The organism is Cruoricaptor ignavus (assembly GCF_014961145.1).
GTDB lineage: Bacteria > Bacteroidota > Bacteroidia > Flavobacteriales > Weeksellaceae > Cruoricaptor > Cruoricaptor ignavus.
The window spans coordinates 1,954,062-2,011,732 of sequence record NZ_CP063145.1; the positions used below are offsets into that span (position 1 = coordinate 1,954,062).

General features: G+C 38.4%; 53 protein-coding genes and 6 pseudogenes (2 of these 59 cut by a window edge). 40 read left to right on the forward strand and 19 right to left on the reverse strand.

Going from position 1 to position 57,671, the window contains the following annotated elements; genetic code table 11:
- The 8 genes and pseudogenes from IMZ16_RS09460 to IMZ16_RS09500 form a co-directional block, all read right to left on the reverse strand.
- A protein-coding gene (locus IMZ16_RS09460) for a hypothetical protein (RefSeq protein WP_193439833.1) crosses the window boundary here: on the reverse strand, nt 1-810 show its 5' portion. It extends 237 nt beyond the left edge of the window; the window shows 810 of its 1,047 coding nt (coding positions 1-810); the start codon lies at nt 808-810; the stop codon falls past the left edge of the window.
- A 35-nt stretch (nt 811-845) separates the two neighbouring features.
- Nucleotides 846-1,691 carry an IS3 family transposase gene (locus IMZ16_RS09465; RefSeq protein ID WP_262891542.1) on the reverse strand — a complete coding sequence of 282 codons (846 nt, stop codon included), beginning with the start codon at nt 1,689-1,691 and terminating at the stop codon, nt 846-848.
- A gap of 13 nt (nt 1,692-1,704) precedes the next feature.
- Nucleotides 1,705-1,974, reverse strand: a complete 270-nt coding sequence (locus tag IMZ16_RS09470; RefSeq protein ID WP_193439832.1) for a transposase — start codon at nt 1,972-1,974, stop codon at nt 1,705-1,707.
- 54 nt (nt 1,975-2,028) lie between these two features.
- A complete protein-coding gene (locus tag IMZ16_RS09475) occupies nt 2,029-2,541 on the reverse strand; it encodes a hypothetical protein (protein WP_193439834.1) in 513 nt (170 codons plus the stop codon).
- A 301-nt stretch (nt 2,542-2,842) separates the two neighbouring features.
- A pseudogene (locus IMZ16_RS09480) lies at nt 2,843-3,903 on the reverse strand (IS3 family transposase); the annotation flags it as partial.
- A 38-nt stretch (nt 3,904-3,941) separates the two neighbouring features.
- The gene (locus tag IMZ16_RS09490; RefSeq protein ID WP_193439837.1) at nt 3,942-4,181 is read right to left on the reverse strand and encodes a hypothetical protein; all 240 of its coding nucleotides are present in this window, start codon (nt 4,179-4,181) and stop codon (nt 3,942-3,944) included.
- A gap of 4 nt (nt 4,182-4,185) precedes the next feature.
- Nucleotides 4,186-5,442 (reverse strand): type II toxin-antitoxin system HipA family toxin, encoded by a 1,257-nt coding sequence (locus IMZ16_RS09495; protein WP_193439838.1) that lies wholly within the window; start codon nt 5,440-5,442, stop codon nt 4,186-4,188.
- Between the two features lie 9 nt (nt 5,443-5,451).
- Entirely contained in the window at nt 5,452-5,841 is a 390-nt protein-coding gene (locus tag IMZ16_RS09500) for a helix-turn-helix domain-containing protein (protein ID WP_227411511.1), read from the reverse strand.
- 536 nt (nt 5,842-6,377) lie between these two features.
- Between IMZ16_RS09500 and IMZ16_RS09505 the strand changes: the two genes are divergently transcribed.
- The 8 genes from IMZ16_RS09505 (at nt 6,378) to IMZ16_RS09540 (ending at nt 11,359) form a co-directional block, all read left to right on the forward strand.
- The gene (locus IMZ16_RS09505; protein WP_193439839.1) at nt 6,378-6,800 is read left to right on the forward strand and encodes a single-stranded DNA-binding protein; all 423 of its coding nucleotides are present in this window, start codon (nt 6,378-6,380) and stop codon (nt 6,798-6,800) included.
- Between the two features lie 35 nt (nt 6,801-6,835).
- Nucleotides 6,836-7,045, forward strand: a complete 210-nt coding sequence (locus IMZ16_RS09510) for an addiction module toxin RelE (protein ID WP_193439840.1) — start codon at nt 6,836-6,838, stop codon at nt 7,043-7,045.
- 34 nt (nt 7,046-7,079) lie between these two features.
- Entirely contained in the window at nt 7,080-7,418 is a 339-nt protein-coding gene (locus IMZ16_RS09515) for a molybdenum ABC transporter ATP-binding protein (protein ID WP_193439841.1), read from the forward strand.
- A gap of 268 nt (nt 7,419-7,686) precedes the next feature.
- On the forward strand, nt 7,687-8,214 hold the full coding sequence (locus tag IMZ16_RS09520) for a PRTRC system protein E (RefSeq protein WP_193439842.1): 528 nt from the start codon (nt 7,687-7,689) through the stop codon (nt 8,212-8,214).
- Nucleotides 8,215-8,258: 44 nt separating this feature from the next.
- Nucleotides 8,259-8,477 carry a PRTRC system protein C gene (locus IMZ16_RS09525; protein WP_193439843.1) on the forward strand — a complete coding sequence of 73 codons (219 nt, stop codon included), beginning with the start codon at nt 8,259-8,261 and terminating at the stop codon, nt 8,475-8,477.
- A gap of 231 nt (nt 8,478-8,708) precedes the next feature.
- Nucleotides 8,709-9,785, forward strand: coding sequence for a hypothetical protein (locus tag IMZ16_RS09530; protein WP_227411512.1), 1,077 nt, complete (start codon nt 8,709-8,711; stop codon nt 9,783-9,785).
- A 30-nt stretch (nt 9,786-9,815) separates the two neighbouring features.
- Nucleotides 9,816-10,535, forward strand: a complete 720-nt coding sequence (locus tag IMZ16_RS09535; RefSeq protein ID WP_193439845.1) for a PRTRC system protein B — start codon at nt 9,816-9,818, stop codon at nt 10,533-10,535.
- Complete coding sequence (locus tag IMZ16_RS09540; RefSeq protein WP_193439846.1) at nt 10,535-11,359, forward strand: PRTRC system ThiF family protein; 825 nt, start codon at nt 10,535-10,537, stop codon at nt 11,357-11,359. Before IMZ16_RS09535 ends, IMZ16_RS09540 begins: the two co-directional genes overlap by 1 nt.
- Nucleotides 11,360-11,533: 174 nt before the next feature.
- Here the strand turns inward: IMZ16_RS09540 and IMZ16_RS09545 are convergent, their stop codons facing one another.
- The 11 genes and pseudogenes from IMZ16_RS09545 to IMZ16_RS09595 all read right to left on the reverse strand — a co-directional run bounded on the left by IMZ16_RS09545 (nt 11,534) and on the right by IMZ16_RS09595 (nt 25,061).
- Nucleotides 11,534-12,880 carry an IS5 family transposase gene (locus tag IMZ16_RS09545; protein WP_193439847.1) on the reverse strand — a complete coding sequence of 449 codons (1,347 nt, stop codon included), beginning with the start codon at nt 12,878-12,880 and terminating at the stop codon, nt 11,534-11,536.
- A 210-nt stretch (nt 12,881-13,090) separates the two neighbouring features.
- The gene (locus tag IMZ16_RS09550; protein WP_193439848.1) at nt 13,091-15,295 is read right to left on the reverse strand and encodes a peptidase domain-containing ABC transporter; all 2,205 of its coding nucleotides are present in this window, start codon (nt 15,293-15,295) and stop codon (nt 13,091-13,093) included.
- A gap of 5 nt (nt 15,296-15,300) precedes the next feature.
- Nucleotides 15,301-16,326 (reverse strand): hypothetical protein, encoded by a 1,026-nt coding sequence (locus IMZ16_RS09555; RefSeq protein ID WP_193439849.1) that lies wholly within the window; start codon nt 16,324-16,326, stop codon nt 15,301-15,303.
- A gap of 4 nt (nt 16,327-16,330) precedes the next feature.
- Nucleotides 16,331-17,524: a lanthionine synthetase LanC family protein gene (locus IMZ16_RS09560; protein ID WP_193439850.1), complete on the reverse strand. Its 1,194-nt coding sequence runs from the start codon at nt 17,522-17,524 to the stop codon at nt 16,331-16,333.
- Nucleotides 17,521-20,697: a lantibiotic dehydratase gene (locus IMZ16_RS09565; RefSeq protein ID WP_193439851.1), complete on the reverse strand. Its 3,177-nt coding sequence runs from the start codon at nt 20,695-20,697 to the stop codon at nt 17,521-17,523. The genes IMZ16_RS09560 and IMZ16_RS09565 overlap by 4 nt, the downstream gene beginning before the upstream one ends.
- A gap of 66 nt (nt 20,698-20,763) precedes the next feature.
- A complete protein-coding gene (locus tag IMZ16_RS09570) occupies nt 20,764-20,997 on the reverse strand; it encodes a class I lanthipeptide (RefSeq protein WP_193439852.1) in 234 nt (77 codons plus the stop codon).
- A 66-nt stretch (nt 20,998-21,063) separates the two neighbouring features.
- Nucleotides 21,064-21,282 carry a class I lanthipeptide gene (locus IMZ16_RS09575; RefSeq protein WP_193439853.1) on the reverse strand — a complete coding sequence of 73 codons (219 nt, stop codon included), beginning with the start codon at nt 21,280-21,282 and terminating at the stop codon, nt 21,064-21,066.
- A 69-nt stretch (nt 21,283-21,351) separates the two neighbouring features.
- A complete protein-coding gene (locus tag IMZ16_RS09580; RefSeq protein WP_193439854.1) occupies nt 21,352-21,570 on the reverse strand; it encodes a class I lanthipeptide in 219 nt (72 codons plus the stop codon).
- 386 nt (nt 21,571-21,956) lie between these two features.
- Complete coding sequence (locus IMZ16_RS09585) at nt 21,957-24,311, reverse strand: outer membrane beta-barrel family protein (RefSeq protein ID WP_193439855.1); 2,355 nt, start codon at nt 24,309-24,311, stop codon at nt 21,957-21,959.
- A gap of 174 nt (nt 24,312-24,485) precedes the next feature.
- A pseudogene (locus IMZ16_RS10400) lies at nt 24,486-24,758 on the reverse strand (TonB-dependent receptor); the annotation flags it as partial.
- 51 nt (nt 24,759-24,809) lie between these two features.
- On the reverse strand, nt 24,810-25,061 hold the full coding sequence (locus IMZ16_RS09595) for a hypothetical protein (protein WP_193439857.1): 252 nt from the start codon (nt 25,059-25,061) through the stop codon (nt 24,810-24,812).
- 267 nt (nt 25,062-25,328) lie between these two features.
- Here IMZ16_RS09595 and IMZ16_RS09600 point away from each other — a divergent pair, with 267 nt between their 5' ends.
- The 32 genes and pseudogenes from IMZ16_RS09600 to IMZ16_RS09750 all read left to right on the forward strand — a co-directional run.
- A complete protein-coding gene (locus IMZ16_RS09600; RefSeq protein ID WP_193439858.1) occupies nt 25,329-26,594 on the forward strand; it encodes an aminotransferase class I/II-fold pyridoxal phosphate-dependent enzyme in 1,266 nt (421 codons plus the stop codon).
- Entirely contained in the window at nt 26,591-27,226 is a 636-nt protein-coding gene (locus IMZ16_RS09605) for a TetR/AcrR family transcriptional regulator (protein ID WP_193439584.1), read from the forward strand. The genes IMZ16_RS09600 and IMZ16_RS09605 overlap by 4 nt, the downstream gene beginning before the upstream one ends.
- Nucleotides 27,227-27,611: 385 nt before the next feature.
- Complete coding sequence (locus IMZ16_RS09610) at nt 27,612-27,863, forward strand: T9SS type A sorting domain-containing protein (RefSeq protein WP_193439859.1); 252 nt, start codon at nt 27,612-27,614, stop codon at nt 27,861-27,863.
- A gap of 40 nt (nt 27,864-27,903) precedes the next feature.
- Nucleotides 27,904-34,548, forward strand: coding sequence for an RHS repeat-associated core domain-containing protein (locus tag IMZ16_RS09615; RefSeq protein ID WP_227411513.1), 6,645 nt, complete (start codon nt 27,904-27,906; stop codon nt 34,546-34,548).
- Nucleotides 34,549-34,551: 3 nt separating this feature from the next.
- Nucleotides 34,552-35,064 carry a hypothetical protein gene (locus IMZ16_RS09620; protein ID WP_073181036.1) on the forward strand — a complete coding sequence of 171 codons (513 nt, stop codon included), beginning with the start codon at nt 34,552-34,554 and terminating at the stop codon, nt 35,062-35,064.
- Between the two features lie 120 nt (nt 35,065-35,184).
- A pseudogene (locus IMZ16_RS10545) lies at nt 35,185-35,380 on the forward strand (RHS repeat domain-containing protein); the annotation flags it as partial.
- 469 nt (nt 35,381-35,849) lie between these two features.
- Entirely contained in the window at nt 35,850-36,422 is a 573-nt protein-coding gene (locus IMZ16_RS10410) for a hypothetical protein (protein ID WP_227411514.1), read from the forward strand.
- Nucleotides 36,423-36,504: 82 nt separating this feature from the next.
- Nucleotides 36,505-36,879 carry a hypothetical protein gene (locus IMZ16_RS09630; RefSeq protein ID WP_193439861.1) on the forward strand — a complete coding sequence of 125 codons (375 nt, stop codon included), beginning with the start codon at nt 36,505-36,507 and terminating at the stop codon, nt 36,877-36,879.
- A gap of 46 nt (nt 36,880-36,925) precedes the next feature.
- A complete protein-coding gene (locus IMZ16_RS09635) occupies nt 36,926-38,194 on the forward strand; it encodes an RHS repeat-associated core domain-containing protein (RefSeq protein ID WP_227411515.1) in 1,269 nt (422 codons plus the stop codon).
- A gap of 97 nt (nt 38,195-38,291) precedes the next feature.
- Nucleotides 38,292-38,534, forward strand: a complete 243-nt coding sequence (locus IMZ16_RS09640) for a hypothetical protein (protein WP_193439862.1) — start codon at nt 38,292-38,294, stop codon at nt 38,532-38,534.
- Nucleotides 38,535-38,599: 65 nt separating this feature from the next.
- Nucleotides 38,600-38,788, forward strand: a pseudogene (locus IMZ16_RS09645) (transposase); the annotation flags it as partial.
- Nucleotides 38,740-39,729 (forward strand): IS3 family transposase, encoded by a 990-nt coding sequence (locus IMZ16_RS09650; protein WP_227411592.1) that lies wholly within the window; start codon nt 38,740-38,742, stop codon nt 39,727-39,729. The pseudogene IMZ16_RS09645 and the gene IMZ16_RS09650, both read left to right, overlap by 49 nt.
- A gap of 6 nt (nt 39,730-39,735) precedes the next feature.
- Entirely contained in the window at nt 39,736-40,074 is a 339-nt protein-coding gene (locus IMZ16_RS09655; protein ID WP_193439189.1) for a hypothetical protein, read from the forward strand.
- Nucleotides 40,075-40,337: 263 nt separating this feature from the next.
- Nucleotides 40,338-41,144, forward strand: coding sequence for a threonine/serine exporter family protein (locus IMZ16_RS09660; RefSeq protein ID WP_193439864.1), 807 nt, complete (start codon nt 40,338-40,340; stop codon nt 41,142-41,144).
- A 10-nt stretch (nt 41,145-41,154) separates the two neighbouring features.
- Nucleotides 41,155-41,508, forward strand: a complete 354-nt coding sequence (locus IMZ16_RS09665) for a hypothetical protein (protein ID WP_193439865.1) — start codon at nt 41,155-41,157, stop codon at nt 41,506-41,508.
- 73 nt (nt 41,509-41,581) lie between these two features.
- Complete coding sequence (locus IMZ16_RS09670; RefSeq protein WP_193439866.1) at nt 41,582-42,301, forward strand: hypothetical protein; 720 nt, start codon at nt 41,582-41,584, stop codon at nt 42,299-42,301.
- Nucleotides 42,302-43,209: 908 nt separating this feature from the next.
- Nucleotides 43,210-43,904 (forward strand): annotated as a pseudogene (locus IMZ16_RS09675) (IS1 family transposase).
- 4 nt (nt 43,905-43,908) lie between these two features.
- Nucleotides 43,909-44,097 (forward strand): annotated as a pseudogene (locus IMZ16_RS09680) (transposase); the annotation flags it as partial.
- On the forward strand, nt 44,049-45,038 hold the full coding sequence (locus IMZ16_RS09685; protein ID WP_227411574.1) for an IS3 family transposase: 990 nt from the start codon (nt 44,049-44,051) through the stop codon (nt 45,036-45,038). The pseudogene IMZ16_RS09680 and the gene IMZ16_RS09685, both read left to right, overlap by 49 nt.
- 824 nt (nt 45,039-45,862) lie before the next feature.
- Nucleotides 45,863-46,312, forward strand: a complete 450-nt coding sequence (locus IMZ16_RS09690) for a hypothetical protein (RefSeq protein ID WP_193439867.1) — start codon at nt 45,863-45,865, stop codon at nt 46,310-46,312.
- Nucleotides 46,313-46,688: 376 nt separating this feature from the next.
- Nucleotides 46,689-47,045: a plasmid mobilization relaxosome protein MobC gene (mobC, locus tag IMZ16_RS09695; RefSeq protein ID WP_193439868.1), complete on the forward strand. Its 357-nt coding sequence runs from the start codon at nt 46,689-46,691 to the stop codon at nt 47,043-47,045.
- Complete coding sequence (locus tag IMZ16_RS09700; protein ID WP_193439869.1) at nt 47,035-48,501, forward strand: relaxase/mobilization nuclease domain-containing protein; 1,467 nt, start codon at nt 47,035-47,037, stop codon at nt 48,499-48,501. Before mobC ends, IMZ16_RS09700 begins: the two co-directional genes overlap by 11 nt.
- A gap of 127 nt (nt 48,502-48,628) precedes the next feature.
- Nucleotides 48,629-49,309: a ParA family protein gene (locus IMZ16_RS09705; RefSeq protein ID WP_193439870.1), complete on the forward strand. Its 681-nt coding sequence runs from the start codon at nt 48,629-48,631 to the stop codon at nt 49,307-49,309.
- Nucleotides 49,303-49,944, forward strand: a complete 642-nt coding sequence (locus IMZ16_RS09710; RefSeq protein ID WP_193439871.1) for a hypothetical protein — start codon at nt 49,303-49,305, stop codon at nt 49,942-49,944. The genes IMZ16_RS09705 and IMZ16_RS09710 overlap by 7 nt, the downstream gene beginning before the upstream one ends.
- Before the next feature lie 119 nt (nt 49,945-50,063).
- Complete coding sequence (locus tag IMZ16_RS09715; protein ID WP_193440845.1) at nt 50,064-50,384, forward strand: DUF4134 domain-containing protein; 321 nt, start codon at nt 50,064-50,066, stop codon at nt 50,382-50,384.
- Nucleotides 50,384-50,671 carry a DUF4133 domain-containing protein gene (locus IMZ16_RS09720; RefSeq protein ID WP_193439872.1) on the forward strand — a complete coding sequence of 96 codons (288 nt, stop codon included), beginning with the start codon at nt 50,384-50,386 and terminating at the stop codon, nt 50,669-50,671. The genes IMZ16_RS09715 and IMZ16_RS09720 overlap by 1 nt, the downstream gene beginning before the upstream one ends.
- Nucleotides 50,672-50,751: 80 nt before the next feature.
- Entirely contained in the window at nt 50,752-53,820 is a 3,069-nt protein-coding gene (locus IMZ16_RS09725) for a TraG family conjugative transposon ATPase (RefSeq protein WP_193439873.1), read from the forward strand.
- On the forward strand, nt 53,807-54,475 hold the full coding sequence (locus IMZ16_RS09730) for a hypothetical protein (protein ID WP_193439874.1): 669 nt from the start codon (nt 53,807-53,809) through the stop codon (nt 54,473-54,475). The genes IMZ16_RS09725 and IMZ16_RS09730 overlap by 14 nt, the downstream gene beginning before the upstream one ends.
- 11 nt (nt 54,476-54,486) lie before the next feature.
- Entirely contained in the window at nt 54,487-55,209 is a 723-nt protein-coding gene (locus tag IMZ16_RS09735) for a hypothetical protein (RefSeq protein WP_227411518.1), read from the forward strand.
- Between the two features lie 2 nt (nt 55,210-55,211).
- Nucleotides 55,212-55,886 (forward strand): hypothetical protein, encoded by a 675-nt coding sequence (locus IMZ16_RS09740; protein ID WP_193439875.1) that lies wholly within the window; start codon nt 55,212-55,214, stop codon nt 55,884-55,886.
- A gap of 3 nt (nt 55,887-55,889) precedes the next feature.
- Nucleotides 55,890-56,720: a hypothetical protein gene (locus IMZ16_RS09745; RefSeq protein ID WP_193439876.1), complete on the forward strand. Its 831-nt coding sequence runs from the start codon at nt 55,890-55,892 to the stop codon at nt 56,718-56,720.
- Between the two features lies 1 nt (nt 56,721).
- Nucleotides 56,722-57,671 carry the 5' portion of a hypothetical protein gene (locus IMZ16_RS09750; RefSeq protein ID WP_193439877.1) on the forward strand. Its footprint extends 304 nt past the window's final position, so only the first 950 of its 1,254 coding nucleotides appear in the window; the start codon lies at nt 56,722-56,724; its stop codon lies beyond the right edge, outside the window.

Here is a 57,671-nt window from a genome sequence, read left to right on the forward strand (position 1 = left end):
TTCATATTCCAAGTTAAAAGCAATTATTTTAATATTATTTTTGTTGCTCAATATTTTATCAAGTGCATCTAAAAGACTGTTATTACTGATTAGATATTGTTCTGTTCTTGCCATTAAAAATGAGTTAGGAATATATTTGTTCAAATGGTAAGAAACCAATGAGCTAGCCAAAATACTATCATAATTCATATGTGATATATCTCCATCTGTAAAGGCAGATTTTCTAAGTAGTGTAGTCGATCCTCTTAAATATGATTTAATATCTTTTTCAGTTTCTGGGAAATCATCTTTGTTGCTGATTTTTTCAAATTGTTCAAACCCTTGTTCTAAAATTTCTTTTGAGGAATTTTTAAATTCTTTAATTTTAACTTGTGATAAGTCTGCAGTAGTTTTTTTGCTTTTAATATTACTGTTAATATTTGCTTCTAACCCACTAATAAACTTATCAATTTCCTCAAATTTATTGGTGTATGTATCATAAAGATCAAGCTGTATTAAGGTATTCTTTTCTTTTAAAACTTCATTTAAACAAAATTTAAAATATCCTATGCATTTCTCCCAATCATATAATTTTAAAAGGTCATTTGGTAATTGAGGTTGATCTGTAGCGTTATTATAATAAAGCGTTTTTGCAATACTAAATTGTCTTATAAATAAAATACATATATACTTACATATAGAAAAAGTGACTCCATCTCGAACTCCTAAATTATTTAAATTTTGAAAAGGATATTTATTAAATCCAATAAAATTTCCTAAATGATTATTCTCATTATAAAACCACTCAAACCAATAAAAAATATCATTCATAGTATATTATCCTGTCCCCCAAATTTCGACCACGGTTAAGCAGATTTAAGTTTGTTGGTTGGTTCAAAAATAAACAAATCTTTTGGTTTTTGATGATTAATTCCTTGGTGTCTTCTTTGGTTATATTCATCAATAAAATCTCTAATACCATCTCTCAATTCCCATGCTGATTCTATTGCATACAAGTAAATGTAATCATATTTTATCGTTCTAAAAAAGCGTTCAATATAAATATTGTCCGTAGCTCTACCTTTTCCGTCCATGCTGATTTTTATGCCATGTCCTTCCATGCAATCTAGCCAGTTTGATGAAGTATACTGGCTCCCTTGGTCGGAGTTAACGATTTCAGGCTTGCCATATTTCTTTATCGCCTCATTCATCGCCGAAGTCTGGGTTTCCATCTCCAAAGTGTTGGAAAGTTGCCAGCCCACAATATAGCGGCTATACACATCGATAATCGCCGTAAGGTACATAAAGCCCCTTTTCATCGGGATGTAGCTGATGTCTATCTGCCAAACCTGGTTGGGTCTTTCTATTTTTAAACCCCTCAAAAGATACGGTCGAATATAGCTTGTCTTGCCCAATTTACTCAAATTTCTTTTAGGGTAAATGGTGGCGATGCCCATCACCTGCATCAGGCGGCGAACCCTCTTCCGGTTCACGCTAAAGCCCATTTCCTTGAGTTCCCGGGTGATCCTTCGGATGCCAAAACTGGGATATTTCAGGTGGATTTTATCGATTTCCGTCATCAATATTAAATTTGCATCGCGTTCTCTTTGCGGACTATAATACAAATTACTCCTGTTGATGCATAGTAAATCGCACTGTTTGCGGATGCTCAGCCGGTGCTTCCTGTCTATCATTTCCTGTCTTTCCTTTATTCCTCGAGCATCCCTAAGTTTTTTTTAGAAAATCGATTTCTATCTGCAGCTGCCCGATTTTCTGATAGAGCTTTTCCTCTTTCCCGGCGGAGTGTTCTTTTTTCTTTTCTAAAGCAAAAACCTGCTCGGACTTGCTTAAAAATTCCTTCTTCCAGTTTTGGATTTGCTGGGGATGGACTTCGAACCGGGAGGCTAATTCTGCCAACGTTTGCCTTTCTTTCAGTGCTTCGAGGGCAACCTGTGCCTTGAAGCTTGGAGTAAATTTTCGTCTTTGTTTTTTCATCTTTTTACGAGTTAAAATTAATTCTTTTTTTTAAACTTAACTCGTGGTCTGAGTTTAGGGGTACATTATATATGGTAATAATTCATATTTTGGTGGTTGCTGATTTGTATGGTTGAAAATATATCTTAAAGCTTCATAATTTTCACTATATAATAATAGCCCCCCTAAAGCATAATGAAATTCTAAAAATCTTTTTCTTTCGTTTTTTCTGTTTTCGACAATTTCATTGTTTTCTATAAAAAAATTATGATGCTCATCAATCTTATGAATAGGAAAAATATCTTCTAATTCTGTCCAAAAATATTGATGCGAATGTGCCCAAAATAATTCGATAAATTTGGGATTATTCCTTATTAAAGTTACATTGTACCAAAGTCTCTCATATGTTTTTTCAGAAATTTTTATTTTTTGAAAATCATTGGGAATGAGAAGACTTCCATTTACCGCACTGTTCTGTAGATTCGATAATTTGTTTTTAGTATTATCAGTACATTCTCTAACTATCCTGCTAATTATATCGTAATAATCAAAAGGATATTCTAAACCTTTTTTAATTTTGTCTTTCATTATACTCTTTTCTAAATAGTATGCAATATTCCATATAAAATTTTAACAAGTCCTCTTCAATCCTAATATCTTGTTTGTCAATTGCAGATATTGCAATATCATTAATCGATTTTAATATGATTTGTTTGGCCTCTGTAGACTTTGAATTCTTAAATTTTTTAATTAAGTGCTTGTAAGCTCCCCATTTTCAGTACACTTCAAAAGTAGAATTTTTTCTTGATATTTTACTGCTGTTGTTGTCGGATGTGGAAAAGCGGTCAGGAAAAGCGCTGACCTTAGCCTGGGATTGCTGTCCATTTTTCCACATCACAGGTGATAAACCACCCAATGAATCATGCGGCCTTTCGTAGTTGTAATCCTTTACCCATTCCTCGGTAACGCTTCTTACTTCATCCAGGGTTTCAAATATATAGGCATTGAGTATCTGATCGCGGTAGGTTTTATTAAAACGTTCGATATAGGCATTCTGTGTGGGTTTACCTGGTTGAATGTATGCAAAACCAATCTCATTTACCCGGCTCCACACTTCAGCAATATTCGCTATAAACTCAGGACCATTATCCATGCGGATTTTCTCAGGCTTTCCATAGCGGTTCACCAGATGGTTCAGTATCCAGATCACCCGCGAACTTTTCAAGCTGTAATCTGCCTCAATGTGGAGGATTTCCCGGTTGTAATCATCAATCACATTAAAACTGCGGAACTTTCTTCCGTTGGAGAGAACATCGCTCATGAAATCGATGCTCCAGGTATGAGTGAATGTTTCCGGCACCTCCAACGGCGTTTTTACTCTGGCAGGAAGACGCTTCTTTACCTTTCGACGCAAGGGAAGCTTCATTTCCTTATAAATTCGGTGCAGCCGCTTATGATTGATTTTTTCACCCCGGTTGCGCAGGCGGTAATAGTACTTCCAGAAACCTTCCCTGGGATGGCTCTGTGTAAGCTGTTCAAGCTTCATCATCACCGTAGAATCATCTCTCAGCGAGCGGTAATGAAAACTGCTTCTGCTTAATTTTAGCACGCGTAAAGCCTTGCCGGAATCCTTCGGACGGAGCTTATGGATCTCCATGACAATCTCCCGTTTCCGACAAGGCTTTAGAGCTTTTTTTCGATAATGTATTTAGCTACGTCAAGTTCCATTGCCAGATTGGCGTACATGCGCTTGAGGCGGGCATTCTCTTCTTCAAGCTCTTTCACCCGCTTAAGCTCACTGGCCTCCATCCCGTTGTATTTCTGGCGCCACTTGTACAAAGTGGCTGTGCTGATGCCGTTTTCCCTTGCCAACTCCTCGGCACTGCGGCCTCCGGAAAACTCCTTTAAAATACCTGCAATCTTTGCAGGACTGAATGTGCTCTTTTTCATTGTCTTGATTACGATTTAAAGTTAATAATTTTATACTTTTAAACCGTACTGTTTTCGGGGGAGCTTACAACATAAAGACCACATTGAAATAATGTTATTTTTTTATTAAGGCACTTTATTGGTTTATTAAAAAATTCTTTTTCAAACACTTGAGTTATGTATTCGGATTTATACCTGTCCCCAATATCAGATGTCTCTTTTAAAATAATAGGATAGGCAATAGTCATAATCCCGACTATAATTGGTGTTAAAATTCCTATAATACTACTTATTTCCATTTTTTTAATATTTTTTTTCAAATGCTTTTGCCATCAATTCCTGTTCGCCTCTTGAAATACCTATTTCTGTAGCGACATTTCTCCAGTTTTTTACGGAACCGAAAACTTCATCAATGGTTTGATTCATGTCTGTAATATTTAATCCGAAGTATTCTCCAACGCTTTTGGCTAATTCTATATCTAGGTCATTTTCATCATAGTTGATGTTGAGTGATAAGCCATTTTTATCAACAGAAGGGTTAAGGTCGTAAGCCGGAGACAATATCCAGCCGTTTTCAGTTAGGATAAATCCGTGGTTTCTCAAATGATCATCGGTGTTGGAAATGGCAATATTAAAGACAATTCTTCGCCAGAGTTGTTTGAGGTTGTTGTCTATATCTGTACCGTTGTTCATGAGAAACTCTGCAATATCAAGATAACTCGCTGTGTGTTCTTTCAATTTTTCTTCATTATTTCCTGTCATCGTCATTGCAGAAGAAAAGTGGATTCTTTGCCTTCCTTTTCTGTCAAATCTTTTGGTAAAAAAAGTATGATGAGGGTGGTTTATTTTCTCTATTTTGCTTTCAGACATTTCAATACCGCAATCCAGGGCCAACCGATAAGCCAAAAATTCCCAAGCACCTTTGTTGATGGTGTCATTTTTTGAAGGAAATTTTGCAATCCAAAGTTCGTTCTTTTCATCCAAGATATTAGCTTTTGGTCTTGCACCGCCGAGGGAAGAACCCGGAGCAATGAGAATTTCCAACCATTGTTTAATGTGCTTTTCGTCTTCGTTTTCCAATTGAGATACGGCATATTGCAATTCTCTAACAGATGTCCAGGGCGGAGTTGGATAATCTTGATTATTATCCAAAAAATCTCCGTTTAAATCAGTTTTGAAACGAAGCGCTCCAATTCTGGTTTCATCATAAACACCTAATAGATAATCAATATCGTATAAAATTTTAGGAGTTTCATCGAGTTCTTTAGCAATTTGTAAAGCTCTCCGCTTCATCAAAGTTCTGCCCCAGGTATCTGGCATACTGTCTAAAAAAACACCAAAATTTTCTTTTCCATTAGGAAACTGTTTCCCTGAAAATAACTGAATATCCGGATCTAATAAAAATTTATGAGGAGATAATAACCATTGTTTATCATACCCGAAACTAAAGGATTTTCTCCCTTTTGCAAATTGTGCTGTAAGGACTCCGATAAGCGTAGGTTCTTTAATACCCATCCAATCGGCAAACACGAAAATATCTGTTTTTGTGGTTGTTGCCATTCTTTGTGATTATAAAAGTTCTAAATCCTGCAATCTGCGTCCGAGTTCATCATCTGATGCTAATTTCAGAAAATCATCCTGCAATCCTAATACTCTTAACACATTGAAATATGCCCCCATAGAAACCTTTGCATCTCCCTTTTCAATAAGGTAAAGTGTTGACCTGGAAATTCCGGCCCGCTCGGCGACTTGTATCGTTGAAAGATTTCTCCTTTTCCGGGCAAGTTTAAAATTCTCACCCATCTGCTGTAAGGTGGATTCATATTTGGGCAGTATAATTTGTTTCTTGACTTTCATTTGTCTTATATTATACACAAAATTACTAAAAATGTTTATAATAACAATCAAATTATTTTTTTTGATAAGGATTTTAAATGATACTGTATTTAAAAAACTCATTTATTTCAATTGATTTTTATTTGTTTTCCCGTTGACAAAGAACATCTACCTACCATTGAATGTAGTTTCGGACTGAGGTTTTAGCTTTTGTCATTTGCAAATGTAGGACGGCATCATCCACACCAAAAAATCTTTTTGGGTTTCTACAAAAATTCTTTCCACGAGTTCCAATAATTTTTCCAGACACTCCTAAATCCTCTGGACAAAAAGATTTCAAGCCCGATTCGGGATTTTTGCTTTACAGAGAAGCAGAACCGAATCGGGTTTGATGTGTTTTATCCTGTCCTATCGTCATTGGCAAAGAAAAAGCCGGAACCTCAGTTATACGAATCAAATCAATAGAAGGAGTTCTTTGAAATCAACGGAAAAACAGAAAAACACAGAGAATAATAATGTTTTTCCATCCAATTAAAAAAAAGAAAGCCGAGTGTCCTCGATACCAAATCATATCACTTGGTTTTTTAATCATCATCACAAAACGATAAAACGAAAAACGAGCAACGAAAAACAAAATCAACACTTAAATATTTAAAATTATGAACACAATCGTAGGTAGAATTACCAAAAATGCACAAATCAACACGCTGAAAGACCAGAGACAGGTTGTAAACTTTTCAGTAGCCATTAACGACTACTACAAAACCAAAGCTGGCGAAAGAAAGGAGCAAACCACTTTTTACAACTGCTCTTACTGGATAAGTCCCAATGTTGCCAAAATTCTTACCAAAGGCACATTGGTAGAATTGACAGGTAGAATAAGTCCATCGGCTTGGATAGGCAGAGATGGAGAAATAAAATCAGGACTGAACTTTCATACTTCAAGAATAAAACTTCACGGGGGAGGAAAACAAAACGACAGAAATGCTGAAGCACAATTCGAGCAAATACAGCACGCTTCAGCACAAACAGAGAATACCAATCCGTTTTCAGACGACTCGGAAGACGACCTGCTATTTTAAGTGCCAATTATCATTCATCATTAATTATTAAATCTATGAAAAAGCAGTTTAATTTCCAAATAAGATACAGGCACGACAAAAGAGAATGGGAAAACATCGAGGTTTATTATAAAATCCATTGCGACAGGGAAACAGCAGTCCGCTATGCACGGCAAATATCTAAAACTTTCAAATCAGAAGTCCGAATGACAGAGGGAGCAGAACCTCTCAAAGCCAACGGAACTTATATCAACGCATACTCATAATCTGCCAACCATTGGCACCACAAAATTTAAAACGATGAAAGCTAAAGCAATAGCAACAAAATTTGTTTCTCACGAAGTTCCCAACTTAAGCCATTATACAAACTCAAAAGTCTATCGGCTTAGAGAGAAACTCAATAATGGCGAAAATCTAAACCGAGAAGAAAAGAATTGGATAGCAGAAAAAGTAAATCATAATGCTTATTTCAAAAAAGCTATTCCGTTAATGGGCTACCGATTTAATTTTGAAGATGTTTTGAAAACCTTTTTGGTAAAGCAATACGGAGATTGGCACGAATACAACGCACCCGATAAAACCAGTCTTAGAGCAATGCTTTACGGAAAAATCGACAGAATTGTGGAAGTTTCAGATTAATTGCTAAATATCATTTCAAACTTAATCACCTCTAATACACAGAATATGCACATTACAGATTTGAACGGTTGCAAAATTGAAGTTGCCGACCTTGATAAAGCCATTGAAGTAACAACAAGATACCGACAATACGAACATTTGAACAATGGTTTTTCTAAACAGGATAGGGAACTCAATCGATACTGGACAGATATGAACGAAAAACTAAAAAAGCTACAGAAAAAAACTAAACCAAAATTCACGAAACACTAATTTAAAATATCTAAAAATGCAGACCAAATTTTTCAGACAACTTGCAAAAATGAACCTTGTAGGCGATTTGAACCTCACACTCAGACCCACAGAGGAAAATAGTTTTGTTCTATCCGTATTGCTCCGAAACGAGCAATGTGGAGATGAAGCAGGAAAACTTATTCCACCACTCAATCTTCGGGGAACAGCTGAAGAATTGGATAACGGATTTTTTGAGAGTATTAAAGCACCGCTACAAACCGTATCGGGATTAATGGTCAATATGGAAAACTTTATGAAGCAAGTAGAGGAAGCCAAAAAACAATCGGCAATGGAAAAAGAAAAAGCCGACAGGGAGAAGAAAGAAAAGGAAGCCAAAGAGAAAAAATATAAAGACGCCTTTGCCAAAGCTGAAGCACTCGAAAAAGAGGGAAAATATAAAGAAGCGTGGTCAGCATTACCAAAGGCATCGGAATATCCCGACTTTGCTGAAACTATCCGCAAAAAGCAGAATGAATATGAGAGACACTTTGCTCCAAGTCTTTTTACCGAAAATCAATCATAAACTTAATTTTTAATATCTAATTTCTAACTTCTAAAATCCAAAATATGTTATTAGCCACACAATTAGAAAGACTATTTGTATTGAAAGACAAAGGACAAGAGATTAAACTTCCAGACCCCGAACCTAAATGGAGCGTGGAAGCCGTAATGAACTTTTACGCAAATACCTATCCGTTATTAACGACTGCTAAAGTTTCAGCACCGAAAATCCAAGAAGATAAAGTGGTGTATTATTTTGAAAGCGTAATGGGAACGAAAGGATAATTTGGTTATTGGTTTTGGTTGTCAGTTATCAGTTGGATAGCATATCAAAGATATTTTAATCAATATTTAAACCGACAACCAATTTCCATAAATAAAACAAAAAAACTAATCCCTATAAACTAAATCCCTAAAAAATAAATGAATGCAACAAAGAATTATATCGGGAAGCGTAAATATACCCGAAAAAGCAAAACAGCGACAACTACACCGACAATTAGGAGAATTTGCCGAATGGGTGAAACGCCCCAAAGATGCTTCGGAGATTCGGAAAGACAGACAGAAATCTGTGCGGATAAGCCGACTTCCGATGCTTTTCTAAAATGGACTTTTCTGCCTAAGCATGAAAAGAACAAGGAGCAGGAACAGGAGCAAGAACCTAAAAAGACGATGGAAATGGAAAAAGAATGTTTTCAGTCCCTTTTTCAATTAACTGAACATTATGGAATTAAACCAAAACTCACCCAATATTTAGAGTATCCCTACAATATAGCATTGGTTTTGGATGATATTCAAAAGCAACTGAAATTTAAAACAGAGCATTGGGAAGAAATCCGACTGGTAAAAGATAAAACAAAAAACCAATCCTATTTTATAAGCGAAGAACGCTTTCATACGGGTTCAATTCTGTATTATATCCCCATTTTGCCGTTGTATCGGTTGTCCAAAAACCCAAAGCGCAAACAGGCTTCCGAACTTTTGAAATCGGTTTGTTCCTACCTCTACCATATTGCCGAAGTGCCGTATTACCGGCAACAAAGCAGTTATTTATTTTGGATGTATGAAATGATAACCGACTGGATAGCTTCAGACGAGCAAAATGAAGAACAACCTGCTTATTTGTCAGAAATCAAACAGGCGGAACAAATAGGGGAGATAATGGAAAAGAAAATTTATAATTCCTACCACTTAACGCATTTTAAAAACCGATTAAAACATTTCAAAGCAAAAGATGTCTTTGATAATGATTGTTGGAGGTTGGCAAGTAAAGTATTTTCCCTCTATGAGCAATATCCAAATACCACAATTTTCAGAAATGCTACTGTAGACCAGGCGTTAATTGAAGATGATGAGCAGGAAAATATTTTAGCGATGAATCAATATATTTCATTCTGTGCAGATGCTAAAGGTGTATTATTTGAAACCCTTTTTGAAACCGTTAATTCTGAATTTCAAGAATGTAATATACAGGAAGAACCTATTGTCAGTAAACACTTTAATGGAAAAGAAATGATTGATGCTCATCTCGATTTTGAAAGACGACTTTTCCCCTTGATAGAAGAACTCATTTACATTTTGAATAGTTTTTAATCTCAGTCTTTAACCTTAGCCTCGACGAAAATGGAAGATATTACATCACAATTAGGGAAACTTTACTATCCGACATCGGCACTCGTATTTTATCAAACCAAAGATAAATTTGGCAATACCTATGTAGAGCATTTTGATATGGATAGCAACGGAAATCCTATCAATGCCCATCCGCTTAGCGAAAGGGAAGCAGAAGCATTGGCAAAAGCCCTCACAGTAAAGAACAAAAAAGAAAAACAGCAAGATTTTTTGAAACCTGTAGGTATTTTACCCAGTCATATTTTGCACATCAATCCAAGTGAAAAGGCTTCCGTAATTTGGTTTACCAAAGCAATACAACGACCATTATTTTTTACGGAAAATTTAGAAATTCCTAATGGTTTAGCACAAGTCCCAGCAATGCTTTGGTATGCCGATAAAAGGAATTTGAGAGTATTTGCCCTTGCAACAAACCGAAGACCCAACGAAGAAACACCTCTATATTATGCGCCATTTTTCAATGTTTATGAAAATGGAAGTGTCTGTATGGGAACAGTGGATGTTCAAATTAAAAACTCATCTTCATTGGAAGAGTTTATTTCTACTTGGGAAAACTACTTTTTTAACTCTTATTTCAGTCATTTGATGAACGAATTTAATCCGGTAAAAGGAAACTGTGTTAGCCTCTGGAAAAATCTTATCAATACGGATAAGGTATTTCCAAAAAAAGTATTGAAAAAATCAACCAAAACATTAAAAGACCTACTCTAATGGAAACACAAATTATAAATACTATCACAAAAACAAAAGTTCACTTCACAGATAATTATTTGCTCAATCCAACGAATCCCATTACGATAAATCTTATAGGAGCTGGCGGAACAGGTTCTCAAACACTTACTGCATTAGCAAGAATGAACCATGCCCTTATAGAATTAGGACACGCAGGGCTTTCGGTGAGATTATGGGATGATGATAAAGTGAGTGAAGCTAATTTAGGCAGACAACTTTTTGCGGAATGTGAATTGGGAATGTATAAATCGGTGGCATTAATTAACCGTGTGAACCGATTTTTCGGAACTAATTGGAAAGCAGAAACCATGAAATTTGATAAGGAAAACTTGAAAGAAATGTCCGAAAATAATATGTATGCAAATATTTACATTTCTTGCGTAGATAGTGTAAAGGCGAGATTTGAAATTGCCGAAATTTTGAACCAAATTGATAATGGTAGGTATCACGCCAATCGTTCTTGTTATTGGATAGATTTTGGAAACAGCCAACATACGGGACAGGTTATTTTATCGACTATTGGAAGTATCAGACAGCCAAATTCAGAAAAATATGAAGCAATAGATAAGTTAGCATTTGTAACCGAAGAATTTGGAGATTTATTGAAACAATCCGAGCAGGAGGATGAAACTCCAAGTTGCAGTTTGGCAGAAGCCTTGGAAAAGCAGGATTTGTTTATAAATTCAACATTGGCACAAATGGGAAGTTCTCTATTATGGAATTTATTCCGAAACGGAATGGCTGAAAAAAGAGGCTTTTTCCTTAACCTCAAAAACTTTCAGTCCCAGCCATTAAGATTATAAAAAAGCCCGAACTCAAAATTTGGGCGGCAAAAATGCAGTTCCACCTTTAGTAGGTCGGAACCGCATTTTTGCATTTTGGAGCAACCACATTTCTAAAACATTGTCTTTTCGGGGACTATCCATGTTTTTGAAAAGAGGTTGCGAGTTTTTTATAGATGTTTAATTAGTCACTCCTTAACAAGCCGCCATTTTCAGTTTTTCGTTAAGAATATTCCGATAAAAGAGCAGGCGGATAAGGTTTAAAAAATAGAAAAAGATTTTCTCTTTGAGAATCTCCATCATTTTCTTCATGTTCCACGCCGTTGCAGATAGTAATGCGTTGATTTGCGGTCCTGTTTCTCCTAAGAAATAGTTCTGAGCCAGTCTGAAATCGGTTTTTAAATGTCCGATGATGGGCTCTATTGCCGCCCTGGTTCTGAATTTCTTGCGTTTTGTGTGTTTCTGGTAGGCGGTGTCTGTTTTTCTGGGCACGCCCGGAATAGAGATTTTTACGCCCTTTATCTCTGATTTTCCTTTTCCGCCGCGGTCGTAGACGAGTTCTTTTGGAAGCTGCTGTCCACCCGTTTCCATCTGTTCCAAAAGCGGCTCGATGGTGTGTCCGTCATAGGGAGTCTGCAAAAATGACTTAATGCCGAGGATGATTTTTTTCCCTTTATTGGAAGTGGTTACCAGACCGACCTTGTTCCCAAACTCGTACTGCTTGTGGGCCTTTCCTTTGGCGATGCACCGGGTGAATGGCTTGTGGAGGCTGTAAACCTTGTCGGTGTCGTTTCTTTTTTGTGTGACCGCCTTGGTGTAGAGCTCCATTGATTCTCTATAAAACTCTTGCTGCTCTGCCGTGAAGTTGCGTTCAAGCTCGCGTATCAGCCTGATGGCGATGGTTTTGAGCTGCCTTTGGGATTTCCTTGCCAGTTTTGCACGTTTGGGATGTTTGCCGTTGTAGGTGTTGCGCACCAGTTGCTTGCTGACTTTCGTGTATCTCTGCCTCTGCTTTATGCCTTCGCTTTCGGCTATTTTGTTGCAGTAGTCGATTACTTTTTTGCAGAGCTTCGCATCGGTGGGAAAAGTGGTGTTGTTCTCCTGAACGGTGGTGTCGGACAGCACGAAGTTTGAGGTACTGGTCTTCGCATCGTGCATCCTTACGCTGTAGGAGAAGATTTTCTCAATCCCCTTTTCTCCAATTCTTTTCCTGAAGTGGACAAAATTACTCGGATCGCAGGGAAACTGGTGCTCAAAGAAAACCCTCCCACAAAAATGCTGCATGTAGGGGTTCATGATCCAGGCGGAAGCAAGGGTCTCATCTCCCAAATTATAAAGGTGTTTCAGAAGCAGGCAGCCCACCATAAAGCGGATCGGATGGCTCGGATTGCCCGTCTTGGAATATAGCGGGGAAAATTCATCTTCAAAATAATTCCAGTCTATCTTCTCGGAAAGTAAGACAAGCTCGTGTTGGTTATCAATAAAGTCCACCAACATCGGGCGGAATAATTCTGGCTGCTTTTTTGGATTTTTCCCCAACATATTTGCAAGGTTTTAATGCTCCAAGATACGAAATCCTGCAAAGAAAAACAAGAAAAATTACAATTAATTTACTGATTGTCAGTCTGTTGATGCTATTTTAAGGAGCGACTAATTAGTCTCCCCTTAATAGATGTCAGATAACCGACTTGTCAGATTAAGGTGGCTATTACTATTCTATTCTGTGTATGGCTTTGCTGTAATTTATTATTCTTAATTACCTAGTTCGAGTTGATTTTTTACAAGATTAAAATAATCTGCTTTTTTGTTAACAAGTTCATGATGATTACCCTGTTCCACAATCTCTCCATTTTTAAGGACAATAATTTGGTCTGCATTTTTTACTGTGGAAAGTCGGTGTGCAACAATTATCACTGTTTTTCCTTTAAAAAATGATTGAAGATTATCGTGAATTATTTTTTCATTTTCAGCATCTAAGGCTGATGTAGCTTCATCAAAAAAGATATAATGTGGATCTTTGTATACGGCCCTAGCAATAAGAATTCGCTGTTTCTGACCGCCAGATATTCCGTTGCCTGATGCTCCGATCTTGGTGTTGAATTTCAAAGGCAGAGACTCTACAAATTCATCTATATTAGCTGTTCTGGCGGCCTGCATCAGCCTGTTATACTCTCCCTCCTTATTACCTGTAATGATATTTCTTTCTATAGTATCTGAAAAAATATACCCGTCCTGCATTACGACACCACATCCAGTTCTTAAGTTTTTGGGCGAAATTGCTCCTATATCTATTTCATCATAAAAAATTGTTCCAACCGTAGGCTCATAAAACTTCAGTAACAGCTTCATCAGCGTAGTTTTCCCGCTTCCACTTGTTCCTACGATGGCAGTTATCTTTCCTTCTGGAATCAGCAGGTTGATATTTTTCAAGACATAAGGCGATCTACTGCCTCCGTACTGAAAGCTTACATTTTCAAACCGGATTCCTTTCGTTTGCTGCTGATTTTCTATTTTTTCAGGAAAAAGATCAATCTGATCCGGGCTTTCTTCAGTAGGATAGCTCTGTACTTCATTCAATCTCTCCAGGCTGAGTTTTGCATCTTGCAGAGAACGGAAAAAACTAATCAGCTGATTAACGGGGGAATTCATTTGCCCAATGATGTAAGATACGCTTAACAGCCCTCCCAACGTCATTTTATCATTAACAACAAGTGTTGCCACCAGAAAGGTCACGAGAATATTTTTCAGCTGGTTCATAAATTCAAATCCGGAAAGCTGTATCTGGTTCAACTTTAATATTTTGATATTAACTTTAAATAATTTTTGCTGCACTTCTTCCCATTGGCTGCGTTTGAAATCTTCAAATTGATTGAGTTTCATCTCTGTAACACCTTTTATAATCTCAAATACAGATTCCTGATTCTCGGCTCGCTGTTGAAAACGGAGATAATCTAAAATTTTTCTTTTTTTTAACCAATAGAAAGACCAGCCAATGGAGAGAATCGTCAAAATAAGATAGACCATTAAAATCGTATAATCATAATACAGTAGAACTCCGAAGAAAACAGAAAAATTGATAATTGAGAAAAAGGTAAGAAGACTGTGAGAGGTGAGGAACTCTTCTATTCTCTCATTATCCTGAATTCTCTGGTTAAAATCTCCCATTTTTTTTGTGTCAAAAAATCGGATAGGAAGCTGAAGCATTTTCTTCAAGAATTCCGAAATAATGGTGATACTCAATTTTGTCCCTATAAAAAGCATAAGCCAGTTTCTGAATACTTCAATGGTAATTGATCCCAAGAAAAGTCCCAATTGAGAAAGAAGGATCAGTGCAATAAGATTCAAATTTTTAGCACTTACCCCTTTATCAATCAAGGCCTGCGTTAAAAAAGGAAAAACCAGTGTAATAGCACTTCCGGCCAGTAAAAGAAGAAACATTAATACTAGCTGCCATTTGTATGGGGTAAGGTATTTCAAGATATAACTCAGGGTGATCTTTTTTTCCTGAGGAACTTCTAATGCAAAAAAATCCTCTGAAGGCTTTAAAATTAAAGCAATTCCCATATTCTCACTGGAAATCCAGTATTTTTTAAATTCCTGTTCTTTTATGGAAATCAGGCCATGAGCAGGGTCTGCAATCTGAAGGTTATATTCTGAGGACATGAATTTCTTTGTTACTTTTTTAAGAACAACAAAATGATTCTTCCCCCAATGCAGTATACAGGGCAGTGAATTTGGAAAATTGATAAGCTTTTCTACCGTTAATTTTACCGGAAGTGTTTCAAAGCCTATTTTTTTTGAAGCCTCTACAATCCCAAACATAGATACGCCTTCTTTGGTAATAAAAGAATGATCACGCAGGTACTGCAGACTGTAGTTTTTTCCATAACTACTGGCTATCATTGCAAGACATGCCGGCCCGCAATCCATCTGATCATGCTGAATAATAATTTTCATATACGTTATACCTTGAAAACATTTTTAATAAGAAGTGTGCGCAAGGACTGATTAAAATGGAGTCTATTTTCAATAAAATTAACTATGTTCCGGGCAAGATCAGGATTATCTCCAGTTAGTTTATAAAGATCGAGAAGCAATGAGATTTTCAAAATATCATAAAACTGATTGTAGGGTTGCTGGAAACAATACAGTAAACCGTCAAAATAATCTTTATAATTTGAATTCCTAAGCTGCTTATTGATATAAATCCAGTTATAGATGATCTGTCTGTCCGGAGTATTGACCTCAAAATCAAGTTCTGAATACCAGTCGTCGGGAAGGAATTCCTGACTATTGATATTAAACCTGATCATATCTTCCGTGATCATTGTGAAAAGTTCATAGGCATATGTTTCCCTTATCATATGAACTTTCTCCCAATATTGGTTATGACTGAAAATATTCCCGAAAAGGTTCTTATTGATCCCGTTAAGCAGATAATTAATCAGGTTGAATATAAGTTCATATCCTAGCTCTGTCTTCTGATCTCTGAAATAGATCCTTGAAATGTTTTTATTCTGTTCAAAGCATCTTAAATTTAAAGTATAAATGCCCTTCTGTACGAGGTAGTCATTCAGAACCAGACATTCCATTGTAAATGTTATGGCTTTGGGAAAGTTTTTTATTTTGTAGTAATAAAGTGCTTTTACAGACAGTGCTCCCTGCTTTGTATACATATACATATTTCCGGAAAATTTATCTTCAATTTCTTTTTCAAGCCTCAAATAATCTTTCAGCGACTGCTCAAGATCAGTTTCTCTAAGCAGACCAGTAACTACTTTCCCAAGCTCCCGGTCGATACTGTCTGCAGCTTCAAACTCACTTTCACTGATTTTACATATTTCAAAAACTTCTTTCTTCTGTAGGATTTTGATCAGCTTTCCGGTATCATATTCAAATGTAGAACTGACCAGTGAATCCGGAAAATCAGGCATTGCATTAATAAAATCTTTAAGCTCTTTACGGTATGTTATTATTTCTTTTTCCATCTTTTTAAGCAATAAAAGTTAAATCCGCCGGTGAAGGAAGACTATCCTCCTCGAAATACATTAAGGTAACGCCGATTCCTATTAGTCCCCAACCAAAAGAGATCTGCCACAGGATATTATCTTCCGCGATACGGCTTTTAAACCCAGCAAAATTATTGGAATGTACAGCATATGTCAAAATCTGATCATTCCAGTACTCTGCTCTTTCAGCAAATCTGTTATCACCGGATATTTTCGCTAGTTTATCAAATGTAATCGCAAGCCCTGAAGCGCCATAAAATACGCTTGCATCCAGAGTTAGGTTGTCTTCTTTCGTCCGGAGAAGACAGTCATCAAGGATTATGTTAGCAAAATTGCCAACCGCTTGATCCTCCAAAACTTGCGAAGCTCTCAATAAAACATATCCTACGCCCAGATCTCCATAGCAAAGGGCAAACTGCATCGGCTCAATCTTATCTCCAATCATGTTTGGAAATAATCCTTTATATTCTGATTCTCTGTATTGTTTTGTAAGAAACTTAATGGCTTTTCTGATAATTTCCTCACATAATCTTGTTTCCAATCCCGCCTCGTACAGGGAAGCCAGAAATGAAATGATAAGGGATGAACCATGTGAAATTCCCAGATATACTCTATTGTATAGAGAAGGACATTCCCAGTAATAATCTCCTGCTTCGTCTTTAAATGCTGCTTCATCAATACTATGGATAAGAAATGACAGATATTCCTGAACTTCTGCACCGTTTTTCAAGCGGGCTAAATAATAAAACCCAGCTGCCAAAGCTCCGGTTCCCGAGTCAAAATCCTTATTATTAATCTTGCTTTTCATCAGGCCAAAAAGGATCTGATCTAGGTTGAGCAGATAATCTTCACTGGAAACGGACAGCAAACCATTATTCTCGCAGAATATCAGATATCTTCCGATATGCGACAGGTGGGCATCCAATGAGTCTGTGCCATGTATCCTGTGAAATGTTTTAGGATTAAATGCAGCCAAGCCTTTATTGAGATATTCCTCTGCAGTTGCTATATAGGAACTGTCATCGGTATACTTTGATAAATACAAATAATAGAGAGAATATCCGAGCAGCCCTGTTTCATAAGAAGCATTATGTAATATCTGCTCACAAGAATATTTTTCAATGGACTCTGTAATGGTATCAATCAGTTTTCTATGTTTAATTTTATTTCGTATCATATTAGAATATTGTTTTTGGCTTTGCCTATTTCCGATTCATAAAACTTCTTTAGAAAATAGTAAATCACAAGCTCATGTCTTCTCTGATTTACCATGAATAAGCGGTTTAAAGTCATATGAATATAGCTCATCAGCAGATGATCTTTCATCTCCCAGGACAGATGCTGATAAGCGGATAGTTCAGCAGAAATGCTTTCACTTCTTTTATTAAAGCATTCGTAGGCTTCGGCATATTGTGTTGTCTCATTCTCAAGAATAATATCCGATATTTCTTTTTTGAGGTTCCGATGCTTGCTGCTCAGTGTTCTTGAGATAGCAACATAATTTTCTGAATTATTGTAGCTGAATTCATTGGTGAAATTTTCACACAAGGAAGCAATCACCCTCATTTTATCTTTTATTGAGTATTTAAAATCCTCTAGCAGTCTGTTTACATCAACAAGGGCGAACTTCCATCTCAACCTTTCGCCTTCGTTTCCATGGATTAGGTTTAAGAATTCTGAAACCGCAACACTGTCATAGAAAAAAATACGCTCGCTTAATTCCATTGTTTGAGCTCCATATCTTTCTATCTCCCTCACATAAGTATCCGCTACGATCCTTACAGCCTGCTCTACTTCTATAAAATGATGAACAGCTTTCTGTAGATTCTCTAATATCCGGTACCACTCATCTGTTTTATGATCGGGATCAAAACAGTGAAATCTCACCCTGATATGATGCTCAGGGTCATTATATTTGATAAAAAACCATTGATCAATAGTCTTTTGTTTTAACAATTCGGCGGCGAAATCTGCAATAACTTTGGTCAGAAGATCTTCAACATTTTTACTTCCGGAATATATTTTCAGATACAACCATTCACTTCCGGGAGGAAACACCCTTTTTACCACTGCTGGTGCTATATTTCTTATCTGTGAAGAATACACCTGCTTTTTACTTCCCATTGGAATAACAACCTCATTCGCATAACTTTTTCCACCTTCCTTGATAAAACAGTTTTCGCTAGTATGAAGATTTTCGTACAAAATGATATTCTTCATGCTGATTTCTTTCAGGAAAATAGCTTGGCTGACTTTATTGCCAAGATCTAAAAGAAGCTCATTATCTCCGGCAGATAAAACGACATATTGAGGAAGGCTGTATTTTTTTCTGATATCTGCTACAGCTTTTTCGGCTGTAGATTCTTCTTTATAATTTATTTTTTCTTTTTTCAGAAACCACCGTGCGCGGCTTACAATCATTTTTTTATATTCAATTCTCGGCAGGAACTGTTCCTGTTGATATATTCCCCAATCCCAGAAAAAGCCAAGTCTCATGTTCTGGCTGCCCACATCTGCCAGGAATTTGTATAACGGCTGTGCCAGGGTTGTATTATAGGTGTTGGAAAGGCAGGGAATAATCTGTTTATTCAGTTTTTTTGATCTTAAAACCACTTTTCCGTTTCGGACAGAAACCATAAGGTCGTTGACATCAATCTGATGTTCCTTACTTAGTTTTGAATTGGATAGAAAAGGGATTTCGTAATCACGGATCGTAGTGTATAATGTAATATTGGCATAATTATCATCCGGTATGGTAAGCACTTCAGCAAGGATCACATCAGGATTGGTCTTCTGTTCCTGTTCTGCAATTCTCCTGACCTGCCTTTTAAGATCTGGGTTTCCATGGGTAAACCTGGTCAGTAATCTGGCTGCAAACGGAGCATGACACTGAATAGGAAAAAATTGATAATCCCCGTTATCCAGTGCCTCCTCAGAACCGGAAAGAATTCTTCCGAAAATATATGCACTGGGCGGCAGCTCTCCCTTTGAAACAGAATTTTGTTTTTGCGACAAATAATTTTTTACATCTTCATCAGCATTAATCGTCATTTCTCCGGTTTTGCAATATTGCTTAAACAGCTTTTCTCTAAGCACCTCAAAACCTCCGTAAATAATTCTTGGTTCATTATCCGGGTCAGCCATTACGGGAATTCCATCTAGTAGTGGCATGTATTCTGCATTTCCGGTTACTACTTTTTCATAGCCTATGCCATAATTCGTATCTAAAACCTGGGTTAAGGGAAGCTCTCTTTCTTCATATTTTCCGGCAAATGCGATCATAAAATGGTGCAATGCCAAAGATGTTTTCTCGGAAAAAAGATGCAGTATTTCGTACGAAGTTCTGCTTATCTCATCCAGAACTTTTTTATTAACATTGTTTTTCTGAAGGTTGTAAAAAAGATCCAACTTATAGAAATCATTGGATATAATCCGGTTCCGAGGATTATTTTCAATATAACTCCTGAAAGCATCAATATCATTAACTGATGATATATTTCTGATAACATTGTAAATTTCCTTTAGCTCATTGATTTCTTCAAGGTCAATCTCTTTTTGATCTATCTTATAAATTAAATCTTCAATAAAATCCTCTGTAGACACACTTGGAAGTAGTTCACTGACAAGGATCTGAGACTGGATAATATTTTTGATGAAGTTTTGTTTCTGTTCTGAAGTTATGTTCGGATTAGCTATTGCATATTCCATTTCTTGTACGGTGGCTCCGTTTTCTGCGGATTCCAATATCGCTTTCACATATTCACTTAATCTGATGGAGGTAAGATTGGAGGCGATATAACGGCCGTTATCAAATTGCTCTACAAAAAAGGCTTTGTCTTTCAGGGTGTAAAGCGTATTATTTTTATAATATTTTATGGTATTGACCAACTCCTGATGGAGAGGATCAATATTTCGGATCAGCTTTGTAAGGCTGTGGATATTAAGCTGGCAGACCAGTTTGTATTTATCAGTATCAAATTGTACTGCGCTCGGTTTATCATCCATGGTAACCACAGAGGTTCCAGAAAAAAGTCCATATGGTGTTGACCTGTGAGACATTCTTGACAGGTATTTATAGAATGTCATGAAAAAACGTTGGTTGGCATCCCTATTGGGAAAATTATTTTCCTTCAGGTTTAGAAATGTTTCATACAAATCTCTGGAAGCAATATAAATGGCTTCTCTGTAATAGGTATTGGAAAAAATGTCGTTCAAAACTGTTACCAGCTGCTCATGATCTTCTGTATTAAGATTCTTAATCGTCTCATTGAATTCCAGAAAGGATTCCACGGGATGAGACGGAATTCTTAAGCATGCGTAGTCATGTAAAAAATATTCAGTGTGATCCATCAGTAGTATCCAATATTAAAGCGTTAAAAAAAGAGAGGCTGTACCATAATACAGCCTCTCCTGATATTATTGATCTATTGTTGCCTGCGCAGAACAAGTACTTCCTCCTGAACCGCATCCAGTAGATCCGCCCGCAGTAGTAGTCTGGGTAGCACCGCAAGTACTTCCTCCTGATCCGCATCCTGTAGATGTTCCCGGAGCTGCAGCCTGTCCACCAATAATTTCCTGTAACTGCTTTTCATCCAGTAAAGCAATTGTTTCCTTGTCTAATGACAATGGATCTAGTTCTAATTTTTTCATAATAAAAAAGATTTAATGTTTTACCTACTCTGTTTTTTTTGGGGTCGGCTTTCCCTTTTTTTTAGCTTAATTTGAGATTTCAACTTCGGAAATACAAGTGCTTCCTCCTGATCCGCATCCTGTAGATCCGCCTCCAGTCCCACATCCGCTTCCTCCTGTACCGCATCCTGTAGATGTTCCCGGAGCAACAGCCTGTCCACCAATAATTTCCTGTAACTGCTTTTCATCCAGTAAAGCAATTGTTTCCTTGTCTAATGACAATGGGTCTAGTTCTAATTTTTTCATAATAAAAAAGATTTAACGTTTTTGCCTACTCTGTTTTGGAGGGTTTTCGGCTTTCCCCTTTTTTTAAACTTAATTCGAGGTTTCAACTTCGGAAATACAAGTGCTTCCTCCTGATCCGCATCCTGTAGATCCGCCTCCGGTTCCGCAAGTACTTGCTCCTGAACCACATCCTGTAGATGTTCCCGGAGCAACAGCCTGTCCGCCTACAATTTCCTGTAACTGCTTTTCATCTAGTAAAGCAATTGTTTCTTTGTCTAATGACAATGGGTCAAGTTCTAATTTTTTCATAATAAAAAGATTTAATGTTTTGCTTACTCTTTAAAGGTTTTTCAGCATCCCCCCCCTATATGATTTTCTGATAGAATGATTATTTTTAAAACAAACCGGCGAAATTAACTTACAATCTTCAATAATAATTGAAATTCAAATATTTACACTTTATTCATTAGGCAAATAGTCAAGTGGTTTTAGCAACCAGCGGATTTATGAAGAAATAACTTTCCACATGTTTTTAATTTTAGAATGATTTTATCCAAAGGCTTTACCTGTACCGGACCGTAAATTAATACTGATTTTTCTTACAATTCATCGGCTGCCTGTCAGGGGTAAGAGCTAAGGTTTGTGTTTGCTTTTTTCATGATAAAATATTTTGGTTGAGTTATATTTTCCTGGTGTTAATTGGCTCTATTCTTCTCGTCCAGCTGTATTTGTTTGGTATTGCCCTTTACATTCCTATTTCCAAAAGCATAGGTCATATTCAGAGTGAAACGTCTGGCATCGTAGTAATTATTATAAAACTGGGTGAATTCATTATAGAAGATTTTCCCCTTGCTTTGTGTTCCTCTGAAAATATCCTCTACCATAAGATTAAATTTCAGATTTTTGTCCATCAGTGAAAATCTTAAACCTGCTGAAAGGTTGGAGATATTCCCAATATAAGTATTCCCTTGCTTGTTAGGCAGATAGTGATAAAAATTTAATAAAAATAGTACCGCTTTTTTTTTATTAAGGGTGAAGGTATTATTGATCGTATAGTACATGGAGAACCCTTTCTGTGGAACCACTTCAGGAATAGATGATTCGGTTTCTGAATAAAAAGAAACTACGTTCATATTGTTTTCCCACCAGTTTGTTATGTTGGTATAAAGGTTGGAACTCAATCCGGCATCATACTGCGTCAGATAATTTTTATAGTTAACTTCTTTGATTCCTCCCATCACAGAAGTAATCCTTCCATAACCGTTGATCGTCTTCTGCCCGTATACCGTTACAGAATATTTATTTTTGTAGAGGTAAGTAAACTCAATATTATGATTGTAAGAAGGCTGAAGATAAGGATTCCCAGTATAGAAAGAATAAGGGTTGGAGTACCATCTGAAAGGATTCAGGGCCGTGAATCCCGGACGGTTGATCCTTTTTGAATAGTTCGCAGAAATGGTATTGTTATCATTCGGTTTATACTCGAAATAAGTGGAAGGAAAAAGCCTGCCATACTCATTTTTGTTTCTTTGACCTGCAGTTTCAGAATAGCCATCAATAGTGGAATATTCATATCGGAGTCCTGCTTTTGCAGACCATTTTTTACCCAGATATTTGGATATACTTACATACGCGGCAGCATTATTTTCACGGTATTCAAAAACGTTGCTTCTACTTTGATCCAAGATATAGTCAAAAGTATTATCAGCGGAGAAATACTTCACATTTGAATCGTTCATAAAGTGGGTAAACTTCAGTCCTGTCTCAACCGTTCCCCATTTAAAAGGAAGATAAAGATCCCCTTGCCCCGAAATAATCTGATAATCAAGGTTACTTACGTTTCTTATTCTTTGGATATTTGAATTGATGTTCGTAAGGGTCTGAAAATGCACATCTGCATCTGGACTATTTGAGTAATAATTTCCGGCAATAATTAATTTCTTGCCTAGAGAATCAATTTTATAATCATAATAAGCATTCAGTGAATGTATCAGTATAGGTTTCCTGTGGTCCGAAGTGGTGGTCAGCAAGGAATCCTGAATAGTATTCGTGTTATAGATGGATCTGTTGAAAATGTCCATATCCGAATGAGACTTCGAAATATCATAGATCACACCCGCATTAGACTTTGAGCCTAGCCTATAATCAAAACTAAAGTTCGCTCCGGTCCCTTTAAACTTGTCTTTTCTTGTATCAGCACTTAGAATAGAATTAGTCCCGATAATATCAATCAGCTCCACGGCTTTTGAAGGTCTGTCGTATTGTCTCAGCCTTAATGAAGTGGTGATTTTATTCGAATTATAATTTAAGGTCAAATTATTCGCGTTACCAACATAGGTTGTTTGAATATAGGACGTGCTTAAAATTCCGCTCCAGCCCAATTTGGTATTTTTCTTCATAACGATGTTCAAAATACCGCTGTTTCCTTGAGCTTCATACTTTGCAGGAGGTGTGGTGATGATTTCAATCTTAGCAACATCATCAGACCTCAGAGACCTTAGATAATTGATCAGATCTGTACCGCTGATGTTCAGTATTTTGTCATTAACCATTACGGCAACACCACTTTTTCCAACAATAGAAACAGAATTTTCACTTACAGACAACATCGGGGTTCCGGATAAAACTTGTGCTAGATCTGCTCCGCTTGAAAATATGGAATTTTCTACATTAAAAACCGTACGGTCAATCTTCTTTTCAATTAATTTCTTTTTCTTTTCAAGGGTAACTTCTTTGATCTGCTGTAATTCTTCAATGCGTATTTCATTCAGATGAAGATCGCCATCTGTCTTTATGTCTTTTGAATACAATACATCTTTGAATCTTTTAACCTGTAATATATAGGAGTCTTTAGGTGTATTGATGATAAATCCACCTTCAGCATCGGTAATCACACTTCTTATTTTAGCTGAATCCCTTTTCAGAAGCAGAACTTCAGCAAATTCCACAGGAGAATTTTCCTTATTCAGAATCCTGCCAGTAATTTTAATATCTTGCGATGATAATGATTGGCTAATTATTATTAAACTAACCAACAGAATATATTTCATGTTATTTTATATAAATATTGTAAATAAAAAATTAGTAATTTTTATACTTTTAAATTGTACTGTTTTTGGGGGAGCTTACAGCAGCCCAACCACTTTTGAGCCGATTACACTTTTATTGAAAATATTGGTTAAACCAGTTCCTAAACGATAAGCAAATTTTTCTTTTGCCTGAATACCGCCTTTTATATTTGTTACAGTGTTGCTGACAGGATCCAGTTGAAGCTCGGGAAGTGTAGTTAACAAATCTTTGGAGTATCTTGCTTTTTCCAATGCCTCTTTATCAAAAGTGTAATTTGCATGATCGGAAAATTGTTTCTTTCGCTGCGATTTAATTAAAACCTCCTGAATTTCCATTGTGGAAATGCTGTCTTTTCTTTCTTGAGCTTTTATTTTGGATAAACAGCACAAAGAAGATATGATGAGTAATATGGAAATGTTTCTATTCATTTAGTGTGAATTTTCTAATGATTTGAATAATTATATTTAACAAATCTAAATTTATTTTTTATAATAGTCACTAAATAGTGACAAAATATTATAATTTATACTAATTCTAAATAAATCTTTACTAGTTATGTATTCAATGCCTTTCTCATTAACAAACTTTTGAACAGCTTCTATATTTTGATTTTTTAACTCTTTATAAGTTGCAGCTAAAGATTCTTTGTTTGGAAAATACAATCTCCCATTTTTTGTTGTGGCATCTTGAATTAAGGAGTTCGTTTCTTGAATCTCATTTGTTGAGAGCATTTATTGTCTACAGGAAATTGCAGTCGCAAATATGCTTAATAATCCAATTGCAAGCGTCTTCGTTGTTTTCATTGTTTGTTCAAATTTTATTAATTTTTTGATTACGTTTTATTAATTGACGGATTAGTTTCCGTTCTTGTTAATTTCGGTAAAACTATACTATTTTTTTATAAAAGTCACTAAAAAGTGACAAATTATGATAATTTATATTAATTCTAAATAAGTCACTTAAAAGAGATTTACTATATTTGTTCAAAACGATATAATATGGATATAGATTTTAGAAAAGCAACATTTAAAGATTTTGAGAACATTCCTGGAGCTGATATGTCCCAGCGTGCAGAAGTATTCTATGATTTTTTAAATTTTATGAAATCAAATGGGCATATGAATTACAGACTGAAAAATTTTAGTGGATGTAATTCAATAATGAATGTGGAAATTGAGAAAAAGAATGATAATTATGTGAGTTTTGTCTCCAATGATTATTTAGGTTTTACGCAGCATCCAAAAGTAAAAAAAGCAGCAATTGAAGGTATTGAAAAATATGGCACAGGCGCAGGAGCATCGCCACTGATCGGTGGTCACTTTGCTTATCATGAGGATTTAGAAAAGAAAATTGCTGGATTCTTTGGCCGCAAGCAAGATGAAGCAGTGGTGTTCACTACTGGATATACCGCGAATAGCGCTACACTTCAAATCCTTCTTCAAAAAGAGGATATTGCAATTGTAGATATGGCGGTGCACACAAGCGTGTATGAAGGATGTATTTTGACAAATACAAAATCGTTTCCTCACAATAATCTGGAGGCGCTTGAACATATTTTGAAGACCTCAAAAGATAAATATAGAACAAAGCTAGTAATAGTAGATGGTGTGTACTCCCAAGATGGTGATGTTGCTCCGCTAAAGGAAATATTTGACTTAGTTAAAAAATATGACGCTTATCTTATGGTGGATGATGCTCATGGCATTGGTGTTTTAGGTAAGACAGGGAGGGGTTCGATGGAAGATGCCGCGGTTCTGAATAAAGTTGACATAATCACTGGAACCTTTAGTAAGACTTTTGCCAATGTTGGAGGTTATGTCATTACATCGCCAAAATTGGCCGCTTTCATAAGGTTTCAATCGCGACAGCAGATTTTTTCTGCAACGGCTCCGCCATCTTCCATGGGCATCATTAAAGCCATAGAGCTTATTGACGAGGAGCCACAATGGAGAGCTAAAATTTGGGAAAATATCAATTATTTTAAAAGTGGTTTGGAAAGTTTAGGGCTAAATACTGGTACAACTTCGTCAGCAATAGTACCGGTCAAAATTGGTGATCCACATGTGACTGGGGATGTGGGTAAAATGCTTATTGAGAGGGGGATTTATACTAATCCGATTCTATATCCGGCCGTTGCGAGAAAAGATGCCCGAATAAGAATGGCTGTAATGGCAACTCATACAAAATCCCAGCTCGATAAGACGCTTAATGCCTTTGAGGATATAAATAAAAAATTGCAAATTGCACCAAAATCGTTCAAATGATTCGTAAAAAAGTTCAGGGTCCCATTAGAGACAAAGAAAAGACGAAACTTAGAATGCTAAATGCCGTTGGAAAAATTTTGAAATCTAAAGGATATCAAGGATTACAAGTAACCAAAATTGCTACGGCGGCCGGCGTAGACAAAAAATTAATCTATGATTATTATGGCAGTGTTGATAAGTTAATTAACGAATATTTGAAACAAAGGGATTATTGGAACTCTGTTTCCGAATTGGTAGAGACTACAGATATTAATGATGGAGGGAAGGTTTTAGCAAAAGTTTTACTTAGCGGCCAATTTGATGAATTAAAAAAAAATAAGGAGCTTCAGAAGATAATTCTTTGGGAATTGTCCGAGTCAAAATCTGCATTAAGGAAATTAGCTGATGAACGGGAGGCTGCCGGAGAAGAGATGTTTGCCAGCATTACAGACAGGTATTTTGGCTCAGAAGCAAAAAAGTTTAGAGCTTTAATGGCGATACTTGTTTCATCCAGTTATTATCTCAATTTGCATACAGATTTTAATGGAAGTGCTTTTTGCGGGCTAGATTTAAAAGATGATGAAGATCGGAATGTCGTCAAAGGCGTGATTTCCGAAATGATAGATATGTTTTTTAAAGAGTATTCAGAATAAACAATTAATGGGAATGACCTCACCAAGTCATCATGTTAAACATAACGATTTTTTTTGGTTTATTTATCACTTTTAAGTGATATGTTTTTTATATTTGGGACGGGAGATATTTTAAAAATTAAATCACTAAAGTTAGAGCAAACACCAGCTCGCTTTAAAGCAAAACGCCATAACTATGAAAAACAAATTTATTATCCTGCCATTCTTCGCTATGTGCGGTTTCTATTTTGGCCAAAGTACTATAGTATTCAGATACGATGAGGCGGGCAATCAAATTTTCCGAGGTGTTGATATTCGCAGACTTGCTGAGGAGCAGCAGGGCGATTATTTGACGACATGGAGGTCGTCGTCGGCCGAACAAACTGATGAAAGCAAGTTCTGGTCGATGGTCAAGGTATATCCCGTTCCGGTAAAAGATGAGCTAACGATAGGCTGGTCGGATGAGGCCGATGAAATGATTGACCATGTGACCCTTTACCAGCACAATACTGTGGCAAATGTTTTCACGACAAAAAACCTTCCCAACTTGAACCGCAAGGTACAGGTAAACATGAACGGAATGTATATGGGGGTGTATATCCTTAGCTTTCAGCTTAAGGACGGACGTAAGATGAGCAGAAATATTATTAAACTGTAAACAAGTTCCCATGAAGCAATTATATTTTTTCCTACTCTTTATGGTAGCAGGAATACTTCCTGCACAGAATTTCCACGACACCCAAGGGAATATAGAAGTCAATGGCGGTGGCCAGCTACAATATACTCTGCCGATAGCCTTGCCACCAGGCGTAAAGTCTGTAGCACCTCAAATCAACCTCGTTTACACAAGCGGAGCCGGGAACGGCATTGCCGGCTATGGCTGGAATCTTTCAGGCATCACCAGTATTACCCGTATGAGCAGGACTATTGAAAAAGACGGTGCTGTAAAGGGAATCCAGCTTGATGACACAGATTATTTCAGCTTCAACGGGCAGCGACTGCTTTTGAAATCCGGCACCTATGGATCTAGCGGTGCGGAATATGTGACTGAAAAATTCTCGAATGTAAAGATCAGATCAATAGGAAATGTGTCTGGACACGGCTGGACAGGGCCGGAATACTGGGAGGTAACCTTCGAGGACGGCAGCCAGGCGTGGTACGGAAATACCTGGGAATCTCGCACGCCGGTAGAATATAACATCAGCAAATGGAAGGACGCCCAGGGAAACTACATAAGCTATAACTATTTCCAGTCCAACAATGTGGCGGCTATAAACAGCATATCTTGGGGCGGAAATGAAAACCTCGGCAAAAGCCACTTCAACCAGATTAATTTTTATTACTCCACCCGCGAACTTACCGAGACGTCCTATGTAAACGGCGTAAAGTTCCTACAGGATAAGGTATTGAACTCCATCCAGGTTAAAACTAACGGCAACCAGTTCAAAAGATACCAGATAACCCACACATCCAGCGATGGGTATCCTAAAATCTCGCTTATAACGGAATATAATTCGCAGGATGAGGCTGCCAATCCGGCAGTCTTCAATTATCAGGGTAATCCATCGAACAGTCCGCTTACAAGTATTGAAACAAGCGTGAGCAATGCCAACACAAGGAAGTATGGCGACTTTGACTATGACGGCGTGACGGATTTTATCGAGATGAACAACCGCGGGGCACTGTCTTTCAAGAAGTCGGTCTATGTCGAATCAGAGGCGGTAAACATAAGCTACAATACTTCTGAGTTTACTTTAGCCAACTTTCGCGACGCCGCAATTATCAGCTATAAGAACAATAACGTCGTTGGAGAGAATGCGGGCATTGTCATACCCATAAGAAAAAACCGGGCAGACGGCTCAAATGCTTACGACTACGAGTTTAGAATTTATGCGGTGAACCTACAGAGCCGCACTCTTGATTTCAAATACTCGAAAACCTTATTGTATGAAAACTACAAGGCTTACGGTGAAGGCGAGTCAGTCGACCCGTCAAATTGCTACAGCAATCCTTCCAGCTTGCTGAGGGTGGCATCCTATGATTATGATGGGGACGGTATATCGGAGGTACTCTTAGATTTCACATATGAATTGACTTGTTATAGTGAGGGGCCAATTGATCCGTATAGTGCCAACAAGAAGGCGTCCAAAATTACAGTCGCCAATGCCGAACCAAAAACCGATCTTGAACAGGACACCATCCTAATCCCGCAGTCAAATTTAAGAAAGGACAATACGCAGGTGCCATCCGTAGATAAGGATCAGGCCAGCGATACAACACTGCAAAAAATTATGCCTCCGGATGTGGGCTTTGAGTACCAGAGCTACACCGAAAACTCAACCGTATTTTTCGACTTAAAGCACGAGGTTCCCTATGAACAAAGCTTTTTTAAATTTAATTACAGTTCCTCATCCGACCAGGTTTTCGAGAGTGCCGATTTTAATGGCGACGGCATCGATGAACTGTATAAAGACCGCGGTAATAGCCTTCAGGATTTTTACAACATCAAGCGAGATGCGAATGGACACTATTCACTAGTATCGGTAATGCCTTATACCTCCCTGTCGGGGCTTGGCTCGAAAAAGATATTGGGCGACTTCAATGGTGACGGCAAGGTGGATATGGCCGTTCCGCAGGCGGACAAGTCTTCAAACTGGAAATTTTATATGTCCACAGGGAAAGGCTTCGATGTTCATGATTACTACAATTTCATTTATTTTTCCGCTAACCAAGAAATAACTAATCAGGGCAGGCATAATACATTCTTTGAGTCTGGATGTAATTATGCTACAATTACAAACTATCAATATCAGGCTACCGATTTAGATCAGGATGGCAAGAGCGAGATTGTTGTTAACAAACTTGTTATTAAAAATCATGCTTGGAACGCACATAATGACTGGGAGAATACATCGGTTACCCTATCTGTCTATTCTACCAGTAAGCCTGGCAGCATATCTTCTATCGGCAGCACGACGCTCCCTTTTAACTTTGGCAACACTCTAAATCATTCTCAATATTACAACCAAAAGGTAATTCCATTCCAGCCCTTATTTATCAATAAGACCAACCGTCAAATTATTTTAATTGGAGCTCCCGACGATTGCCCGTTGAGCAATTGTTCGCGCCTTCATGTCATCTATCTGGACTACAAGCATATCCCGACAAGTTCGAGAATCAGCTCCATCACCCAAGGAAAATTGACAACAGATGTCCAGTATGCCGAATTGTTGCCGGGCTACCAGTACAAGGCGGATAGCCCAATGCAATACCCTTATATGGCATTAAACCGGGTTAACAAAAGCTATGTGGTCAGCAGTCTTGTGCAGGAATCACGCAGGCAGGACTTTAGATATAAAGGTCTCGTGTCCCATCTTCACGGCCGGGGCATGGTAGGCTTCCGCCAGACGGCAAGATCGTCCTGGTACAGTTACAACTATCCTTTTTATCAGACAATTATTTGGAGCGGTGCCGAGATGGATCCGTTACAGGAGGGTGTTCCAGTTAAGGAATGGAGTATCAAGACCGCAGACGAGAACCTAATTTTCCCTTCTGACATATCGGTTAACAACTCGCAACTGCTCTCTTTCAAATCAACCCAATACCGGAACGACGCACTGCCATACGGTGTGAAGGCACTTCTGCCTGTTACAACTACGACTAAGGACTTCCAGCGTGATATTACGACGACTAGTACGATAATTAGCTATAACGAATACTACCTGCCTACGCAGACGGTGAGCAGCATCAACAACGGCTTTGCCACTACCACGACCAATCTGGAATATCTGCACAATCCGGGAGGAACCGGCAAAGACTACTATATCGGACGTCCGAAGTCCAAGACAGAGACCGTACAGGTATATGGCGACAGCAAAGGTGCCAAGGAGGATTACGAATACGAGAATAACCTGCTAAAAAGCAAGACCAGTTGGAACCAGAATAACTCCGGCTGGATAAGGGAGACCTATTCTTATGACGGCTTCGGGAACACGACCTCGAAAACCATCAGCAACAGTGCAGATGGAAACACTCAGAGCGAGAGCGCGCAATATGAGGCTACTGGACGTTTTGTAGTGAAGAAGACCGACAACCTCGGCCTGCAGACATCTATATGTTATAACGATTGGGGGCAGGTACTGGAGCAGACCGATCCGCTTGGCAATAAGCTGACCAATACCTACGATGGCTGGGGTAAAATGCTGACTTCCAAGACTAACCTTGGTGGCACTACCACATATACGTATGAAAAGTTTTATAACGGCGATGCACGCATTACGGAATATAGTCCTGACGGTGATGAAAAAGCGACCTATACCAATAAAATAGGCCAGATTTATAAGACCAGGGTGAAGTCCGTGAACAGCGGTCGCTATGTTGCGAAAGATACCCAATATGACGAATTGGGAAGAAAGACCGCCGAAAGTGAGCCTTACTATGAGGGCGAGGGTGCTTCCAAATGGAATACCATCCAGTATGACGAATACTCACGCCCCATAAAGGCTACATCGTTTACAGGGAAAGTAGTAGAAAGTTCCTATAATGGTAGGACGGTTACGGTAACCGAGACCAACGCCAACAACCGCTTCAAAAAGCAGACTGCCGACGCCCTAGGAAATATCATCAGCTCCGAGGACAAGGGTGGTGTCATCAACTTCAAATTCAATGCGGCGGGTCAGGTTACGGAAGCCAAGTACGGCTCCAATATCGTCACTACCAAGTATGACGAATGGGGAAGGAAGTCGGAATTTTACGATCCCTCCAACGGGCTTTATAAATACCAGTATAATGCCTTTGGACAGGTGGTAAAGGAAACCAGCCCGAAAGGAAATAAAGAATACAGCTACAACAGCCTCGGTCAGCTGATTTCTCAAAGAGAGATCACAACTGATGGCACGCAGAACACGGATAAGACCATTACCTATGCCTATAACGACAAGGGACTTATTATCTCTAAGAATGGTTCATCTAAAGGCAAGGCATTCGGCAGCAGTATTAACTACGATAACTACGGACGGATTCTATCTAGAACGGAGTCAGGAAATGGTAGGTCCTTCTGGCAGAGTGGCATTACTTACGACGATAAATCCAGAGTTACTTCCTATGAAAAAGGTCTTTATTCCAACGGTGTTACCACTAAGGTAACCATAGAGAATGTATATGATAGCTGGAGCGGCGAACTTTTCCAGCTGAAAGATAAGAATACCGGCAAGGTACTGTGGGAATTGCAGGAGGCCAACGCCAAGGGGCAGGTAACACGGGCAAAACTAGGCGCTACAGACATACTGAACATCTACGATCAGAACGGCTTCCTGATGAACATCAGCCACACGACGCCAAATAAGACTATCCTCCAAGTTAATTATAGTTTCAATGCTATTAAAAATGAGCTTAACAGCCGCAACACGGGAGGCGATTTAAATATCAGCGAGTCCTTCAACTACGATGACAACAACAGGCTCGTTTCCTGGACGAACCCGAGGACGGGCGGCATGTCCTCCAACGGCTATGATGCCGAGGGAAGGATAAAGGAGAACGACATGCTGGGAAGCGTGAAGTTCGAGAACAACCAGTTCGTCTACAGGCCAACCTCCGTCGTATTGAATGCTGCGGGGCAGCAGAAACTTGCGAACGACCTTGTGCAGAACATTCTCTATAACGAGAACAACGACCCGGTATTTATTGACGGTGTAAAGGGCGATGTAAGGTTTGAATACGGCCTTACCGAGATGCGCCAAATGGCGACCTACGGCGGAAACTTTGCCGCAGATGGCGAGGGCAAATTTACCAAATATTACAGTGAAGATGGCAGCTATGAAATCATTAGAAACAACCAAACAGGACAAGAAAAACACTTGATTTACATTGGTGGTTCGCCCTATGAAAGTAATATTGTATATTTGAAAAACTTCCAAGAAGCGCAGGCGAAGTTTGTGTTTTTACACAAAGATTATCTGGGAAGTATTTTAGCCATTAGCGACGAGGCTGGAAATAAAATTGAGCAAAGGCATTTTGACGCTTGGGGCAACCTTACACACCTGCAGGTGAACGGCGGAGCCATCATGACGGACGAGAACCAGATACGGGATTTCCTATCCAACGGCGGATTGCTTCTTGACAGAGGTTACACCTCCCACGAGCATTTTGCCGAGGTAGGGCTTATCCACATGAACGGAAGATTGTATGATCCTCTATTGAGAAGATTCTTAAATGCCGATGAGAACATACAGGATATGTTCAACACCCAGAACTACAACAAGTATGGGTATGTGATGAACAACCCATTGATGTTAAGCGATCCGAGTGGGGAGTTTTTTGTCTTCCTTGGGTTAGGCGTTTTATTTTGGAAGGCTGTAATCATTGGAGCCGCAATTGGTCTGGCAAGTTATACGGTCGGTCTTGCAGTAACCGGAAATATTAAGCAATGGAACATTGGCGGTGCTTTAAAATCTATGTTTTGGGGTGCAGTTTCTGGCGCGGTTACTTTTGGAATTGGCAGTATCTTTAGCGTCGTCAAAGACGGGGTGCAAGTCGCTACTTCGTTCGCAAAAGCTCTTGGGGAGGTTGGAACAGCGTTTGTGCAGGCAGGTGCTCATGCGGTTGCTCAAGGAGCTTTGTCATTGATGCAGGGAGGTTCATTCACCCAAGCCTTTTGGTCCGGTGCGTTAGGAAGTTTAGGAGCAAGTGCATTTGGAGCGGCTGTGGGCAAAGAGTTTGCTAATAAAGCGCTTGGTCAGATTGCATTTGGGGCTGTTTCTGGTGGAATTGGTGCTGAGCTAACAGGCGGGAACTTCTGGCAAGGTGCAGTAATTGGAGGTATTGTTGCAGGATTGAACCATGCGATGCATAAGATGAATTCGCCTTTTGATAATGATGAAGGAGAAGACCCACCAGGAAAGGGAAAGAAAACAACAGCAAATAAAATAAAGTATGGGGCGAAAGTTGGTAAAGAGATAGGAGCTTCTGCTGAATTTATTGATGCAATGGATAAGAGCTTAAAAGGAAATAGTAAGATTTTAGGAAAATTCGGAAAAGTAGGCGGGTATTTATCTGCAGGTGGACAAATAATATATGATGGAGTGGAATATATCAATGGAGAAATCAGCGGTTACCGTTTTAGTTTTCGATTAGGAGCTACAGTTACTTCTTATGTTGCGGGAATGGAAGTAGGTGCAGCTATAGGAGGTACAGCGGGTGGACCTGCAGGTTTTGTGGTAGGAACTACTATAGGAGTTGGAGCTGGTGTTACAGAAAGTGCTTGGGATACTTGGTGGCCACAATTTAAGCATAGTTATAATAATTTTATTAATACTGCTATAAGTAATTGGATGCGTTATAGATAATATATGGATTTGAAAATATCATTAAAAAGCCAACTCTATGCATTAAGAGAACTGATTATAATAAGCATCGTTTATTTTGGGCTTATGTATTTTTTGTATTTAAACGCAGAATTTGATTTGTTTAAAATATTGTTCCTATCAACATTTGTTTTTTATTTTATTGCTATTTTCTTACCGGTGGCAATATTGCATATGAATTATCTAAATAATACATATAGGCATATTAAAGTCGAGCAAAATAAATTGACTATAAATGATATTGTTTATGAAGTAAATGACATAGATAAGATAAAGATTTATGCAACAGGACAACACTTCAGCGATTCTGTCGGGGTCTCTGCATCGGCATATAATGATTATTACTATTATGTTGAAATCTGCTTAAAAGACGGGAAAAAATTAAATTTGTCTTCTCTGATAGATTATAAGATAGATAAAATAATTAGAGAGAATTTTAAGACTATTGAAATAATTGAACACCCATCTCCTTTTCCAATGTTACTGATTAAATGGTAATGTTCCAAAAGTGTTGGTTTCCGATAACCACTGAGATTTAAGGGATGAAATGTGAAATAAACTTAGCAAACCTGTGCAGGCAAATGCCTGCAAAAGCGTAGAAGTTCTTTTTGGTTTTTTAGAGGTTACACCTCCCACGAGCATTTTGCCGAGGTAGGGCTTATCCACATGAACGGCAGGCTCTACGACCCACTATTGCGCAGGTTCCTGAACGCCGACGAGAACATCCAGGATATGTTCAACACCCAGAACTACAACAAGTATGGATATGTGTTGAATAATCCGTTGATGTTCAACGATCCAAGCGGGGAATTTATTCCATTGCTTGCAGCCGCAATAGGATGGATAGTATCCAATGCTGCTGCGATTGCAACTGCTGCTGCAATTGGCGCTGCTGTTGGGTTGGCGGCCTATACGGTCGGAGTTTTGGTGACGGGTGGCAAGTGGTCGTTTGTAGCTGCTTTAAAAGCCACATTTTGGGGTGGGATTTCTGGCGCGGTCACCTTTGGGATTGGAAGTATTTTTTCTACTGCTGCTCAAACATTTGGAAACGCTCTATTGCAGGCTGCCGCACATGGTGTTGCGCAAGGGACGCTTTCATTGATGCAGGGTGTGAGTTTCAAGCAGGCATTTATAGCAGGTGCATTAGGTAGTTTGGGTGCAAGTGCCTGGGGTTATGCGCTTAATAAGGTCGGGTTGTCACAATTTGCTTCAAGTTCGGTAGGTACGATTGCTTTCGGGGCGCTATCAGGAGGTGTAGGGTCTGCACTAAGTGGTGGCAATTTTTGGCAGGTGCCTTGATTGGAGGGGTTGTTGCTGGTTTGAATCATGTAGCGCATGCAATTAGCGAGCCGCGTGTAGATAAAGATACTCGTCGTACGTTTAGAAAGTTAGTTAAAAATGATGATTATCAGGGTGCGTTCGATTTAGTCAATTCAAAGTATAATTTAGATGCGGGTATTGAAGGGAAATATACACTTACTTTTTCAGATGATTACAGCTACTCAGGATTGACTGGCGGTGAGGCTTACGGAATGCAAGAGGTAACTATTGCAAAACATGTATTTAGGGGGCCTGTTGCAACATTTGCGAGGGTGGTTCATCATGAATTTGTTCATGTTTACCAAAGAGCTATTTTAGGAATGACAGGGAACCTAAGTATATATCAAGTAAGAGAGTTTTTAGGTTACCATGACTCTTTATTTAATAAAAATTTACCTAAGGCTTCCTTTAGTTCCATGGAGGGGTATTGGAATAAAGCTCGCGAATTTTATAATTATATGACAGCCCACCCTGCGCTAATCAGGGCTTATCAATCACGATATAATGATTTTGCAAACTCAAGTTTTTTTAAATAATATGTATAAATTTATTCTAATACTGGTTGTGAGTTTTTTTTCTGCGCAACAAAAATGTAATCTATCTTTTGCAAATAATACTTTGTCAAAGGATGGTACGGTAACTCTTATAATTAAAAATCAAACTAAAAGAAAATTAAAAGTTCCTATCCAATATAAAAGTGAATGGGCTAGACCAACTGATGTTCAGATTTATAATGAAGAAAAAAAGTCGTATGAATATACTGGCTATAGTTTTGACGGAGCATCATGTTTGGATACTAAAAAATGTTTAGGAAAAACGTTTTGTCTGAAAAATAATAAAATCAAAGAATACAAAGTCAAAGTTATTCCTGGAAGGATTTCGCAGGTTTTTAAAGAAAACAAAAAATATAGATTTAAATTAGCCTTTGATACATATTTATTCAGTAATTGTGAAGAGTATTTAACTGATTGGTTTTACTATGATTTGAATTAGTAAGTATAGTGTTATTGTTCTGTCGGCGTATTCTAATAGAGATTCATTGCTTGACATATACTATACTTTCCACGAGCATTTTGCGGAAGTAGGCCTCGTACAAATGAACGGAAGATTGTATGATCCATTGCTGAGAAGGTTTTTAAATGCCGACGAGAACATACAGGTTATGTTCAACACCCAGAACTACAACAAGTATGGGTATGTACTGAATAATCCGCTGATGTTTAGTGATCCGAGTGGGGAATTCTTTATATTTGGTTTTCTTGCCGGAATGGCCTCTAAATTTTTAGCTGGTCTTATAACGGCCGCTATAATTGGAGCAGGTGCTGGTCTTGTTACGTATACTTTATCAGTAGCATTAACTGGACAAAAATGGCAACTTGGAGGAGCTTTGAAATCTATGTTTTTTGGAGCCGTCGGTGGAGCTGCAAGTTTTGGTATAGGTAGTATATTTACAAATGCTGCAGGAACAGCAACTCAAATAGCCGATGCTTTAGGGAAGTTTGGTACAGCTGTAGTGCAAGGTGGTTGCCACGCTATCTCACAAGGTGTATTAGGTTTGATGCAGGGGCAAAACTTTTTAAGTTCTGCTGTTGCGGGCTTTGCGGGAAGTTTAGGTGCAAGTGGCTGGAGTAGCATAATGGGAACAAGTGGCGGTGCAATGATTGCTTTTGGAGCATTAGGTGGTGGCATAGGTGCAGAACTATCTGGTGGTAATTTTTGGCAAGGAGCTTTGATTGGTGGGGTAGTTGCAGGATTGAACCACGCGATGCATAAAATGAGTGGATTTGATAATGGAGAAGATCCTCGAAAACCATTAAGAAGTAAAAGATTAATTAGCAAAAGTCAAAATCATTCCTTATCGAAAGGAAGTAGAGGCGGACAATCTGTTATTACTCGCGAAAATCCTACAAATCAGGTTGGAAATGGTAAAGGAATGTTTGCGCCAACAGGCTCACAAAGTATGACGACTTCTGATTTAACCTATTATGATGACGGGACTGTTGATGTTAATATGACAACACAAGTTGCAAAAATGAATACTACGGGCTCTTATATAGCTAATTATGACATTGTTGGCCCCAATGGTAATATAATTGATGCCGGTTTTTTGGTTAATAAAGGATTTGGAATTAATGCAAGGATGGATTATAGAGTGTACACTACACAAGGTAGTGCAGCAGTTTTATCCACTGCTAAATTTACAGTGCCTCTAAATTCTGTAATAAGAGTAAATGTAGGTCTTACCTACAAAATTCCTGCAGGTGCAACAGGAGCTATAACAACTACCCATATAATTAGAGTAAGGTAATGATTAACTATAAAATATCTATATTATGTATTTTTTTCTTTTTCTTAGTTGTAAAAAGAACGAAGAAAAGTGTTATGAAAAATTTCAAGATTTATATTTGAAAAGATATTCTCTTTGGATGACTTTTGACAGGACTGGGATCAATTCTAATAGTAATTTTTCAAGCGAAGATTATAAAAAATTAAAAAAACAATTAAATGACAGTCTCCAAATTACTATAGATTGTGCTTTAGAAAATGATAAAAAAAATGAACTTTTTTATTTGTATAAAATGAAACAACTTTATTTGGCAGATAAATTGTATGAAGTGAAACCTTTTCTGAAAACAGTTGATATATAATGTACCCCTAAACTCAGACCACGAGTTAAGTTTAAAAAAAAGAATTAATTTTAACTCGTAAAAAGATGAAAAAACAAAGACGAAAATTTACTCCAAGCTTCAAGGCACAGGTTGCCCTCGAAGCACTGAAAGAAAGGCAAACGTTGGCAGAATTAGCCTCCCGGTTCGAAGTCCATCCCCAGCAAATCCAAAACTGGAAGAAGGAATTTTTAAGCAAGTCCGAGCAGGTTTTTGCTTTAGAAAAGAAAAAAGAACACTCCGCCGGGAAGGAGGAAAAGCTCTATCAGAAAATCGGACAGCTGCAGATAGAAATCGATTTTCTAAAAAAAAACTTAGGGATGCTCGAGGAATAAAGGAAAGACAGGAAATGATAGACAGGAAGCACCGGCTGAGCATCCGCAAACAGTGCGATTTACTATGCATCAACAGGAGTAATTTGTATTATAGTCCGCAAAGAGAACGCGATGCGAATTTAATCTTGATGACGGAAATCGATAAAATCCACCTGAAATATCCCAGTTTTGGCATCCGAAGGATCACCCGGGAACTCAGGGAAATAGGCTTTATCGTGAACCGGAAGAGGGTTCGCCGTCTGATGCAGGTGATGGGCATCGCCACCATTTACCCTAAAAGAAATTTGAGTAAATTGGGCAAGACAAGCTATATTCGCCCGTATCTTTTGAGGGGTTTAAAAATAGAAAGACCCAACCAGGTTTGGCAGATAGACATCAGCTACATCCCGATGAAAAGGGGCTTTATGTACCTTACGGCGATTATCGATGTGTACAGCCGGTATATTGTGGGCTGGCAGCTTTCCAACACTTTGGAGATGGAAACCCAGACTTCGGCGATGAATGAGGCGATAAAGAAATATGGCAAGCCTGAAATCGTTAACTCCGACCAAGGGAGCCAGTATACTTCGAATCATTGGATAGAAAGCATGGAAACTCACGGCGTAAAAATCAGTATGGATGGCAAAGGCAGGGCTACGGACAATATTTATATTGAACGCTTTTTCAGGACGATAAAGTACGATTATATCTACTTAAACCCTGTGGAATCGGGCTGGGAACTGTACGAAGGAATTAGGGATTTTATTAGCGGATACCATCGAAGAAGCCATCAGGGTATCAACCTTCAGAAACCAAAAGATTTGTTTATTTTTGAACCAACCAACAAACTTAAATCTGCTTAACCGTGGTTGAAATTTGGGGGACAGTACAATAGAGATATAGTAAAGGATGACATTTATTTTCAATTATCTTTATTTAACTTGCTTTGTCAAGAACTATATTTGAAACAACAACCAACACAGGAATATATAAAACTTTTAAATTCGTATTCCCCCACCTTGAATCCGATTTATAAAGATAGAGCAATACAAGAGTTTTTAAACTATCTTATTAATAATAATACTGAAGAATTTAAAACTAAATTAAAAGCGAAATATCCATCTTCAAATTCAATTTTATTTGAGAATGATCGAGAAAGAATTATTAAGGATATAATGATGAGAGGAGATATGCTAATTTTTGACTAAATTCCAAACATGTGGTAATGTTCCAGATGTGTTGGTTTCCCGTAACCATCAAGCTTTAAGAGATGAAATGTGAAATAAACATAGCAAACCTGTGCAGGCATTTGCCTGCAAAAGCGTAGAAGTTCTTTTAGGTTTTTAAAATGCGGCTCGCCATACGAAAGCAACATTATCTTCGTTAAGAATTATACAGAGAGCAGCGGTTCTTACAAATTTTTGCATAAGGACTACCTGGGCAGTATGCTCAAACTTTTGGAAACGCTATATTGCAGGCTGCCGCACATGGTGTTGCGCAAGGGACACTTTCATTGATGCAGGGCGCGAGTTTCAAGCAGGCATTTATAGCAGGTGCATTAGGTAGTTTGGGTGCAAGTGCTTGGGGGTACGCCCTTAACAAGGTTGGCTTGTCGCAATTTGCTTCAAGTGCAGTAGGGACAGTTGCATTTGGAGCGTTATCTGGTGGAATTGGAGCAGAACTAAGTGGTGGAAACTTCTGGCAAGGAGCGGTAATTGGAGGTATTGTTGCAGGATTGAACCACGCGATGCATTTGGGAGATAGTCCTAATGACAACGGATATGATGAAAATGGGAAGAAAGTTAGCAATAAAGGCGGTGATAGAACTGATTATCTTTATGACAAAAACGGAAATGAAATAGCTTCTACAAGTGTAAAAGTTACTTTTTCACAAGGTGGAGAAGTCAGTTCATCATTTGAAGGTTATGGGTTTAGATATTATACGCAGGGAACAGGTGGAGCATTGTATGATCCAAGTTTTGATATAATGTCAAGCTTTGTTGGGGGTGTTGTTACTGGAAAAGCTCTGGGATTTGGAGTCGGATATTTAAATAAGGTAACAGGAGGTTTAAAACAATGGGTCAGAACAGGTTCTTCATATAGTATAAAGGGAGGTTTTAAGACTTATAGCACAAGATGGGGAGCTGGTGGAAATCACTGGAAAAAAATTGGAAATTCCACATTGCAGAATTGGAATAGGTCATTTAGACAAACTAAATTACCTGGAAATAGTTGGAGAGTTCAAGATCCTGGGCATTTTCATTGGTGGAAGAAATAAATATATATATATGGAAAAGTATCTAAAATTTAGTTTACCTCTTGAACTTGAGAAAAAGAGTAATTTTTCTAAAAAAATAATTAGCAAAATCCTTAAAACAATTTTACCTGTTAGTAATCCTGATTTTGAAGACAAGATAGATGATGTTAAACATTGGTTGGTAGAATTTGATGAAGAAAATACTCCCATAAGAGAAATAGGACTAGATGAGAATGATAAAGTTATTTTAAAAATGCCATATAAAAAAAACTATGGCTTCTGGACGGATAATGAACTGTTATATGAAGATTTTATTAATAAATTTTCAGCAGTTAAAATTGATAGTATAATGTTTAATTCAAAATGGAACGCTTTAAACTGGTAATATTCCAGACGTGTTGGTTTCCCATAATCATCAGGGTTTAGGAGACAAGAGATATAATAATAATCAATAACCTGTGCAGGCAAATGCCTGCAAAAGCGTAGAAGTTCTTTTAGGTTTAAAAGCATTAAGAAAGCTCCTTCGAGGTGACAAGGCTATAGGTCAGATTGCTTTTGGAGCATTAAGTGGTGGCATAGGTGCAGAACTATCTGGTGGTAATTTTTGGCAAGGAGCCGTAATTGGAGGTATTGTTGCAGGATTGAACCATGCGGCGCATAGAATTGGGAATGGAGAGGATCCTCCGGGAAAGAAATATAAGTTTCCAAGAACAAAAGTTAGTTTCAAAGTTGACCAAGGTGCAGCACTTTTTATAGAAGAGGATAACAAAAGATTTTTTGACGTAGACATTTATACTGTCAAAGGAACAATTACTTTAGACGAAGGCGTTTTAACCATAAGTGCAGTAGGAGCGACAACTACAACGCAAGTAAGCCCATACTTTTTTGGAACAGCGACCGTAACGGGAAGCAGCGCTTATGGCTTGTCTCCTTTTAGTGTATCGCTTCCACTTTATAGGGATTATGGATATACTGCTCTGCAATCAGGATATCAACAGATAGGGTCGACAACTTTTACCCTTCCTAAAGGAACTACTCACGTAAATGTAAGTATTAAAGCAGGTTATATTTTTAATTTTCCGGGAAAAGGGGTTGGAACTCCTTTTCCACCAACTACGAGTTACAACTACCATTTTGGCAATGGCTCAAGCATCAATCAATACCCTTTATTTAGATAGATTATGATATACAAGGACTTGCTTAAAGTAAGCATATATTTTGTTGCAATAAAACTTTTTATAGACTTTGGTTCGCAACTACCCGAGAGAATTTATAATTCATTCTATTTAAAGACGGGTAGCTTAAGCGTAGATGTTTTACTGTATACTTTGATAAATCTTTTTTTATCATATTACTGCTCGCCAAAGGTGGATTTTTCGTGGATATTCTTTTTAAAGAAAAAAAGAGTTGTTAAAAGAAAGCTTTAAATCATCAAATGCTGTCCTCAAAATTGCCTTAATAGTTTGTTCATACTATGTTATTTTAAATAGTTTATTCTCCTTGATAATGATTTTGCCTAATTTTCAATTTAACTCTTATACATTAGGAGTTTTAATGAACATCATTATTTCATTCCTAATATTGTTTTTCTCGGAGAAAATTTCCGTGAAATATAGAATTTAAGAGAAATATGAAAAAGCGAATTAAAGACAATGAGTTGAAAGAAAAAAATCAGATTTTTTTGAAGTGTTTGAAGAATGGCACGACAGAAAATATAGTGATGAATACCGATATAGAAATAAACTTCCTTTCTATTTTAACCAAAAAAACTATTTAAAAATAGGTTTTTTATCTTTGGTTATTCCACTGCTATGCCTGATTATATCAATTATTATAGATTTGGGAATAGGGTTTTATATATTTTTTTGCTAACCTGTTTCCCAGGAATGAGACTGATTATAAAATATTATAATTCAAAACAATAATGACGCCTTTGCTTTGTGAGGCGTTTTTATTTTGTAATGTTCCAGATGTGTTGGTTTCCCGTAACCATCAAGCTTTAAGAGATGAAATGTGAAATAAACATAGCAAACCTGTGCAGGCAAATCCCTGCACAGGTTATTTTTAATACATAAAACAGCAATTTATGGAGATAAAGATTTACTCATGTTCCAAATGTGTTGGTGCAAATGTCCAGTTTATAAAGTATGGCAAAACTTCCTCGGGAAAGCAAAGGTACCAATGTACTAACTGCAAAGCGACAAGTGTTTTAAAATTTACTTATAATGCTTACAAACAGGAAGTTAATAAAAATATCATCCAGTTTACAAAAGAAGGGCTGGGCATCCGTTCTACCGCAAGGTTCTTAAAAATTTCTCCCACAACATTACTTAGCAGAATTATTAAAATTTCTGAGAAAATCTCTCCACCGGCATTAGCGTTTGCTAAAATGTATAAGCTGGATGAAATGCGTTTCTTCATAAAAAAGAAAGCGCGCCCCTTTTGGCTCTGCTACGCCATCAATCGTGAAAACAAACAGGTTGCGGACTTTTACATTGGAAGAAGAACCAACCCGGACATTAAAAGCAGTGGTGAAAACTTTAGAAAATGCCAAAGCCACAAAAATATTCACCGATAAACTAAAACACTATTCAATATCTCATTCCCAAAGAACAACACTCCACAAAAAGATTTGCCACCAATCATATAGAAAGAAAAAATCTAAGCATTCGAACTCACTTAAAACGCTTTCAAAGAAAAACAATTGGTTTTAGTTATAATGTACCCCTAAACTCAGACCACGAGTTAAGTTTAAAAAAAAGAATTAATTTTAACTCGTAAAAAGATGAAAAAACAAAGACGAAAATTTACTCCAAGCTTCAAGGCACAGGTTGCCCTCGAAGCACTGAAAGAAAGGCAAACGTTGGCAGAATTAGCCTCCCGGTTCGAAGTCCATCCCCAGCAAATCCAAAACTGGAAGAAGGAATTTTTAAGCAAGTCCGAGCAGGTTTTTGCTTTAGAAAAGAAAAAAGAACACTCCGCCGGGAAAGAGGAAAAGCTCTATCAGAAAATCGGGCAGCTGCAGATAGAAATCGATTTTCTAAAAAAAAACTTAGGGATGCTCGAGGAATAAAGGAAAGACAGGAAATGATAGACAGGAAGCACCGGCTGAGCATCCGCAAACAGTGCGATTTACTATGCATCAACAGGAGTAATTTGTATTATAGTCCGCAAAGAGAACGCGATGCAAATTTAATATTGATGACGGAAATCGATAAAATCCACCTGAAATATCCCAGTTTTGGCATCCGAAGGATCACCCGGGAACTCAAGGAAATGGGCTTTAGCGTGAACCGGAAGAGGGTTCGCCGCCTGATGCAGGTGATGGGCATCGCCACCATTTACCCTAAAAGAAATTTGAGTAAATTGGGCAAGACAAGCTATATTCGACCGTATCTTTTGAGGGGTTTAAAAATAGAAAGACCCAACCAGGTTTGGCAGATAGACATCAGCTACATCCCGATGAAAAGGGGCTTTATGTACCTTACGGCGATTATCGATGTGTATAGCCGCTATATTGTGGGCTGGCAACTTTCCAACACTTTGGAGATGGAAACCCAGACTTCGGCGATGAATGAGGCGATAAAGAAATATGGCAAGCCTGAAATCGTTAACTCCGACCAAGGGAGCCAGTATACTTCATCAAACTGGCTAGATTGCATGGAAGGACATGGCATAAAAATCAGCATGGACGGAAAAGGTAGAGCTACGGACAATATTTATATTGAACGCTTTTTTAGAACGATAAAATATGATTACATTTACTTGTATGCAATAGAATCAGCATGGGAATTGAGAGATGGTATTAGAGATTTTATTGATGAATATAACCAAAGAAGACACCAAGGAATTAATCATCAAAAACCAAAAGATTTGTTTATTTTTGAACCAACCAACAAACTTAAATCTGCTTAACCGTGGTCGAAATTTGGGGGACAGGATAAGTAAAAGCATTAAATTAACGGTGGCAGTTTTGAAAATTTACTTTTGGATATAATTTTTTAATCCAGTGTAAGAACCGCTTTTTCAAACTGTACCCTGTGTAAAAAAAACTATAGGTTTTTCTCCGCCTGCATATAAAAGATACAGGCCGGATTTGGAAGCTGAGTAAAATGAACTCCACATATTTGTTTAAAACGGAACACGGCTAAAATACTGCCCTTTCTTAAAAGAAATAGGTTTGTTCAAAAGCACTAACAGAGTTCTTAACCTGCGCAATAGGGATACAGGCTTATTTCAAAGATGAGTAAAAAAGGTACAGGTAAATCAAAACCTGTCATTGAGATACAGCCACTTCCAAAAGGTGAGTAAATAGAATACAACTTCATCGCTACCCTTCGTATAAATGCCCATTCAAGAAAATTTCATCGTTGTTTCTTTCTCTTTTTAAAGCAAAAATCACATAAAACAGATGCTTAATGTAAACTTTAAGTTCTTCTAAATCTCAGAAAATGAGTTTGGCAAGATGTGTCTTTGTACCCACAAACTTTTTCAAGTTTTGGGACAAAGACGCTCTTGCCTTTTCTGCGAAAAGGGATAAAAACTTCGGAACTCAGTTTTTGGTTTTGCTGGAAAATTTAGGTTTAAGATTCCAAACTCATCCAAACTAATAGTTTTTAAGCCAACAGGCATTCCAAACTCATCCAAAACATTCTTTTTTAAGCCAACGCCGATGAACACTATTGTTTTGGTGGAATTTCTACTACAATTTTGTGGCAGAAATTTTAATCAAAAAACGGATGAAAACATTTTTAAGCCTTGCTTTAATTTACTTCGGAATTGGAATGAATGCCCAGGTAGGTATTAATACATCATCTCCACAGACTACATTAGAAGTCGTAGGAAAGCCCGACAATATTAAACACTTTGATGGTTTTTTACCACCCAGAATTACAGGAGACCAGCTTGCAAAAAAAGTCTACACCAATTCTCACAAAGGTACCATTGTATATGTAACCAAGCCGGCGAGTAATTTAACCGGCCAGGTAATCCATATTGTTAAAGAAGGCTACTATTACTTTAACGGAAAATATTGGACAATGATGCTGGAGGAACCCAGATATTACGATACATTAATTGTTTTAGATGAAACACTCCCAGCAAATACCATCTCCGAATACTATGCCCAGGATTATGATTTGCCATTTCCGACAAATCCGCGCCAGCATATATATTCCGTAAAAGTATAAAAGCTTGGAACCTCGGGATTAGGTATTACGGGGCAGATAGATGCAAGGCGTGTTGGCACGACCGGCTATCTAGATGTCAGCATAACCTGTAAGATTCCTTTTTCTGGAAATTATGTTTCATTAAACCTTGCTAAACCGTTAAGAGAATTGGGCTTTATGTCAGACGGCAGTGTAGGATCTATTAATAACATTCTGGTAACGGGAACCTCGAAACTTGACGGGCGTTCCAAAGAATTGGGTACTTTGTCATTGACCAATGTAGATTTTAACCTGCTATTATGGAAAAACCAAGTAGAGAAGTTTGAGGGTAATATCAGCGGCATGATGACATTTCCTATCAATTATCTCAACGTGCAGTAAACATACAAAAGAAAAAGTGGAAAAGGAAGACTATCTGAAAATCCGAATTTCCAAATCCCAAAAATCCCGATGGAAAACGATCTGTAAAAAGAGGAACATCTCATTGACGAGTTTAATCATCCACTCGGTAGAAGGCAGGATACAGGATGATGAAAGAAGAAAAGTATTAGCGTTCATTGAAAGCCAGGATAACATTTTTAAAAAAATAGAAACCAACATCAACCAAGTGGCAAAGATGGTCAATGGGCAAAGGTATATCTCTGAAATCCAACTTAAAGACTTTGCCGGCCAACTTCAGAGTATAGTAAAACTTAAAGAAAAGCAAAATCAAATCTTTATAAAGATTTACGCCTTACTCTCGGATGATTGTTAAGATTTTAGGTTCCGCAGGAAGCAACTTTAACGGCATCCGTTACAATGAAAAAAAAGTAGAAACCGGCAAAGGCGAGCTGATGCTGATGAAAAACTTTCCGTCCTTCATTAACGAAGACAGCAAACCGGAGGAAGTGAGAAACTATCTGAAAGCCATATCAAAGAACGATAAAATTAAAAAGCCACAGTTTCACGCCGTTATTTCCACAAAATTCAGAGAACACAGCAAAGAAGAACTGGCGAGAGTAGCAGAAGAATTTATGAACGAGATGGGCTATGGACAGCAACCCTATATTGCGGTCTTCCATAACGATACGGAGAACAACCACATCCATCTGGTATCCACGAGGGTGGACAAGCAAACCGGAAAGAAGATTAAGGACAATTTTGAAAAATTAAAGGCACAACAAGCCCTAAGCAAAACATTAGAAGAAATATATGGAATAAGCCAAGATGAAGAACTCAACCGACTGCTGGACTATAAAACAGGTTCCCTGCACCAGTTGGAAACCCTGCTCCAAAGAAGCGGCTACAGACTAGTACAAAACACAAATGATGAAAAAGAATACCAGGTGCTTAGGAATGGCGTGTTTCAGCGGAGTATAACAGGAAGGCAGTTGGTTTTTCATAACACAAAAGATGATAAGCGAGCCCAACAGATTAAAGCCATTTTACACAAATATAAAGGCTTAGCGAGCAATAAAGTATTTAGAGTAGAAGACAGGAGAGAGCAGCAGTCAAAACTGCCGGAGGATAAGCATCAAGATTTTTGGAAGCCCAAAATAGAATATGAAAGCGAACTTCAAAGGAAATTAAGGGACATCTTCGGAATAGACATCGTATTCCATTTTAAAGACGATAAAATGCCCTTCGGCTATACGCTGATTGACCATAAGACAGGAAGGGTGTATAAAGGCAGTGATCTGATTAAGATGAACGAACTTTTTGAATTGACTACCGACAGCATAGACAAGAAGTGGTTTGAAAGTCTGAAGGATTACAATATTGCAGATGAAGACTCTAAAAAGGTTTTGATGGCAATGCTGAAAAGGCAAAACCCGGAGCATCCAATTAGAGAATTTATGCTTTTTAAGACCAATAAATGGAAAAACAAAGAACTATTAAACACGATAAGAAATGATGTTAAAGAATACCTCAAAACCCAAAGCCAAAAGGACATCGGCATCATCAAGTCCGAAGAAGGCATTTATTACGCCGTTCATTTCCGGCAGCATTATATCGGCAGGCTGGAAACCCTGATAGGCGAAAAAGAATATCAAATCTTTTTAAATCAGTATCCGGTTCAGCAAATTAAGGAAGAGCAGAAAGTAGAAGCTATTTCAAAAGAATTCAATCAAAGTATTAATGAATTAATGTTCGAGTGGAGTAAAAACACGGGTGGTGCCAAAGACCCTTCGGAAGACGATTGGAAAAAACGAAAAAGGAGGCGGAGATAAGGGGTTAGATTCGAGACACAAGACACAAGACAAAAGACGCAAGATTCAAGACGCCAGACAAAAAACAAAAAAACAAAAAACCATCAACCATCAACCATCAACTGGTAACCCATAACCACTAACCAAAATGATCATCACATTCGGAACCCAGAAAGGCGGTGCAGGCAAGACCACCTTAGCGATAGCCTTTGCCAATTATATTGCTTGCCGAACCGAAAATACCGTTCGTGGCTACGACTATGACTTCCAAAAATCATTTTACGGCAAATGGTTAGAGGACGAACAGGTGGGGAAGCTACACAAACTGTATGATGTTGAAATTTTTGATGAAGAAAAAAACCAACTCTTTAAAGATTGGGACAAGATACTGGAAATGAAAGAAAGCAACGAGGTTTACCTGTTTGATATGGCGGGAACGCTGGACAGGAAATACAGCGATTTGCTGATTTACAGCGACTATATCATCATTCCTTTCGAGTATTCCGATGTATCGGTAAAATCCACGCTGGTATTCCGAAATTTTCTGGGGCTCATAGAGAGCGAATCCGAGCGCATCTTCATCCGTTCCAGATATGACAAAAGCTATTTCTACCGGAATCAGGAAGAGATGGATATAGAACTTTCCAAATACGGAATCCTGCTCAAGCACCCGGTATACAAGAGGAATATTCTGCAAAAACTCAATACGCGGGAATTAAACCAGCAGCAGAAAGATGCCGTAAGAAGACCGTTCGACGAACTACTTGAAATCATAGGAAAACAATATAGCATAGAATATAAACCACAAAAAAAATCTGAAAAATGTTAAAATACACCTTACTCCTGCTGATGCTCTATGTTCTGTATTATCTCGGAATGATCCTTTACGACCTGTTTCTTAAAAAAGAAAAGACAAAAGCAGAAGACCTCCCTGAAAAATACGCACTAAGTGGGCTAGTGATAAGCCCGGTTGAGAATATAAAATCCGTAGAGATTGAAGATGTAGAAAATTTAAAGACGCCGGAATCTTATCAGAAGGATATTTTCAGGAGTACCGATCAGGAATCGAATGAGGAAGAGCCCTTGGACTTAGAGGAGATCAGGAAGCGATTTGAAGCAGAACAGGATATTGACGGCTATGAATCAGGAGTACAAAAGAATCTTCCTTCAGAATTACAAGGACCATCTTCCCAAGATGAAGGCGATGAAAATGCTTTTCAGGATGAATCCAATGGACCTATTGTGAAGGATGAATACTCAAAATCGGAACATGAGGATGTTCAAGTAGAAGAAACATCCCAAGAGCCGGAGTCGGAGGAACATCCCAATCCAATGGAAGAAATCCTCCGCAAAGAAGTAGCGGAAAAAGAACGCCAATGGCAGGAATACAGATATCTGTCAGAATCTTCCATTGAGATGGTAGCTAATTATGACGGACACAAAGTATATCACTCATTAATGTAAAACCTTAAAAACAACAGTAAGATGGAAGAAACAATTTAGAAAACGGCGAAAGAACAAAAAAACAAAAAAACAAAAACACAATTAGCACAAGTTTAAAAACAGTTTAAAAACCACAAATGATGAAAAAAAATTTCAAAAAGCACTTTCAGATAAGGAAAGTGATGGCGGCAGGTTTATTACTGCTGGCGGTAAGTCCGGCCTTTGCACAGGGAGGTGCAACGGCAATCACCAATGCCGCGGGTGATATAAAAGAATATTGGGATCCCATAAAACTTATCCTGAAAGCCGTTGGAGGTTTGGTAGGCTTTATTGGAGGTCTCAGGGTGTATAACAAGTGGACGAATGGCGATCAGGATGTCAACAAAGAAATCCTCGGCTATGGAGGTGCGATGGTATTTCTGATAGTCGTTCCGGAATTTGTAACCGCATTCTTTAACTAATGGGGTTCTACCTATACAAGGGGCTTAAAAAACCCCTTGTGTTTTTCGGATTAAAGGGAAAGTACATCTTTTACGCCGTTGGAGTTATCGGTGTCGGCGTAGTAACATCACTCGCCTTATCCAAAATAGGGCTTATAGGATCCCTATTAGGACTGGGCATTACCGCAGGAGGCGTCTATCTCATCTTTAAAAGACAGGATAAGCTCGGGCTGTACGATAAAACCAGGAATGAAAACCAGATTTACATATTCCCTAAAAAAATAAGCCAAAGAAAAACCATCAGGTAAACGCATCAACACCTCAATCCTTAACCATCATACCGACCGACAACCAAGAACCAACAACCGACAACCAAAAACACATCCAAATGAAGACCAAAAAACAAAGCTTTGACTTAGCCTATATCGGCTATGATTATGCCAAAGACCACGGGTGGGACTTTGATGTTCTCTTTGGGCAGTACGGCAATCCCATTATAGGCATTAAAATTAAAAACCCGGTTGAGCAGTACTCCGCAGATCCGGACAATTATCTGAACTTCCATAGCATTCTTAACCAAGTTGTTTCCATTATTGGAGAAGGAAGGATGATTCAAAAATTAGATATTTTTTCTAAGAAGAAATATGTAGCAGAGCCATCTTCTCAGTTTTTACAGCAGAAATACTCCGAGCATTTTGACGGCAGGATGTTTAAAACCATCGACACGCTACTTCTCTTTACAGACATTATCGACGACAAGCTAAAAAAGAAGCCCAAGCAGTATGATTTTTCAGAAAAACGCTATAAAGAGCTCCGTGACAAGTGCCAGAAAGTATGGATGCTGTTACAGCAAAGCGGATGCGAGCCCCAATTTTTATTTGAGAAAGACTTTGAATCTTACTTGTCGGTAGTCCTAACCATGCGTAAATCGGAAATTCCAGTTTACGATAATATCAAGAGTGGCAATGAATATCTGCAGATGGGAAATCGCTATGTGAAAAATATATCTTTTGTCGATGTAGAAAATATAGACCTACCCTCGGAAATAGAGCCCTATTCTCAGTTGGGAGGCGGAGGAGCCGCCTCAGAAACCGCTGTTGATAACTTTACTTTTATTAATGAACTTGAAGATTATGAAACCATCATCTACAATCAGGTCATCAGCATACCATTACAGGCGGCCCAGCAACGGGAACTCGACAAGAAAAAGAAAAAGCACGAAGGCGCAGCCGCTAACTCACCATCCAATGCCATTATAGCAGAAGAAATCCAGACCCTGCTCCACAACATCGCCATAGACGGTCAGCTGGTAGTGAATGCCCATTTTTCTCTGTTGTTTTCCGCAAACAATTTAGAAAAAATGGAAAGTCTCCAGTCGGCAATAGAGAATAAACTCTTTACAAAAGGAATTATCGTGTCTAAAAATGCTTACAACCAGTTGGAACTCTTCCGTTCGGCATTGCCCGGCAATGCGACAGAACTGAGAGAATACGATTTATTTATGACCACGAGTGAAGCTGCACTTTGTTTTTTTTTTAAAGAAAGCTACCCCGTGAATGAGGAATCCAACTTTTACCTGCGGTTTACCGACCGGCAGGGCGTACCGCTCAAGGTAGATCCGTCGGACTTACCGATGAAGATAGGAAGAATCAATAACAGGAACAAATTTGTGCTGGGGCCTTCTGGTTCGGGAAAATCCTTCCTGATGAACAATATTGTGGAACAGTATCTCACCTACAATTACGATGTCGTGATTGTGGATACGGGAGATTCGTATTCCGGAACCTGCCAATACAAAGGCGGGCGATATATCCAGTACACCGAAGAGAAACCCATTACGATGAATCCCTTTTTAATGGACAAAAAAGAGTTCAATATTGAAAAAATAGAATTTTTAACCAATCTGATATTCCTGATCTGGCAGGGGCCGGATGCTGTGATGACGGCGGCACAAAAATCTATTTTGGACAATGCGCTGATGTCGTATTACCACGGCTATTTCAATAAGGGGACTTCCTGGTATGAAAATAAAAGCACGGACGAACTCATCCTATATCTAAGAAAATACAATATTTATGAAGAAGACCTGTATGCCGAATACGAAAATGACAATAAAGAGCAATCTTATTATGAACTGCTCGGAATAGAATTCAATGCAGGATCGGAAGAAATTCGGGATGCTTTCAGGAGATTGGCGATAGAATACCACCCGGATAAAAACATCAATAATCCCAACTACGACGGCGAGAAATTTTTCAAAATATATGAAGCCTATGAAACGCTGAGCGACGAACATAAACGGAAAATCTATGATGAAAGCCATATGCTTCTCATCAGGTCTGCCGATTTAATGAAGCATCCGGAAACAGCGGAGCAATGGGGCGCATCATTTAGAAAAGCCATCATAAAAAAAATCAAAACGATAGAAGAAAGCTTGAAAGTAGAAGAACTGTCTTTTAACGGATTTTACGATTTCTGTGACCAGTTTCTGCCGATGTATCTCAACAATAAGAAGCATGCCATTACGGAAAAAGAATTTAACCTAAGAACTTTCCTGTTTGTGTTAAGAGATTTTTACAAAGGCGGAAGATATGGCACCACGCTAAACGAATCTGCTGATAACACGCTGTTTGAAGAACCATTTATCGTGTTTGAGATTGACAATGTAAAAGACAATCCCAAACTCTTTCCCATTGTTACGCTCATTATTATGGACACCTTCATCCAAAAAATGCGACTGAGGAAAGACCGCAGGAAAGCCCTGATCATCGAGGAGGCCTGGAAAGCCATTGCGAGTAAACTGATGGGTGGCTACATTCTGTATCTGTACAAAACCGTGAGGAAATTTTGGGGCGAGGCAGTGGTAGTAACGCAGGAGTTGGATGATATTATCGGGAATGCCGTTGTGAAAGACTCCATTATCAACAACTCTGATACATTCGTTTTGCTGGATCAGACCAAGTTTAAAGACAATTTCGACCGCATTGCGGCATTGCTGTCATTAAACAAAGTGGAGCAGAATAAGATTTTCACCATCAACAATCTTAATAACAAAGCAGGAAGAAGCCGCTTTAAGGAATTTTATCTCAAGCGTGGTTCCAAAGGCGAAGTCTATGGTAACGAGGTATCCTTGGAGCAATACCTGACCTACACTACGGAAAAACCCGAAAAATCTGCCGTGGAATATTATGTCTGGGAATACGGCGATTATGACAAAGCGCTTCAGCGGATTGTTGCAGATTTAAAAAACTTTGGTGACAGCCTTGAAAATTTGGTTTTACTCGTCAATTTATACCAAAAGCCATTAGATAAAAAACTTGCAGCATACTATCATCAATTAAAGAAAAATAATCCCGGCAAAAATGTTTTCAAAATTATTTCGCAGGAACTGGAAGAAAGGAATATCAGTTTTTCAGACTTACTCAAGCATAAAGAATTTGAATATGAAAAAGTTTAATCTAAAATTAGCCTTGCTCATTTTTCTCCTTTGGGAGATAGGGGGCTTTGCACAAAACACCTACATCGATCCGACGGTAACTGCGGCAATGATCTTATATTCCGAGAACCTCAAAGCCAAGCAAAACGAAGTCATAGAGGAGACCTCCAAGTTAAAACAGGCCCAGACCTGGGTAGGAACACAGATGGTAGCCGCCAATGAAATTCAGAATAAGATACTTAAGGGACTTAGTGAAGTATCGGGCACTTTGCAGAATGGCATCCAGGTTAAGGAGATTTATAACGAGCTCAACAAATGCTATAAATACTCCTCAGATGTAGTTGAGCTGGCCTCGAAGCATCCACAGTACGCTATTTTCGGTATAAAAGCTTCACAGAAAACTTATGAACAGGGGATTAAGATCGTTACCGATGTATCAGATATACTTTCTTCAGGAGAGCTCAATTTGGCAACTGCTGGCGACCGCTATAAACTTTTGCACAATATCTCCGAGAATGTAAAAAATCTAAAGCTTTGGCTGCTGGCCATTAAACTAAGGCTGGAAAAAGCCAACCGCCTGGGATTTTGGAACTCCATTAATCCGTTTGCAGGCTACATCAATACCGATAAAGCCATTGTGGAGAATATTATGAACCGCTATAAACGTAACTTTTAAAACTTTATCTGATGACTCCTGAAATTAATCTTCAACTCCTGCAAACTTCGAGGAAAAGGTTTTTGAAAATCTTCATTTTTCCTTTGGTGTGGTTGATTCTGACTTCCTCCGGAGGTGGATCTACACCTTCCTGGCAAAAAGAGGAAGTTTCATTTCCAATGATGGATATCGAGATTAATGCTACGATGAAGGAGAACGAACGGCAGAAAGAAATGCGCAAAAACCAAACCGCCAACGCTGCGGTAGAAGCATTGAATAAAAAGCAGTGGACAAAATTTGAAGAAAAAGTCACCAAGATACAGGACAGGCTTCGAATCGTTTCATTGGCGATACAGGCAGTGCCTACAGGAATTGCAATGAGCAGGGAGGTGAAAAAAATCAAACAAAACCAATCCGCCATTATTGAAGAAATCAAAACTGCTCCTTATTCTATTGTCGCCGTTTTGCCCTCGCAGGTGCAGTTTGTTGATGACCTACAGATGGTTACCCGGCTCATCACTGGAATTATTGTTTCCTACGGAGCCATCAACCAGATGGAGAAGTCAGAGAGAAAGATACTCTTGGATTATGCCCTGGGCGAAGTCAAGACACTTAGCAGGAATTCCACCTATATGCTTGTAAAAATAAGGGATATCAAAGCCAAGGTATTGAGAAATAAGAGAGCATTCCAATACTATGTAAACAGAGATAGGCAGGTAGTAGAAAAGATTATGAAACAAATCAAAACCTATTAGAGATGAAGAAAATTTTATTCGGATTTATCATGGCATTTTCGGTAGTAGCCGTCAAAAGCCAACAGGTGGTTCAGCTTGTCATCAATGATAAACTACTGTCACAAATTTCAGTAAACCACGGCGTAAGGATGGCGAGTGAGGAAACTTTTTTAAACTCCTACGAAAAGCAGAAAGCCTGGTATGAGGATGTGAAGAAGAAAACAGCACAGGTAGTTGCCATTCAGGAATACATTTACCAGCAACTCAAGAATGTCAATTCCGCTATTTCCCAGAGTAAGAAGCTGGTTTATCTCTATGAATATCTGGAGAAAATCGCAAAAAACTCTGAACGGATGCTGGAACTTTCGGCAAAGCATCCCGAGTATGCGGCACTGGTCTCCCGATACTATATTGAGATTGGGAAGCAGTCCCTAAAACTTAAGCAGGAAGTAGTGCAGGATATTTTAAATGAAGACAAAGATTACCTGATGGATTCCAAAGACCGTGAGATGCTGATTGACAAGGTCTATACAAGAGTAAGAAATATCAACGGGAATATATTGTATATCATATTAAGGCTGGAGAACGCTAAAAACATTCCTTACCTCTATCAGGTTCCCGTACTCCGGAACTATGTCAATATCGACAAAGCCATTGTAGGAGACATTATTCAAAAATATAAATACTTAACACACTAAACGATGAAAAAACTATTAAAAACACGATGCATAATGCCTTTACTGCTATTGAGTACAAGCATTTTCGGACAGATTTCCGTCAAGCGGCTCAATGACCCATCCATTGTTGCCCAGCATAAAAGAATGGTCTTTCAAAGCTGGGGAGACTGGCGGCCTTATCCCAAATACTTTTTGGGCATTCAGACCAACTTTGCCTATGCCACGGTATGGGGAATGTGGGCGCCAAAAATCAACAGGGATTATAAAAACGGTCCGGATATTCGTCCATTAAAACCTACAGGAGAGCAAAATAAGCGACTGGCGCAATTAAAACTACAGGAGCAAGAAGCCAAAAGAATAAAAGCAGCTTCCGATACACTTTATAAGCGGAGCGTTCAGGATTTTGCCCATTGGACATCCACAACGGTAGATGCCGACCCCTTATGGCTTCTGTATTATAAAAGGATGCTGAAACCCGTTACGCAGTTTCCCGACCGGCCCCAAAATTTTATAGAGTGGCGGTTGAAAGACCAAAAGACTTATGAGACACTTTCCAGCACAGGAGCCTTAAAACGGTTGCAGGAAGAACTCGATTTGATTAAGGAAAAGTATGCTATGTCCCGAAGCATGGATATGCCCAGAGGAAAACGCTTTTTGATGTACCATGAAACACTCATTGGCTGGCGGAAGTTTGTTCAGGAACTCAAAAAGTATAACGATAAAACCACCTTGCTTCTGGATTTTAAAAACATTATGAAAAACCATTCGCAATCTGCGCTTCCCTCTGTCCATGAGCCGGCATCTGATAAGAAGATTATGCAGAAAACGATGGAGAAATATAAAAACCGATATTAAGATGAATAAGAATACAGTCTTACTATTATCTTGCCTCATCGCCCTGTGTTTGCCGATTATGGGCTTTGCCCAGACGGATGCCGATTACAGCAACCTCCTACAGTTCCTCAAGGGAGACGGAGCCTTTGAAAAATGGTTTATGGAGGTTTTTACCAAGTTGGATACGAGGGTTCAGGATAGTGCCTCCGGCTCAGCATTAGTAGGAAGAGCTATTGGCGGTTTGGGAGCATTAATGTATCTGGGCTATATGGGTTGGCAGATGGCGGCCGGCGACCGAGAATGGGAAATCACGCCGATGCTCAAACCCGTGCTCATTGGCTTTACACTGGTCTATTGGTCGGGCTTTGTCAATTTAATACAGGCGCCCTTTGAAGCCATTGCAGAACCCGGCATCTCCATATTCAGCGATATAGAATCCGAAGTCAATGATTTAAGGATACAGAGATTCAAGAAACAGCAACAGCTATTGGATGCTGTTATTAAGCTTAAAGCCGATGAAGACGCTAAACAGGAAGTTATCAATAATACCGGTAAAGATGCCGACGATTCCTGGTTTGATGTGAGTGAGGGGATTGACAAACTCTTACAGCCCATTAAGGAATGGTCAATCCGTATGGAGTTCCAGCTACAGAAACTCGTTGCTGAAATCATAGAATTTATCTGTCTTTCCATATTGAGAATCTGTGTCTATCTGATATTCTTCATCCAGAAGATTTGGGCTTACATTCTTATCATACTCGGCCCGATCGCCGTGGGTATGGCATTGATACCAGGCTTTGAAAACTCCTTATACGGCTGGGTGTCCAAATTTATCAATATCAACCTTTACACATTTGTAGCCTATACTATTATCAATATCGGCCAACAGCTCATCGCTTCAGGATATGAAATGGAAATTGAACGATACGACACCTTACTTACCAATGGTACAATTACCAATCTGGATGCTTT

What these genes read in the sequence shown, in the direction of transcription:
- IMZ16_RS09725 (WP_193439873.1), top strand. Translation starts at nt 50,752, where the DNA reads ATGAAGACCAAAAAACAAAGCTTTGACTTAGCCTATATCGGCTATGAT.
- IMZ16_RS09545 (WP_193439847.1), bottom strand. Translation starts at nt 12,880, where the DNA reads ATGTTGGGGAAAAATCCAAAAAAGCAGCCAGAATTATTCCGCCCGATG.
- IMZ16_RS09730 (WP_193439874.1), top strand. Translation starts at nt 53,807, where the DNA reads ATGAAAAAGTTTAATCTAAAATTAGCCTTGCTCATTTTTCTCCTTTGG.
- IMZ16_RS09585 (WP_193439855.1), bottom strand. Translation starts at nt 24,311, where the DNA reads ATGAAATATATTCTGTTGGTTAGTTTAATAATAATTAGCCAATCATTA.
- IMZ16_RS09540 (WP_193439846.1), top strand. Translation starts at nt 10,535, where the DNA reads ATGGAAACACAAATTATAAATACTATCACAAAAACAAAAGTTCACTTC.
- IMZ16_RS09605 (WP_193439584.1), top strand. Translation starts at nt 26,591, where the DNA reads ATGATTCGTAAAAAAGTTCAGGGTCCCATTAGAGACAAAGAAAAGACG.
- IMZ16_RS09530 (WP_227411512.1), top strand. Translation starts at nt 8,709, where the DNA reads ATGGGTGAAACGCCCCAAAGATGCTTCGGAGATTCGGAAAGACAGACA.
- IMZ16_RS09740 (WP_193439875.1), top strand. Translation starts at nt 55,212, where the DNA reads ATGAAGAAAATTTTATTCGGATTTATCATGGCATTTTCGGTAGTAGCC.
- IMZ16_RS09745 (WP_193439876.1), top strand. Translation starts at nt 55,890, where the DNA reads ATGAAAAAACTATTAAAAACACGATGCATAATGCCTTTACTGCTATTG.
- IMZ16_RS09620 (WP_073181036.1), top strand. Translation starts at nt 34,552, where the DNA reads ATGGATTTGAAAATATCATTAAAAAGCCAACTCTATGCATTAAGAGAA.
- IMZ16_RS09555 (WP_193439849.1), bottom strand. Translation starts at nt 16,326, where the DNA reads ATGGAAAAAGAAATAATAACATACCGTAAAGAGCTTAAAGATTTTATT.
- IMZ16_RS09550 (WP_193439848.1), bottom strand. Translation starts at nt 15,295, where the DNA reads ATGAAAATTATTATTCAGCATGATCAGATGGATTGCGGGCCGGCATGT.
- IMZ16_RS09565 (WP_193439851.1), bottom strand. Translation starts at nt 20,697, where the DNA reads ATGGATCACACTGAATATTTTTTACATGACTACGCATGCTTAAGAATT.
- IMZ16_RS09470 (WP_193439832.1), bottom strand. Translation starts at nt 1,974, where the DNA reads ATGAAAAAACAAAGACGAAAATTTACTCCAAGCTTCAAGGCACAGGTT.
- IMZ16_RS09580 (WP_193439854.1), bottom strand. Translation starts at nt 21,570, where the DNA reads ATGAAAAAATTAGAACTTGACCCATTGTCATTAGACAAAGAAACAATT.
- IMZ16_RS09500 (WP_227411511.1), bottom strand. Translation starts at nt 5,841, where the DNA reads ATGAGTTTTTTAAATACAGTATCATTTAAAATCCTTATCAAAAAAAAT.
- IMZ16_RS09710 (WP_193439871.1), top strand. Translation starts at nt 49,303, where the DNA reads ATGTTAAAATACACCTTACTCCTGCTGATGCTCTATGTTCTGTATTAT.
- IMZ16_RS09690 (WP_193439867.1), top strand. Translation starts at nt 45,863, where the DNA reads ATGAAAACATTTTTAAGCCTTGCTTTAATTTACTTCGGAATTGGAATG.
- IMZ16_RS09525 (WP_193439843.1), top strand. Translation starts at nt 8,259, where the DNA reads ATGTTATTAGCCACACAATTAGAAAGACTATTTGTATTGAAAGACAAA.
- IMZ16_RS09490 (WP_193439837.1), bottom strand. Translation starts at nt 4,181, where the DNA reads ATGGAAATAAGTAGTATTATAGGAATTTTAACACCAATTATAGTCGGG.
- IMZ16_RS09735 (WP_227411518.1), top strand. Translation starts at nt 54,487, where the DNA reads ATGACTCCTGAAATTAATCTTCAACTCCTGCAAACTTCGAGGAAAAGG.
- IMZ16_RS09475 (WP_193439834.1), bottom strand. Translation starts at nt 2,541, where the DNA reads ATGAAAGACAAAATTAAAAAAGGTTTAGAATATCCTTTTGATTATTAC.
- IMZ16_RS09600 (WP_193439858.1), top strand. Translation starts at nt 25,329, where the DNA reads ATGGATATAGATTTTAGAAAAGCAACATTTAAAGATTTTGAGAACATT.
- IMZ16_RS09595 (WP_193439857.1), bottom strand. Translation starts at nt 25,061, where the DNA reads ATGCTCTCAACAAATGAGATTCAAGAAACGAACTCCTTAATTCAAGAT.
- IMZ16_RS09715 (WP_193440845.1), top strand. Translation starts at nt 50,064, where the DNA reads ATGAAAAAAAATTTCAAAAAGCACTTTCAGATAAGGAAAGTGATGGCG.
- IMZ16_RS09495 (WP_193439838.1), bottom strand. Translation starts at nt 5,442, where the DNA reads ATGGCAACAACCACAAAAACAGATATTTTCGTGTTTGCCGATTGGATG.
- IMZ16_RS09515 (WP_193439841.1), top strand. Translation starts at nt 7,080, where the DNA reads ATGAAAGCTAAAGCAATAGCAACAAAATTTGTTTCTCACGAAGTTCCC.
- IMZ16_RS09510 (WP_193439840.1), top strand. Translation starts at nt 6,836, where the DNA reads ATGAAAAAGCAGTTTAATTTCCAAATAAGATACAGGCACGACAAAAGA.
- IMZ16_RS09615 (WP_227411513.1), top strand. Translation starts at nt 27,904, where the DNA reads ATGGTAGCAGGAATACTTCCTGCACAGAATTTCCACGACACCCAAGGG.
- IMZ16_RS09665 (WP_193439865.1), top strand. Translation starts at nt 41,155, where the DNA reads ATGGAAAAGTATCTAAAATTTAGTTTACCTCTTGAACTTGAGAAAAAG.
- IMZ16_RS09700 (WP_193439869.1), top strand. Translation starts at nt 47,035, where the DNA reads ATGATTGTTAAGATTTTAGGTTCCGCAGGAAGCAACTTTAACGGCATC.
- IMZ16_RS09570 (WP_193439852.1), bottom strand. Translation starts at nt 20,997, where the DNA reads ATGAAAAAATTAGAACTAGATCCATTGTCATTAGACAAGGAAACAATT.
- IMZ16_RS09535 (WP_193439845.1), top strand. Translation starts at nt 9,816, where the DNA reads ATGGAAGATATTACATCACAATTAGGGAAACTTTACTATCCGACATCG.
- IMZ16_RS09720 (WP_193439872.1), top strand. Translation starts at nt 50,384, where the DNA reads ATGGGGTTCTACCTATACAAGGGGCTTAAAAAACCCCTTGTGTTTTTC.
- IMZ16_RS09560 (WP_193439850.1), bottom strand. Translation starts at nt 17,524, where the DNA reads ATGATACGAAATAAAATTAAACATAGAAAACTGATTGATACCATTACA.
- IMZ16_RS09520 (WP_193439842.1), top strand. Translation starts at nt 7,687, where the DNA reads ATGCAGACCAAATTTTTCAGACAACTTGCAAAAATGAACCTTGTAGGC.
- IMZ16_RS09505 (WP_193439839.1), top strand. Translation starts at nt 6,378, where the DNA reads ATGAACACAATCGTAGGTAGAATTACCAAAAATGCACAAATCAACACG.
- IMZ16_RS09575 (WP_193439853.1), bottom strand. Translation starts at nt 21,282, where the DNA reads ATGAAAAAATTAGAACTAGACCCATTGTCATTAGACAAGGAAACAATT.
- IMZ16_RS09705 (WP_193439870.1), top strand. Translation starts at nt 48,629, where the DNA reads ATGATCATCACATTCGGAACCCAGAAAGGCGGTGCAGGCAAGACCACC.
- IMZ16_RS09610 (WP_193439859.1), top strand. Translation starts at nt 27,612, where the DNA reads ATGGTCAAGGTATATCCCGTTCCGGTAAAAGATGAGCTAACGATAGGC.